At 53.3% G+C, this 56,981-nt stretch carries 55 protein-coding genes, 3 tRNA genes and 3 pseudogenes (1 of these 61 cut by a window edge); 41 read left to right on the top strand and 20 right to left on the bottom strand.

Features of this window, described 5'->3' with window-relative positions; translation table 11 throughout:
* Window positions 1-55: 55 nt before the first annotated feature.
* The 7 genes from OGV98_RS11995 to tssD all read right to left on the bottom strand — a co-directional run bounded on the left by OGV98_RS11995 (window position 56) and on the right by tssD (window position 3,965).
* Window positions 56-538, bottom strand: coding sequence for an adhesin (locus tag OGV98_RS11995; RefSeq protein ID WP_286551538.1), 483 nt, complete (start codon window positions 536-538; stop codon window positions 56-58).
* A 20-nt stretch (window positions 539-558) separates the two neighbouring features.
* Window positions 559-1,341 carry a peptidoglycan-binding protein gene (locus OGV98_RS11990; protein WP_237665900.1) on the bottom strand — a complete coding sequence of 261 codons (783 nt, stop codon included), beginning with the start codon at window positions 1,339-1,341 and terminating at the stop codon, window positions 559-561.
* A 156-nt stretch (window positions 1,342-1,497) separates the two neighbouring features.
* On the bottom strand, window positions 1,498-1,905 hold the full coding sequence (locus OGV98_RS11985; protein WP_138828379.1) for a thioredoxin family protein: 408 nt from the start codon (window positions 1,903-1,905) through the stop codon (window positions 1,498-1,500).
* Window positions 1,906-1,918: 13 nt separating this feature from the next.
* The gene (locus OGV98_RS11980; RefSeq protein WP_257665747.1) at window positions 1,919-3,175 is read right to left on the bottom strand and encodes a HEAT repeat domain-containing protein; all 1,257 of its coding nucleotides are present in this window, start codon (window positions 3,173-3,175) and stop codon (window positions 1,919-1,921) included.
* Between the two features lie 21 nt (window positions 3,176-3,196).
* Window positions 3,197-3,535 carry an HNH/endonuclease VII fold toxin-2 domain-containing protein gene (locus OGV98_RS11975; RefSeq protein WP_286551534.1) on the bottom strand — a complete coding sequence of 113 codons (339 nt, stop codon included), beginning with the start codon at window positions 3,533-3,535 and terminating at the stop codon, window positions 3,197-3,199.
* 48 nt (window positions 3,536-3,583) lie between these two features.
* Window positions 3,584-3,724 (bottom strand): hypothetical protein, encoded by a 141-nt coding sequence (locus OGV98_RS11970; protein ID WP_286551532.1) that lies wholly within the window; start codon window positions 3,722-3,724, stop codon window positions 3,584-3,586.
* Window positions 3,725-3,791: 67 nt separating this feature from the next.
* Complete coding sequence (gene tssD / locus OGV98_RS11965; RefSeq protein WP_286551530.1) at window positions 3,792-3,965, bottom strand: type VI secretion system tube protein TssD; 174 nt, start codon at window positions 3,963-3,965, stop codon at window positions 3,792-3,794.
* Window positions 3,966-4,589: 624 nt separating this feature from the next.
* Here tssD and tssB point away from each other — a divergent pair.
* The 10 genes and pseudogenes from tssB (at window position 4,590) to OGV98_RS23650 (ending at window position 13,380) form a co-directional block, all read left to right on the top strand.
* Window positions 4,590-5,087: a type VI secretion system contractile sheath small subunit gene (tssB, locus tag OGV98_RS11960; protein WP_049001340.1), complete on the top strand. Its 498-nt coding sequence runs from the start codon at window positions 4,590-4,592 to the stop codon at window positions 5,085-5,087.
* A gap of 19 nt (window positions 5,088-5,106) precedes the next feature.
* Window positions 5,107-6,585, top strand: a complete 1,479-nt coding sequence (gene tssC / locus OGV98_RS11955) for a type VI secretion system contractile sheath large subunit (RefSeq protein WP_502873841.1) — start codon at window positions 5,107-5,109, stop codon at window positions 6,583-6,585.
* A 5-nt stretch (window positions 6,586-6,590) separates the two neighbouring features.
* A complete protein-coding gene (gene tssE, locus OGV98_RS11950; RefSeq protein ID WP_049001343.1) occupies window positions 6,591-7,022 on the top strand; it encodes a type VI secretion system baseplate subunit TssE in 432 nt (143 codons plus the stop codon).
* Window positions 7,022-8,662: pseudogene (gene tssF / locus OGV98_RS11945) on the top strand (type VI secretion system baseplate subunit TssF); the annotation flags it as partial. The gene tssE and the pseudogene tssF, both read left to right, overlap by 1 nt.
* A 26-nt stretch (window positions 8,663-8,688) precedes the next feature.
* Window positions 8,689-10,503 (top strand): annotated as a pseudogene (gene tssM / locus OGV98_RS11940) (type VI secretion system membrane subunit TssM); the annotation flags it as partial.
* A gap of 10 nt (window positions 10,504-10,513) precedes the next feature.
* Window positions 10,514-11,863 (top strand): type VI secretion system ImpA and VasL domain-containing protein, encoded by a 1,350-nt coding sequence (locus OGV98_RS11935; protein WP_138828387.1) that lies wholly within the window; start codon window positions 10,514-10,516, stop codon window positions 11,861-11,863.
* 28 nt (window positions 11,864-11,891) lie between these two features.
* Complete coding sequence (locus OGV98_RS11930; RefSeq protein ID WP_016149980.1) at window positions 11,892-12,371, top strand: Hcp family type VI secretion system effector; 480 nt, start codon at window positions 11,892-11,894, stop codon at window positions 12,369-12,371.
* Between the two features lies 1 nt (window position 12,372).
* On the top strand, window positions 12,373-12,525 hold the full coding sequence (locus OGV98_RS11925) for a hypothetical protein (RefSeq protein WP_158513313.1): 153 nt from the start codon (window positions 12,373-12,375) through the stop codon (window positions 12,523-12,525).
* A gap of 8 nt (window positions 12,526-12,533) precedes the next feature.
* On the top strand, window positions 12,534-13,211 hold the full coding sequence (locus tag OGV98_RS11920; protein ID WP_196614634.1) for an AcrVA2 family anti-CRISPR protein: 678 nt from the start codon (window positions 12,534-12,536) through the stop codon (window positions 13,209-13,211).
* A complete protein-coding gene (locus OGV98_RS23650; protein WP_474197924.1) occupies window positions 13,147-13,380 on the top strand; it encodes an AcrVA2 family anti-CRISPR protein in 234 nt (77 codons plus the stop codon). The genes OGV98_RS11920 and OGV98_RS23650 overlap by 65 nt, the downstream gene beginning before the upstream one ends.
* On the opposite strand, the gene OGV98_RS11915 is transcribed toward OGV98_RS23650, so the two are convergent.
* A complete protein-coding gene (locus OGV98_RS11915) occupies window positions 13,374-14,135 on the bottom strand; it encodes a lipoprotein YafT (RefSeq protein WP_196614633.1) in 762 nt (253 codons plus the stop codon). The two genes, OGV98_RS23650 and OGV98_RS11915, sit on opposite strands and share 7 nt — an antisense overlap.
* A 210-nt stretch (window positions 14,136-14,345) precedes the next feature.
* On the opposite strand from OGV98_RS11915, the gene OGV98_RS11910 reads away from it, so the two are divergent.
* Window positions 14,346-14,924 (top strand): hypothetical protein, encoded by a 579-nt coding sequence (locus OGV98_RS11910; RefSeq protein WP_286551565.1) that lies wholly within the window; start codon window positions 14,346-14,348, stop codon window positions 14,922-14,924.
* Here OGV98_RS11910 and OGV98_RS11905 read toward each other — a convergent pair.
* Both OGV98_RS11905 and OGV98_RS11900 read right to left on the bottom strand, forming a co-directional pair.
* Window positions 14,863-15,159 (bottom strand): annotated as a pseudogene (locus OGV98_RS11905) (Arm DNA-binding domain-containing protein); the annotation flags it as partial. The gene OGV98_RS11910 and the pseudogene OGV98_RS11905 overlap by 62 nt on opposite strands.
* A 161-nt stretch (window positions 15,160-15,320) precedes the next feature.
* A tRNA-Asn gene (locus tag OGV98_RS11900) sits at window positions 15,321-15,396 on the bottom strand.
* A gap of 326 nt (window positions 15,397-15,722) precedes the next feature.
* On the opposite strand from OGV98_RS11900, the gene nac reads away from it, so the two are divergent.
* The gene (nac, locus tag OGV98_RS11895; RefSeq protein WP_049001804.1) at window positions 15,723-16,640 is read left to right on the top strand and encodes a nitrogen assimilation transcriptional regulator NAC; all 918 of its coding nucleotides are present in this window, start codon (window positions 15,723-15,725) and stop codon (window positions 16,638-16,640) included.
* Window positions 16,641-16,741: 101 nt separating this feature from the next.
* Entirely contained in the window at window positions 16,742-17,692 is a 951-nt protein-coding gene (cbl, locus tag OGV98_RS11890) for an HTH-type transcriptional regulator Cbl (protein ID WP_003832224.1), read from the top strand.
* 140 nt (window positions 17,693-17,832) lie between these two features.
* Here the strand turns inward: cbl and OGV98_RS11885 are convergent.
* Together OGV98_RS11885 and OGV98_RS11880 are read right to left on the bottom strand one after the other, a co-directional pair.
* Window positions 17,833-17,908, bottom strand: a tRNA-Asn gene (locus tag OGV98_RS11885).
* Between the two features lie 99 nt (window positions 17,909-18,007).
* On the bottom strand, window positions 18,008-19,495 hold the full coding sequence (locus OGV98_RS11880; protein ID WP_126318457.1) for an EmmdR/YeeO family multidrug/toxin efflux MATE transporter: 1,488 nt from the start codon (window positions 19,493-19,495) through the stop codon (window positions 18,008-18,010).
* 160 nt (window positions 19,496-19,655) lie between these two features.
* On the opposite strand from OGV98_RS11880, the gene OGV98_RS11875 reads away from it, so the two are divergent.
* Window positions 19,656-19,731: transfer RNA gene (locus tag OGV98_RS11875), tRNA-Asn, on the top strand.
* An 82-nt stretch (window positions 19,732-19,813) separates the two neighbouring features.
* Here the strand turns inward: OGV98_RS11875 and paaZ are convergent.
* Window positions 19,814-21,859 (bottom strand): phenylacetic acid degradation bifunctional protein PaaZ, encoded by a 2,046-nt coding sequence (paaZ, locus tag OGV98_RS11870; RefSeq protein WP_003030847.1) that lies wholly within the window; start codon window positions 21,857-21,859, stop codon window positions 19,814-19,816.
* Window positions 21,860-22,144: 285 nt separating this feature from the next.
* Here paaZ and paaA point away from each other — a divergent pair, with 285 nt between their 5' ends.
* From paaA to paaY, 13 genes are all read left to right on the top strand, one after another.
* A complete protein-coding gene (paaA, locus tag OGV98_RS11865) occupies window positions 22,145-23,074 on the top strand; it encodes a 1,2-phenylacetyl-CoA epoxidase subunit PaaA (RefSeq protein WP_061549519.1) in 930 nt (309 codons plus the stop codon).
* An 11-nt stretch (window positions 23,075-23,085) separates the two neighbouring features.
* Complete coding sequence (gene paaB, locus OGV98_RS11860; RefSeq protein WP_003832229.1) at window positions 23,086-23,373, top strand: 1,2-phenylacetyl-CoA epoxidase subunit PaaB; 288 nt, start codon at window positions 23,086-23,088, stop codon at window positions 23,371-23,373.
* Window positions 23,374-23,380: 7 nt separating this feature from the next.
* Window positions 23,381-24,136 carry a 1,2-phenylacetyl-CoA epoxidase subunit PaaC gene (gene paaC, locus OGV98_RS11855; protein ID WP_057101704.1) on the top strand — a complete coding sequence of 252 codons (756 nt, stop codon included), beginning with the start codon at window positions 23,381-23,383 and terminating at the stop codon, window positions 24,134-24,136.
* Window positions 24,137-24,148: 12 nt separating this feature from the next.
* Complete coding sequence (paaD, locus tag OGV98_RS11850; protein WP_049002575.1) at window positions 24,149-24,649, top strand: 1,2-phenylacetyl-CoA epoxidase subunit PaaD; 501 nt, start codon at window positions 24,149-24,151, stop codon at window positions 24,647-24,649.
* Between the two features lie 7 nt (window positions 24,650-24,656).
* A complete protein-coding gene (paaE, locus tag OGV98_RS11845) occupies window positions 24,657-25,727 on the top strand; it encodes a 1,2-phenylacetyl-CoA epoxidase subunit PaaE (protein WP_003030840.1) in 1,071 nt (356 codons plus the stop codon).
* Window positions 25,724-26,491 carry a 2,3-dehydroadipyl-CoA hydratase PaaF gene (gene paaF, locus OGV98_RS11840; RefSeq protein ID WP_202580596.1) on the top strand — a complete coding sequence of 256 codons (768 nt, stop codon included), beginning with the start codon at window positions 25,724-25,726 and terminating at the stop codon, window positions 26,489-26,491. The genes paaE and paaF overlap by 4 nt, the downstream gene beginning before the upstream one ends.
* Window positions 26,492-26,493: 2 nt before the next feature.
* A complete protein-coding gene (gene paaG, locus OGV98_RS11835) occupies window positions 26,494-27,282 on the top strand; it encodes a 2-(1,2-epoxy-1,2-dihydrophenyl)acetyl-CoA isomerase PaaG (protein WP_032949037.1) in 789 nt (262 codons plus the stop codon).
* A gap of 3 nt (window positions 27,283-27,285) precedes the next feature.
* The gene (locus OGV98_RS11830; protein WP_199399949.1) at window positions 27,286-28,704 is read left to right on the top strand and encodes a 3-hydroxyacyl-CoA dehydrogenase; all 1,419 of its coding nucleotides are present in this window, start codon (window positions 27,286-27,288) and stop codon (window positions 28,702-28,704) included.
* On the top strand, window positions 28,697-29,119 hold the full coding sequence (paaI, locus tag OGV98_RS11825; protein WP_035897858.1) for a hydroxyphenylacetyl-CoA thioesterase PaaI: 423 nt from the start codon (window positions 28,697-28,699) through the stop codon (window positions 29,117-29,119). Before OGV98_RS11830 ends, paaI begins: the two co-directional genes overlap by 8 nt.
* Window positions 29,119-30,324, top strand: a complete 1,206-nt coding sequence (pcaF, locus tag OGV98_RS11820; RefSeq protein ID WP_071687217.1) for a 3-oxoadipyl-CoA thiolase — start codon at window positions 29,119-29,121, stop codon at window positions 30,322-30,324. Before paaI ends, pcaF begins: the two co-directional genes overlap by 1 nt.
* A 28-nt stretch (window positions 30,325-30,352) precedes the next feature.
* On the top strand, window positions 30,353-31,669 hold the full coding sequence (gene paaK / locus OGV98_RS11815; RefSeq protein ID WP_044711779.1) for a phenylacetate--CoA ligase PaaK: 1,317 nt from the start codon (window positions 30,353-30,355) through the stop codon (window positions 31,667-31,669).
* 158 nt (window positions 31,670-31,827) lie between these two features.
* Window positions 31,828-32,754 (top strand): phenylacetic acid degradation operon negative regulatory protein PaaX, encoded by a 927-nt coding sequence (paaX, locus tag OGV98_RS11810; protein ID WP_161805914.1) that lies wholly within the window; start codon window positions 31,828-31,830, stop codon window positions 32,752-32,754.
* Between the two features lie 11 nt (window positions 32,755-32,765).
* Entirely contained in the window at window positions 32,766-33,362 is a 597-nt protein-coding gene (gene paaY, locus OGV98_RS11805) for a phenylacetic acid degradation protein PaaY (protein WP_044711783.1), read from the top strand.
* Window positions 33,363-33,384: 22 nt separating this feature from the next.
* Here paaY and fhuE read toward each other — a convergent pair whose 3' ends face one another.
* On the bottom strand, window positions 33,385-35,571 hold the full coding sequence (gene fhuE / locus OGV98_RS11800; protein WP_202580595.1) for a ferric-rhodotorulic acid/ferric-coprogen receptor FhuE: 2,187 nt from the start codon (window positions 35,569-35,571) through the stop codon (window positions 33,385-33,387).
* A 349-nt stretch (window positions 35,572-35,920) separates the two neighbouring features.
* Here fhuE and hinT point away from each other — a divergent pair, with 349 nt between their 5' ends.
* The 8 genes from hinT (at window position 35,921) to OGV98_RS11760 (ending at window position 41,966) form a co-directional block, all read left to right on the top strand.
* The gene (hinT, locus tag OGV98_RS11795) at window positions 35,921-36,280 is read left to right on the top strand and encodes a purine nucleoside phosphoramidase (protein ID WP_003030826.1); all 360 of its coding nucleotides are present in this window, start codon (window positions 35,921-35,923) and stop codon (window positions 36,278-36,280) included.
* A gap of 2 nt (window positions 36,281-36,282) precedes the next feature.
* Window positions 36,283-36,657, top strand: a complete 375-nt coding sequence (locus tag OGV98_RS11790) for a YcfL family putative periplasmic lipoprotein (RefSeq protein WP_003030823.1) — start codon at window positions 36,283-36,285, stop codon at window positions 36,655-36,657.
* Between the two features lie 13 nt (window positions 36,658-36,670).
* On the top strand, window positions 36,671-37,312 hold the full coding sequence (gene lpoB / locus OGV98_RS11785; RefSeq protein ID WP_003846732.1) for a penicillin-binding protein activator LpoB: 642 nt from the start codon (window positions 36,671-36,673) through the stop codon (window positions 37,310-37,312).
* Window positions 37,293-38,117, top strand: a complete 825-nt coding sequence (gene thiK / locus OGV98_RS11780; protein WP_003846730.1) for a thiamine kinase — start codon at window positions 37,293-37,295, stop codon at window positions 38,115-38,117. The genes lpoB and thiK overlap by 20 nt, the downstream gene beginning before the upstream one ends.
* 10 nt (window positions 38,118-38,127) lie before the next feature.
* Entirely contained in the window at window positions 38,128-39,153 is a 1,026-nt protein-coding gene (gene nagZ, locus OGV98_RS11775; protein WP_049002584.1) for a beta-N-acetylhexosaminidase, read from the top strand.
* A 21-nt stretch (window positions 39,154-39,174) separates the two neighbouring features.
* Window positions 39,175-39,717, top strand: coding sequence for an alpha/beta hydrolase YcfP (gene ycfP, locus OGV98_RS11770; protein WP_003030817.1), 543 nt, complete (start codon window positions 39,175-39,177; stop codon window positions 39,715-39,717).
* A gap of 236 nt (window positions 39,718-39,953) precedes the next feature.
* Complete coding sequence (ndh, locus tag OGV98_RS11765) at window positions 39,954-41,258, top strand: NADH-quinone dehydrogenase (RefSeq protein ID WP_003846726.1); 1,305 nt, start codon at window positions 39,954-39,956, stop codon at window positions 41,256-41,258.
* A gap of 168 nt (window positions 41,259-41,426) precedes the next feature.
* The gene (locus tag OGV98_RS11760) at window positions 41,427-41,966 is read left to right on the top strand and encodes a glycine zipper 2TM domain-containing protein (protein WP_003030814.1); all 540 of its coding nucleotides are present in this window, start codon (window positions 41,427-41,429) and stop codon (window positions 41,964-41,966) included.
* 57 nt (window positions 41,967-42,023) lie between these two features.
* On the opposite strand, the gene OGV98_RS11755 is transcribed toward OGV98_RS11760, so the two are convergent.
* Together OGV98_RS11755 and comR are read right to left on the bottom strand one after the other, a co-directional pair.
* Window positions 42,024-44,204 (bottom strand): TonB-dependent siderophore receptor, encoded by a 2,181-nt coding sequence (locus OGV98_RS11755; protein ID WP_046670504.1) that lies wholly within the window; start codon window positions 44,202-44,204, stop codon window positions 42,024-42,026.
* Window positions 44,205-44,459: 255 nt separating this feature from the next.
* The gene (gene comR / locus OGV98_RS11750; RefSeq protein ID WP_016149993.1) at window positions 44,460-45,095 is read right to left on the bottom strand and encodes a TetR family copper-responsive transcriptional repressor ComR; all 636 of its coding nucleotides are present in this window, start codon (window positions 45,093-45,095) and stop codon (window positions 44,460-44,462) included.
* A 243-nt stretch (window positions 45,096-45,338) separates the two neighbouring features.
* Here comR and bhsA point away from each other — a divergent pair, with 243 nt between their 5' ends.
* Complete coding sequence (gene bhsA / locus OGV98_RS11745) at window positions 45,339-45,596, top strand: multiple stress resistance protein BhsA (RefSeq protein ID WP_003030810.1); 258 nt, start codon at window positions 45,339-45,341, stop codon at window positions 45,594-45,596.
* Window positions 45,597-45,681: 85 nt separating this feature from the next.
* On the opposite strand, the gene ldtC is transcribed toward bhsA, so the two are convergent.
* From ldtC to OGV98_RS11730, 3 genes are all read right to left on the bottom strand, one after another.
* Window positions 45,682-46,647: a L,D-transpeptidase LdtC gene (gene ldtC, locus OGV98_RS11740; protein WP_202580594.1), complete on the bottom strand. Its 966-nt coding sequence runs from the start codon at window positions 46,645-46,647 to the stop codon at window positions 45,682-45,684.
* Window positions 46,648-46,796: 149 nt separating this feature from the next.
* A complete protein-coding gene (gene mfd, locus OGV98_RS11735) occupies window positions 46,797-50,243 on the bottom strand; it encodes a transcription-repair coupling factor (RefSeq protein WP_286551511.1) in 3,447 nt (1,148 codons plus the stop codon).
* Between the two features lie 118 nt (window positions 50,244-50,361).
* Window positions 50,362-51,426 (bottom strand): acyltransferase family protein, encoded by a 1,065-nt coding sequence (locus OGV98_RS11730; RefSeq protein ID WP_016149996.1) that lies wholly within the window; start codon window positions 51,424-51,426, stop codon window positions 50,362-50,364.
* A gap of 261 nt (window positions 51,427-51,687) precedes the next feature.
* Here OGV98_RS11730 and lolC point away from each other — a divergent pair, with 261 nt between their 5' ends.
* The 5 genes from lolC (at window position 51,688) to cobB (ending at window position 56,663) form a co-directional block, all read left to right on the top strand.
* The gene (lolC, locus tag OGV98_RS11725; protein ID WP_049002588.1) at window positions 51,688-52,887 is read left to right on the top strand and encodes a lipoprotein-releasing ABC transporter permease subunit LolC; all 1,200 of its coding nucleotides are present in this window, start codon (window positions 51,688-51,690) and stop codon (window positions 52,885-52,887) included.
* Window positions 52,880-53,581: a lipoprotein-releasing ABC transporter ATP-binding protein LolD gene (gene lolD / locus OGV98_RS11720; protein ID WP_003030805.1), complete on the top strand. Its 702-nt coding sequence runs from the start codon at window positions 52,880-52,882 to the stop codon at window positions 53,579-53,581. The genes lolC and lolD overlap by 8 nt, the downstream gene beginning before the upstream one ends.
* On the top strand, window positions 53,581-54,825 hold the full coding sequence (gene lolE / locus OGV98_RS11715; RefSeq protein WP_003030804.1) for a lipoprotein-releasing ABC transporter permease subunit LolE: 1,245 nt from the start codon (window positions 53,581-53,583) through the stop codon (window positions 54,823-54,825). Before lolD ends, lolE begins: the two co-directional genes overlap by 1 nt.
* An 89-nt stretch (window positions 54,826-54,914) precedes the next feature.
* A complete protein-coding gene (gene nagK / locus OGV98_RS11710; protein WP_003030802.1) occupies window positions 54,915-55,826 on the top strand; it encodes an N-acetylglucosamine kinase in 912 nt (303 codons plus the stop codon).
* A 15-nt stretch (window positions 55,827-55,841) separates the two neighbouring features.
* Entirely contained in the window at window positions 55,842-56,663 is an 822-nt protein-coding gene (gene cobB / locus OGV98_RS11705) for a Sir2 family NAD+-dependent deacetylase (protein WP_003030799.1), read from the top strand.
* A gap of 99 nt (window positions 56,664-56,762) precedes the next feature.
* On the opposite strand, the gene potD is transcribed toward cobB, so the two are convergent.
* On the bottom strand, window positions 56,763-56,981 hold the final stretch of the coding sequence (gene potD / locus OGV98_RS11700; RefSeq protein WP_003030797.1) for a spermidine/putrescine ABC transporter substrate-binding protein PotD. The gene runs 828 nt beyond the window's last position; 219 of the gene's 1,047 nt are visible here — the last part of the coding sequence; the start codon falls outside the window, past its right edge; its stop codon occupies window positions 56,763-56,765.

The following is a 56,981-nucleotide window of genomic DNA, read 5'->3' as shown; positions in this document are numbered from 1 at the left end:
TTTTTCTCATAAGCTCTTGCTCCAGATGAGACTATCCATAGCAGAGGATTTGTTTTTAAACACCGCAGTATCCAAGCATATTAAATTTCTTTTCGCCGTTTCTTGTTTTGATGATGATAACAGCTTTAATATCACTTCCTTCCTCATCCTCTGTTGAATCTGCAATCGGAGTCTGTTCCACAGTGACCGAAATGTCTTTGTTTTTGAATACTGAGATATTTTCTCCCGATGATATTTGTTTCAGTATAGTTATCTTCCCATTCAGTTTCATGATGGCAGAGTATGTACACTCTTCTCCACCCACTGGGCAAATTGCACTTTCAATATAGTTATAGGAATCCTTTTCCTTATTGTCGGCTAAGCTCAGAGTACAAGTAGAGTGCCTCAAATCATCAGTAATCTCCCCATCAGTAATCTCACCAATGTCGAAGTTATTAGCGTTTAGGTTATTCAACAGTATGTTGCCAGGTTCGGTTGCAGCACAACCAGCAATGCCAGATAGCATCAAAGCTAAGAGAAATACTATATTTTTAAGCATCGTCATCGATTCCTTGGAGATTAAGGTTTGGGAAGATTATTTTTCCATTCATTCAGATATGGTGCAGGATTTGTTATATCAGAACGCCTTCTGAAATCTCCTACACGTGTTGTAAGACTGGCCGAGGATGCTGAGTTGGTATAAATCTCCAGATGCAGCATGGACGAACCACTTTGCAGTCTCCCGACTTTAGCAATAATTTGTCCTTTTTTGACAGATGCTCCTCCAGTGTATGAACCATTAGCAATTTCGCCATAACGAAGAAGAAGGTTACCATGTCTGATTTCTACAGCATAAGTGCCCGAATAAAATGGATAGGGCTCACGAACCAGGACGCCATCAGCAACAGCATAAATTGGTGTTCCAAACGGGAATATTAAATCACAGCCAGCATGTTTGCGTGCACTTCCATCTTTAGCTTTGCGCGGAGCGCCAAATTGACGGCCTCCGTTCGTCCATAACCGTTCGGGAATTTTCGGGAAGGGAAAACAGAATCCCTCACTTGTCTCAACTACCGTATCATTTGAACCAACAGGAGGTCTGGTTGGCGAACTAGTTGAAGAACCAGCAGATGAAGCATTTATGAATGTGTCCTGAACACCTAGTTTTCGCCAGGTTTGTGGCCCCACAATACCATCATCCTTCAGCCCATTGTGTCGCTGAAATATCTTTACTGCATTATATGTATCTTTTCCAAAAATACCGTCTTCCGCGAGTTTTGGAAAAGCTTTATTTTTATTGAGTAATTGTTGTAGTTTTATTACATTGCTACCTCTTGCAAACATCCAAAGTGTTGCAGTCATATATATTTCCTTGTGAGGATTTATGATTTATTTAAATGAATAATTCAGAATGTGGCCTGAGTCAGGTGATGCCGTTACTGAATCATACATATCCACATTTAAATAACTATTTTATTTGTCGAGAATATGGTAGAAACATAATTGACAAGTATTCCATTACAAGTTTTCCTGTTTAGTTTCTCCATCTTCTAAAAGGAAATCTCTGAGCCCAGGTTCTGAAACATCTATCTTCAAATTTTTTGCACTCAATAATTTTTTAAATATTGCTACTTCTGGTTTTATCGTACCAAGAAAACAAATCTCTGTTTTATTCTGAATTAACAGAACGGGTAACACCTCTAGATCGACATCTGCAACCATATCAGGATGCTTGTCAATATCCAGCCAGACAAAACAATCAACAGAATATTCCTGTGCCAGTTGAGCAAATTTCCCCTGCCATGCCTGGCAGGATGAACACCAGTCGGCACATAAACATGCGATCAGACGACAACCACTATTGAGCATTTTACTTATCTGAACAGCATCATCACCAGGAATCAAATGGCTTCTCACCACATTCATAGTCAGTCATTCCTCATTTACGAGTATCAATCCGCGGTGCCGAGCTGTCACCAGCCGTGAGGTGCCACGATGCGGCAAAACGAACCGCCTGCGTTGCCGTGGCGAGCAGGTCATGGCAGTAGGCCGCAGAAGGTAACTTACCGAGCAGAAGTGGACCATCACTCAGATTCATTGAATGACAAGCCGTGACCACGGCAGGCACATCTGGCCATGCAAGACCGATGTCGGCATCATCAGAACTGAAACTTAACGGCTGTTCCATCTCTTTCATTCTCTCCGGTGCAGAAGAACAATACTCAGGTCTTGCCATGTCCAGCCCAGAGATGAAACCCGCTGCCCAGAAAGCCAGGCGGGCTGTGGGTTCATTTTCCATCGCTTTATATAGAACGGAAAGTTGTGCAGGATCACCATGAAAAGCGAGAATCAGCAGGCGTAAACGCTCAGGTATTGCCGTCAGAATAGTCTCCAGTCGTCTATCTCCCTGAGGAATACATAATCCTGTTATGCGTGCAATATATTCCAGTTTACGTTGTGCAAGTACCGCAGCCAGCCCACGCTGTGGTGCATTTTTTAGATGGAAAACCAGCAGATTTTGCAATTCATCCACAATATCGATACGGGGCGATAACCATGCCAGAGCCAGAACGGCTTGCTCTCTGACAGTAAAGTCATTATCTGTGAGCATCTCTGCCACAGCCTGTTGATAGCGGTGCAATCGTAATTTCCCCACTAATTCGCAGCAGACAGCCCGGATATGTGGATTTTCATGTTCCAGCAACGGGAACAGTTCTTCCTGAGGCTCTATACCTGACGAACCCATAGCCTGTAGCCAGGCTTCAAGCTTTCTTTCATCTGATGACGATTCGGCACGCCAGCGGGCCAGAATTAATCTGGTCTGAGGTTCGGGCAACCAGGCGATAGCCTCAACCATTCCCTGTAGGGAAGAGTCACTATTACCTGGGGCCATATTGTGTAATATCCTGATATGCGATGGCTCATCCTGTTCCAGAGCCAGCAACCAGCAAATAAACGCCTCACTTTCGGTTTTCCATCGTGAATAGTTCTTAAATGCTGCATCCCATCCTTCCTGACCGGCAGCACGTAAACCATCAATATGTGCATTCAGCTGTCGACGAAAATGGTGCCATTTTTGTGAAGTAACCAGCGGTGAAAAACGCCCGGTATTGAGTTGTTGCCAGTAAAACACAGCATCTCTGGCATGCTGCTGAACCAGTGGTTTTATAATTTCAACGTCAACTTTTTTATTCATAACTTCAGCCTGATAGAAACGTTATTCAAATTCCATTGAATCAAACAAGACATTCCATTCATTGCCATTACAAATTGCCACCCCCCGGTAGGCATCTCCATAAGCTTTGTCCAGTTGTGCTTTCAGACACGATTTATCACAACCATACATTGCAGCAACCTGATCAATAACAATATCTCTGGCTTTTTTATATTTAATTTCCTTCCCGGGACTTTCTTTTTTAATTAATTCCCCCGTCATCGCATGCATCATTCCATGCGAACCTGTGTGATTATCTTTCCCTTCCAGGCAGATTGTAGGGGCTTTACCTTCGGTATATTTTCCCCAACACTCTTTTGTTGGGTATTTACTCCGGGGCATCCTGTATTTCAGCTTACCATTTTCATCCCGATGTTTAGGATCATTATTTCATACCTCTCTGGCTGCGGCGGCTTTCTCCAGATCCCGGAACATGGTATCAGGTAACAGATGGTGTCCGGTTTGTCCTGGGCAGCATCCTTTTCCTTCCCAGGAGTTGGGGGCGTCGGTCTTACTAAAGGGAACGAGCATACATTTCCTGGCACGTAAACAACGATTCGCATAAGCATAAGCAGCCTGCGTTTCAGCCATTATTTCATTAGCGAGGGAGTTTTTTTCTTTTTCGGATAACGTTATGGCTGAATTCCTGCACCAGCATTTCGTCTTCATGGCCCTGAACGTAGATATTACCGACAGATTCGGCGGTGAAGGCGCGATCGGTGATCAGTCCCTGAGTTTGCCCCTTAATTGAGATGTAACACGGTGTTGGCATCTTTTAACTCCTTTGTATCATTTTACGCCAATTTCCATTAGCGAGGTTAATGTTTTCTGGTAAGCACAAAAGCATTCATAAAAAGAATGTTTTTGTGCTTATCTCAAAACGGAATTATGTATTTATCAGATGGGTCAAAGCGTGCTTTGTTTTTGCGGCTAAAGACTTAACATTGTCACCCATATTTTTACTCCACTATCTAATCATGAATAAATATTGTTTTTATCCAGTTTTGTTGTTCTGATTTTAATTGAGTCAACTGTCTTATTTATTGCGTCTATGATTTTCCTGTTTTTTATTTATTGTGGTGTTAATACTTATTCGTTGTGGAAAAATAACCTTAAAAACAATGTATTGTAATTATGTTTTTGTTGCTACTTTAACCTGCTATACCAGTATCACAGATAAAACATGTAATTTTGCGTTATTCGTCACATCATGGGATATTACTTGACGAATGAGCTAAAAGTGGTTTTAAAATTATGTTCTGAGAGTATTGTATAGCTCAGTTGATATTTTTGTCATGGCGAATTTTCATTTTAGTTTCTGGCTGTTGTTTTTATGGATGATTCTGCCTCTGTTGGCTGAATTGAACGTTAGTCATAGTTTTATGGAATATTATTTATGCGTAATCATAACGACGGGAGCATTGCTCCAAAAGAACGTATTAATGTTCGTTATATATCGAAAATAAACGGCCAGGCTGCTGAAGTGGAGTTACCGCTCAGTCTGCTGGTCACTGGCGATTTAAAAGGTAGACCAGACGACACCCCGCTGGATGAACGCCAGCCGGTGGCTATCGATAAAAACACCTTTAACGCTGTGCTGGCGCAGTCCGGCATTGAACGTAACGTTTCTGTGCCATCGGTGCTTAATGGTGCGTCGGGTGCCCGTATGGATGTCAGCCTGAAGGTGAAATCCATGGCGGATCTCTCGCCGGATAACATCGCCGCCCAGGTGCCGGAGCTGAAAAAAATGCTGGAACTGCGCGAGGCCCTGGTCGCTCTGAAAGGCCCGATGGGCAATATCCCTGCGTTTCGCGCCCAGCTACAGGCGTTGCTGGATAACGAGGAAACCCGCGAGCAGCTGATTCAGGAGCTGGGTCTAGCCAGCGGCAAATAACGTGTACAAGGATTTCACTATGTCAGATATTGCATTGCAGGAAGCCCCCGGTTCAGCCTCTCCCGCAGGCTCGTCATCCCTGCTAGATAACATCATGGCGCAGAGCCGCTTTCAGCCAGAATCCGAAAGCTATGACATTGCCCGCCAGGGTGTGACGGCGTTTATCTCCGCTCTGTTGCAGAATGAAGCGGAGTCCGTCGATATTCTGGCGGTGAATGCTATGATCGCCGATATTGACGATCGCACAGGCCGTCAGATGGATCTGATCCTCCACGATCCGGCCATTCAGGAGCTGGAAGCGCTGCTACGCTCCCTGAAACTGTTGGTTGAACGCACCGATCCGCGTGAAAACATCAAAATTTATCTGCTGCACGCCACCAAAGAAGAACTGCTGGATAATTTCGAGTTCGCCCCGGAAATCACCCAAAGCGGTTTCTATAAACACGTCTACTCCAGTGGGTACGGGCAGTTTGGCGGCGAACCGGTTGCGGCGGTGATTGGCAACTACGCGTTTAAAAATAACGCGGCAGACCTCAAGCTGCTGAAATACGTCAGCGCGGTTTCCGCGATGGCCCATTCACCGTTTATTTCTTCCGTGGCACCGGAATTCCTGGGGCTGGAGTCCTGGACCGAGCTGCCGGGCATTAAAGACATCGGTTCTATCTTCGAAGGTCCGGCCTACACCAAATGGCGCGCCCTGCGCGAGTCGGAGGATTCCCGTTATCTGGGGCTGACCTCGCCGCGCTTCCTGCTGCGCCAGCCGTATGCGCCGGGAGATAACCCGGTGAAAAGCTTCAACTATCGCGAGAATGTCAGCCGCCACCATGATGACTATTTATGGGGCAACACCGCTTTTCTGCTGGCGGCCAACATGGCGGACAGCTTTGCGAAGTACCGCTGGTGCCCGAATATCATCGGTCCGCAGAACGGCGGCTCGGTGAAAGATCTGCCCGTCCATCTGTATGAATCTATGGGGCAGTTGCAGGCCAAAATTCCGGCCGAAGTGCTGATCACCGACAGGCGTGAGTTCGAGCTGGCGGAGGAAGGGTTTATTACACTGACCATGCGCAAAGGGTCGGATAACGCCGCTTTTTTCTCGGCAAACTCGGTACAGAAACCGAAAACCTTCCCGAATACGCCGGAAGGCAAAGAGGCAGAGACCAATTACAAACTTGGCTGTCAGCTCCCTTATCTCTTCATCATCAGCCGCCTGGCGCACTATATCAAGGTGTTGCAACGCGAGCAGATCGGCTCCTGGAAAGAGCGTGGCGATCTGGAGCGAGAACTGAATACGTGGATCCGCCAGTATGTGGCTGACCAGGAAAACCCGCCTGCCGATGTCCGCAGCCGTAAGCCGCTGCGCCAGGCAAAAATTGAAGTGCTGGATGTGGAAGGTGAACCGGGCTGGTACCAGGTGTCATTGTCAGTCCGTCCGCACTTCAAATATATGGGTGCCAGCTTTGATCTCTCGCTGGTCGGGCGTCTGGACAGGGATTAAACGTCATGATGAAGCGGGATATTGAGAAAGAGGGCAGCCTGTTTGACCGTATTGGCGAGGCGGCGATGCCCCGGTTTTATCGCCAGTCAGGCGTCAGCCTGCTGCACTCCATCAGCGAAAACCTGCATAACATCCTCAATACCCGCTCCGGCAGTTGTGCTGGCTCTCCGGAACTGGGCATTGCTGATTTAAATGACGACACATTAGCCTCCGGTAATTTCAGGGAAGAGATTGCCAGAGGCATCCACGACTGCATCCGGCGCTATGAACCCCGCATTACCAGGGTTGTGGTGACGGCGGCGGCGTCGGACGACTATGCGCCGCTGGCGCTGCGTTTTCATATTGTGGCGCAGGTGAGTTTTCACGACGCCAGGGACGTTCTGGAGTTTGACATTCTGCTGGATAATCGCCAGCGCTACCGGGTGGAGTACCTCTGATGGCCTTTGAAGAACGCTATTACCGCGAAGAACTGGACTATCTGCGGCAACTGGGCAAGCTGCTGGCGCGGGATAAACCCTATCTGTCCCGTTTTCTGGCCGAGAAAGAGGGTGACCCTGACGTGGAGCGCCTGATGGAAGCGTCGGCCTTTCTGGCTGGCGGCGTGCGGCAGAAGTTGGAGGACGCGTTTCCCGAGTTCACTCACGGGATTATCCGCATGTTATGGCCTAACTATCTGCGCCCGGTGCCTTCCATGTCGGTGATTGAGTATCAGCCTGAAGGTAATATCCAAGCGCCGGTGCAGGTTTTGCGTGATGAACTGGTCAGTTCAGGTGTTATTCGTGTCGCCTCATCAGGCCGGAAGGTGCTGGGCGATGATGACCGGACGCCACCGCCTCCCTGTCATTTTACGCTGGCGCGCGATATCTGGTTACAGCCTTTACAGATACGGGATGTGCGTAATGCCAGCAGCCTCGAAGAAGGCATCGTTGATATTGTTTTTTTTGCCGAAAATGGTGTGTCTTCTCGTGCGCTGGAGCTGAATAAAATCAATTTCTGGCTGGGCAACGAAGACGACTACACCCGCTACCAGCTATACCTGTGGTTCAGTGAGCGCCTGATGGACGCTGAACTGATTATCGGGGAACAGCATATTCCCCTGCCGGAGTTGTGGCTTGAGGCCGCAGGATTTGAGCGAGAGGATGCGTTACTGCCGTGGCCGAAAAACGTTCACAACGGCTATCGCGTACTTCAGGAGTATTTCTGCTACCCGGAGAGCTTTTTCTTTTTTCATCTGCGCGATGCCGCGCCGCTGCCGGAGGATTTCCACGGCGGCGCATTTACGCTACGCCTGCACTTTAATCAGCCGTTGCCGATGGATATCAAGCTCCGTGCATCATCACTGCATCTGTTCTGTACACCGGTGGTGAATCTGTTTGTCCATCAGGCCGAACCCATTGCACCGGACGGCAGTGCGCCGCAGTATCCGCTGCGCGCCAGTCATCAGCACCCGGATGCCTACGATATTTTCCGCGTGAAGTCGGTGTCCAGTAAGGTCTCTGCTTCCGGTGAGGTCGCCGGCGTGACCAGCCCGTCGCGTCTCTGGCCGGAGTTCGAAAGCTTTAACCACCAGATGGAGTACAGCCGCCAGCGCGAGGTGGTCTACTGGCATCACCGGACAAAAACCTCGCTGTTTCATCGCGGGCTGGAGCACAGCATTGCGTTTGTGCATGCTGACGGCCGTCTGCCCGATCCTGCGCATCTGAGCGGGGAGGCGCTGAGTGTGTCGCTGGTCTGCACCAACCGGATGCTGCCCGTGCAACTGCACACCGGCGATATCTGTGTGGCGGTAGGGAAAAACCCGGCGGTCGCCAGTTTCAGCAACGTGACCCGCCCGACGCGTCCACTTTATCCGGTCACCGACGGCGATATGCAGTGGTCGCTGATCTCCTGTATGAACCTGAACTACCTCTCGCTGCTGGACCGGGAGGCGCTGGTGCAAATCCTGCGCACCTTCGATTTGCCAGGGATCCAGCATCCGCAGCAGGCCCGGCTGTCGCAGCAGAAGCTGGACGCCATCGAGAGGCTGGAAACTAAGCCGGTGGACCGGCTGTTTAAGGGCGTACCGGTGAGAGGGCTGACGGCCTGATAAAAGATCTGGCAACGGCCCCGCAGAACAGTGAGCAGAAACTGGCTGTGCTGCGCGTGCTCAGAATGCTGGAGGATAAAAGCGGGCGCAACGATGAGGTGGTGAAGCAGTATATGGCGAAACGCTGGAGCGAGCGATTCCACGGCAAGCGCGATATTCAGGCGCAACTGATGGCGCATCTGGACTACGCGCTGCAACACACCGACTGGCACGCGCAGCGCCAGGCTGGCGAAGGGGAGGCCATCAGCCGCTGGACGCCGTATGATAAACCGGTCACTGATGCGCAGAAAGAACTCAGCAAACTGCCGGTTTACCAGCGTGTGTACCAGAGCCTGAAAACGCGGGCGCAGGGCGTTCTGCCCGCCGACCTGAATCTGCGCGATCAGGTCGGCCCGACTTTTGATCAGGTATTTATCTCCGGCGATGACGACAAACTGGTTGTTCCACAGCTTCTCACCCGCCACGGGCTACAGAGCTATTTTGTGAAGCAACGTGACGAACTGGTGGCGCTGACGGCGATGGATTCGTGGGTGCTGAACCTGACCCGCAGCGTGAAATACAGCGACGCCGACCGCGCGGAAATCCAGCGCCAGCTGACCGAGCAGTATTTCGGCGACTACACCGCCACCTGGCGCGCCGGGATGGATAACCTCAACGTTCGTGATTATGAGTCCGTTGCGGAACTTACCGGCGCGCTGGAGCAAATCATCAGCGGCGACCAGCCGCTCCAGCGGGCATTAACCGCGCTGCGCGATAACACGCATGACATCGTCCTGCCGGACAAGCTGGATGATAAGGCGCGTGAGGAAGCGCGAAGCGCGCCAGATTATTTGCTGCTGGCACGCCTCGGTCATGAATTTGCCCCGGAAAACGGTACGCTGGACGCGCAGAAAGACAAGGAAAGTACGATGCAGGCCGTTTACCGGCAACTGACGGAGTTGCACCGTTACCTGCTGGCGATACAGAATGCGCCCGCGCCGGGAAAATCGGCCCTGAAAGCCGTGCAGTTACGGCTTGACCAGAACAGCAGCGACCCGATTTTCGCCACCCGGCAGATGGCGAAAACGCTGCCCGCACCGCTCAACCGCTGGGTGGGTAAGCTGGCGGATCAGGCCTGGCATGTGGTGATGGTGGAAGCCGTCCACTACATGGAAGTGGACTGGCGTGACAGCGTGGTGAAACCGTTCAGTGAGCAGCTGGCGGATAAGTATCCGTTTAACCCGCGTTCGCCGCAGGATGCGTCGCTGGATGCATTTGAACGCTTCTTTAAACCCGGCGGCGTGCTGGATACGTTCTACGCGCAGAATCTGAAGCTGTTTGTTGAGGGCGGCGCGGAGGTGAACGGCGACGATGCCGTCGTTATTCGCGAGGACGTGCTGCAACAGCTGGAGCGGGCGCAGAACATCCGCGACATCTTTTTCAGCAGGCAGAACGGTCTGGGCACGCAGTTTGCGGTGGAAACCGTGTCGCTTTCCGGCAACAAGCGGCGCAGCGTGCTGAACCTGGACGGCCAGTTAGTGGACTACAGCCAGGGGCGTAACTACACCGCCCATCTGGTGTGGCCGAACAACATGCGCGAAGGCAATGAAAGCAAGCTGACGCTGATTGGCCTCAGCGGCAGCGCACCGCGCAGCATCAGCTTCGGCGGGCCGTGGGCGCAGTTCCGGCTGTTTGGCGCAGGGCAGTTAACCGGTGTGCAGAATGGCAACTTTACTGTGCGGTTTAACGTGGACGGCGGCGCGATGGTGTACCGGGTGCATACCGATACCGAAGACAACCCGTTCAGCGGCGGGCTGTTCAGCCAGTTCCGCCTGCCGGATACGCTGTACTGAGGAGGCGGGGATGAATAACGACGAACTGACACAGACCATTGTGACTGGCAGCGATCCGCGTGGTCTGCCGGAGTTTAGCGCCATTCGCGAGGAAATCAACAAAGCCAGCCACCCGTCTCAGCCGGAGCTGAACTGGAAGCTCGTGGAATCGCTGGCGCTGGCGATTTTTAAAACCAGCGGCGTGGATTTGCATACCGCGAGCTATTACACCCTGGCGCGCACCCGCACGCAGGGGCTGGCGGGATTCTGCGAAGGCGCGGAACTGCTGGCGGCGATGATAAGCCATGAGTGGGATAAGTTCTGGCCGCAGAACGGAACCGCGCGCACGGAAATGCTCGACTGGTTCAATACCCGTACCGGCAACATCCTGCGCCAGCAGTTGTCCTTCACGGAGGCCGACCTGCCGCTGCTGTACCGCACCGAACGGGCATTACAGCTTATCTGCGACAAGCTCCAGCAGGTGGCACTGAAGAAGATGCCGCGCGTGGAGAACCTGCTGTACTTTGTGCAGAACACGCGTAAACGGCTGGAGCCACAGCCCCGGAACAGCATGGATCTGCAGGCGAAAACCACCGTCAGGACGCTGGTCTATGCCCCGGAGAGCGCGGTTGCTGCCACGTCAACAACTGCGGAGATTGTCCCGCCGCTGCCTGACCTGCCGGAAATAAATGTGGAAGTTCACCCTCATGTGACAGCAGGCAGTGCGGCGGGAGCCATGTCGCGTCTCAGCGTGACAGGCTTTGTGGCTGGCGCTGCCTGTACTGCCATTATCGCTGCCGTGCTCTGGTGGTGGCAGGTGTACCCGATGCAGCAGCAACTGGCGAGGGTAAACGATACCGCCCTGGGGGCCGCCACGGTCTGGCTGGCGTCCCCCGACCTGAACCGCTACGGGCAACGTCTGCAACAGCTACCGGATGCCTCGCCGCTACAGACGCTGGAAACCGGCATACAGATGATGCGGATAGCGGACAGCCGCTGGCCGGAGAGCCTGCAACAGCAGCAGGCGACAGCACAGTGGAATGAGACGCTGAAAACTCGCGCGCAGAACAGTCCGCAGATGAAAGGCTGGCAGCAGACCCGCCAGGATTTGCGTGCGTTTGCCGAACTGCTGGTTCAGCGCGAGCAGGCAAAAGAGGGCTTCACGCTCTCCTATATCAAAACGGTGGTTTACCAGGCTGAGCGGACGCTGAACCAGGAGACGCCGCTGGAATCTCTGCTGACGCAGTACCAGGATGCACAGGCGAAGGGGCTGACGACCGGCATCCTGGAAAAACAAATTAATGAACGGCTGGATGGTGTGTTAAGCCGCTGGCTGCTGCTGAAAAATTCAACCAGTCCGGATGTGGCTGATAAACATTAATTCATAATATTTTCAGGGAGATTACAACATGGCAAATCCGGTTTACCTTACATTGAACGGACAGTTTCAGGGGCTGATTTCAGCGGGATGCTCATCGCTGGCTTCCATTGGCAACAAAGCGCAGCTTGCGCATCTGGATCAGATTATGGTGACAGAGCTGAATCATGGTTTAAGCAGGGCGCAGAATGTAAATCACCAGGAATTGACTATCCATAAACCCGTAGATAAATCATCTCCTTTACTGAGTAAGGCTATTAACGAAAATGAATGCCTGACCTGTGATTTTGATTTTTATCGTACCAACCGCTTCGGCATCAATGAACTGTATTACAAACTGAAGCTAATCAACGCCAGAATTTCCAGTATTAGTCTGACGGTGCCGGATACCATTCTGAACGGCCAGGGGCAGCCGGAAGAATCAGTGTCGTTTACTTACGAAAGTATCAGCTGGGAGCACTGTATTGCCGGAACCAGTGCATACAGTCTGTGGAGCGAGCGGATCTATTAGGATGCGAGAAATTAATAACCAGATAATCGATCCTGTCCGGATCGCCGATGCTTTTTGCAGACAACATCCGCAGATGACGGCGAATATTGAGCAGGTGCGCCTGATGAAGGGGAAAGCATTTACTGGTGTTTTTTACCGATTACCAGATGGCTGATGTTATTCATGGGTGGACAAAAACGTGAATTTACTCCGGCTGTCTGGCTGGAACTCCAGAAACTTTCTGTGCTGGGAACCTGGCGCTACAGCAAAGGGATTTATACGCCGCATCCGTCACTGCTTAATGCCCTGGCTGAAACGCCACTTTCCGACAGCCTGCCGGTTGATGTCTTTTTACGTTTTTCCGAATGGTGTATTTACGTCAGTACGCCGGGAATGTGTATGCAGGGAGAGGAATTGTACGGATTCTGGGCAATGGTTAACCAGAATGATGTTAACAATGATAAATCGCTTTATCTGCTGTTGAATCGGGAGAATGGGTTAAAGCTGGAGTCCTTTCGGCTTAAAACGGGTTCCGTGAATACCATACTTGAAGATATGTTTCACGAGGGGCTGGACGCCAGTGGTGCAACGCCTGAAACGGTTGAGACATTAAAGCATTCGGAATATCTGTCAGTATATCTGAAAAACCAGGCCCGCGATGTCGGTCGATTATTATCGATTTTGCTGTACATCTGTTCGGATGAGCCGGAGATTGACAGCGAGCGCCAGCCGGGAAGCTATCCGGCCAGGCCAAAACCCGTAAAAACTAAAAAGGGGTTCAGGCTGTTTCCGGTAAATGGCCCCCGGTACTGGCGCGTGGGTGAAAATATGGGGGGAAATGCTGGCGACAGCACTCTCTGAAACTGACATCTGTACTGCAACCGGGCGGCAGGTTCGCGTACATTTACGACGCGGACACTGGCATGGTTTCTGGTCCGGTAAAAGAGACGAACCAGAGGCACGAAAATTTTCATATCACTGGCTGCCACCACAGATTATTGGCGGCAGACGTCATGAGGCGGTTTACTGATAGCGGTTAACCAGATCTTTAACCACTGTGGCATAGGTTTTTTGTCTGAGCTGGGTAATTTGCTGATCTGTTACTGTCGTTTTTCCTGTCATGGCAGGCAGAATGCTGTATTCATAGTTAACCGGGGACCAGGTGGCCCATTCTCCTGTTGCCACATCGACAAGTGCAAAGCGAACCAGATAGCGTAGTGATGTGGTGTCGTTCAGTTTCTCATTACGGTAATCAGACCAGTGGGTACTTTTTGTCGCTGTATCATATGTCCCGGCCTGTAACGTGTCCCAGTAAACAATGACCGCTTTCTGATCGCCTTTTGCAGCAATATAACGCAATGCCTGCATATAATTCCTGTTTTCACTGACGTCGGCATCCTGTTCTTCATTTTTAACCGGCTTATTGCAGGATATTGCCTTTTGTTTATCCGGAATGCCGGAGAAGGTCGATATCCGGTAATATTTCGCCATTTCCTGCTGCATTAACATTTCGGGCGCACGATTCCCTGACTGGACCAGAATTATGGCTGAATTTAACGGAATACGAAAATCCTCACCATCCAGTGCGGCCTGAATATCTTCTTCTGAAATGGACAGTGTGGTCTCATTGCCGAAAATGTCTTTATCGGTGAGTGATGTTGTATCTTTATTGACGCTGTTTACTGGCACCGATTTTCCGCTTTTTTTTGCATCAATGGGAGAGCGGGAACATCCCGTTAACAGTAATGCTAATGCACATGAAAATATCACTAACCTGATATTCATTTTTATATTCCTTTATCGTGTAATAACTTGTTTTTGACAGAAAGAAACACCTGGTTATTATATCCTTATACCAGTATTGTATATACTTAAATAAACATTCATCTCTTCAATATTTGTTACCTTAAACATACTTATTTTCTATTTTCTCGCTAAAAAATAACCTTGAGACTCTCTTTTTAATTTTGTGCTGAATGGCGGTTGCACTTTAAGATGAAATACAACCTCTGGAAAAATAAGAAAGCAGAAGTTATGAATGCTTTCCCCTGCTATAGCAATAATTCTTCCATGCCGGTCTGGCTTACCATTGACGAAGCCGTTGGTGTTATTAACCGACGAACGGGAGCGAATATTATGGTCAGTGAAGTCTGGCGTTATGCCCTTTATGGCCATCTGAAACTGTCTGTCTATTTCCAGTCCCCTGTAAAACTGCAAAAAATTTGTATGAATGGCAGCAATCAGAATGAGATTTATCTGGAAACGATTAGCAATAATATCAGTTACAGGCTCTGTTATTTAAATGATTGTTGTATTCGCTATGAAGACTTCCGTCGTGTTAAAACCGATGGCGTATTAATATCTCCGACATATCATATTATTGACACTCCTCTGACAGGTTGCGAATATACTGAAGTTAAGAAACGACTTGTGAACTCACTGAGTTTGCCGCAGCCAGTTTCTGGTCAACATAATTATCATTACGGTATTTTTGTACGGGAAAAAGAGGACGTTTTTCAGGTTTTGAGCAATGTACCTGGCAGGAGCGCATTTCCCACTGTAGTGCAGGATTGATATTATGCGCCAGTAGTTTACGGATGCCGTCTCGCTGTTGACGTACGTCGGAAAGTGAAAGCAGCGGGTAGGCGCCCAACGCAATACGGGATTCTTTTCGGTTGAAGCGGTACTTGAGATACCAGAGACGGGAGCCGTCTGGATTGACAAGCAGATACAGACCGTGTGAATCAGTCAGTTTAAAGGGTTTATCAGAAGGTTTGGTGATGCGGATTTTCGCATCGGACAGGGACATATGGTGGTCACTCCATTATCGAACTGAAATGACCCCAAATCAGACCACCAATTTCGCCGGATGCGGAGGGAAAAACAGATACGCATCGGGAATGTTTTTCACACTAACTTATTGAAACCCAATCATATAGGCACTTCTAAGTACGCCTGAAAAAAAGAATTTGGCTCCTCTGACTGGACTCGAACCAGTGACATACGGATTAACAGTCCGCCGTTCTACCGACTGAACTACAGAGGAATCGTTTGAACGAGGCGCATATTAGCGAGGGTGGTGAGGCTTGTCAAAGGGGTAAATACATTTGTGTGTTCGTTTGCTGACAAAATCAGCAAAGCGGCGATCTTTCCGTCTTTTTATGCTTTTGCCCCATTCTGGTGCGTGTCTACCTCTTCCAGGGCAGCCTGAATGAGATATTTCGGTGTGCAGAATGATCTTCCTTCGCTTTTACTCCTGACTTTGTGCGGCTTTAACCATAAAACACCGTTTTAGACGAAAGTGGCAAGCATCTTGCAATCCTGAATTCAATGACTGCCAGCACGGGTTCTGGTATTCCGACAGGAGGCAAAATGAACTTCAGACGACTGAAATATTTCGTGAAAATCGTCGATATTGGTAGCCTGACCCAGGCAGCGGAAGTATTGCACATTGCGCAACCCGCGCTGAGCCAGCAGGTCGCAACGCTGGAAGGTGAGCTTGATCAGCAATTGCTGATTCGTACCAAGCGTGGCGTCACGCCGACGGAAGCAGGAAAAGTATTATATACCCACGCCCGGACGATTTTACGTCAGTGTGAACAGGCGCAACTTGCGGTTAATAACGTGGGACATACCTTGACAGGCCAGGTCTCTATCGGCCTTGCGCCGGGGACAGCAGCGTCATCCATTACCATGCCGTTATTACAGACGCTACGTGCCGAACTGCCCGATGTGCAGGTCTATCTGCATGAAAACAGTGGGGCAGTGCTGAATGACAAGCTGCTCAGCGGGCAATTAGATATGGCAGTGCTCTATGAGCGTTCACCCGTGGCGGGCATCAGCAGTCAACCGTTGCTTAAAGAGGATCTGTATCTGGTCGGCACGCGTGAGTGTCCGGGGCAAAGCGTCGATTTAGCCGCGGTGGCGCAGATGAGTTTGTTCTTGCCACGGGATTACAGCGCGGTTCGCCTGCGCGTGGATGAAGCTTTTTCGCTACGTCGCTTAACGGCTAAAGTGATTGGCGAAATTGAATCTATCTCCACCCTGACGGCTGCCATTGCCAGTGGTATGGGCGTCACAGTGTTGCCCGAGTCGGCCGCCCGTTCATTATGCAATGCAGCGAACGGCTGGATGGCGCGCATCACAACCCCATCGATGAATCTGCCATTATCGTTGAACGTGTCAGCCAGAGGGAGCTTATCGCCCCAGGCGCAGGCAGTGAAGGAGATCCTGTTGTCGCTGGTTAGCCGTCCGGCGCTGGAAAATCGCGAACTGCAGCTGGTCAGCTAAACCTTATTCCCGCGAGGAATAAGATGCAGGTTTTTATTATTTGTTATGCCGGGCATCAGACTTTAACAATAGCGTAATGTCTGATGTGCCCGGAGTGAAACGTGAATTTCCAGCAACTCAAAATAATCCGCGAGGCGGCCCGTCAGGATTACAACCTGACGGAGGTCGCGAATATACTGTACACCTCGCAGTCGGGCGTCAGCCGACACATTCGTGAACTTGAAGATGAACTTGGCATCGAAATTTTTATCCGTCGTGGTAAACGCCTGTTGGGCATGACTGAACCGGGTAAAGCTTTGCTGATCATTGCCGAACGTATTCTGAATGAGGCCAGCAACGTTCGTCGATTGGCGGATCTGTTTACCAATGATACGTCCGGCGTTTTGACGATTGCCACCACGCATACCCAGGCACGCTATAGCTTGCCTGCGGTTATAAAAGCCTTTCGTGAGCTGTTCCCTGAGGTGCGTCTGGAACTTATTCAGGGCACACCACAGGAGATTGATGTCCTGCTACAAAATGGCGGGGCAGATATCGGAATTGCCAGTGAGCGGCTGAGCAGCGATCCATTGTTGGTGGCTTTTCCCTGGTTTCGTTGGCACCACAGCCTGCTTGTTCCTCATGACCATCCATTAGTGAAGGCTTCTCCGCTAACGCTGGAGTCCATCGCTCACTGGCCGTTAATTACCTATCGTCAGGGGATTACAGGGCGTTCCCGCATCGATGAGGCGTTTGCTCGCAAGGGGCTGATACCTGATATTATTCTCAGCGCCCAGGACTCGGATGTGATTAAAACTTACGTGTCACTGGGATTGGGGATTGGGCTGGTGGCAGAGCAATCCAGCGGCGAGCAGGAAGAGGGGACGTTAACCCGTCTGGATACCCGGCATTTGTTTGATGCAAATACCGTTTGGCTAGGACTTAAACGCGGACAGCTGCAGCGCAACTACGTCTGGCGATTCATCGAGCTATGCAACGCTGGGTTATCCGTCGATGAAATTAAGCGTCAGGCGATGGAGCCAGATGAAGCGGTGATTGATTATCAGATTTAACAATAAAAGCCCGTGAGAAACGGGCTTCTCTCGTTGCCAGTATGGAAAAGCCTGGGTGTGAAGTGAAGCGCTCTACCTGGTTAATGGGATCGCAGAAAAGCAAAAAGCCTGCTTAGTTTCCTGAGCAGGCTTCTTAAATATGGCTCCTCTGACTGGACTCGAACCAGTGACATACGGATTAACAGTCCGCCGTTCTACCGACTGAACTACAGAGGAATCGTTTGAACGAGGCGAATATTAGCGATGCCGCTCAGCGTTGTCAAAGCCTGAATGGATAAATTCGATTGTTTGCTGAAATATTCCCCATTTCGCCGATTAATCAGACGCAACCGGTTGTTTTATGCACTTTTCACGTTCGGGGCGTGGGTATTTCCACAACCAGCGGCCTGTGACCATACGCCAGTAAAATAACGCGGCGCGCACGGCCCAGTCGAAGAACATACCTAACCAAACGCCGACAACTCCCCATCCTAATACGATACCCAGAGTGTAGCCCGCGACTACGCGGCAGCCCCACATGCCCAGCATCGATACCCACATAGCAAAACGTGCATCTCGCGCACCTTTAAAGCCCGCTGGTAACACCCAGGAGGCTGCCCATATCGGCATAAATGCTGCATTGAGCCAAATCAGGATGACTATGACCTCTTTTACATCCTGATCGTGGGTATAAAATGAGGCCATCACCCCGGCGAAAGGTGCGGTTAGCCAGGCAATTGCCGTTAGGCCAATCGTCGACAGCCAGAACACATGCCGTAGCTGGATTTCAGCCTGGGCAATCTGGCCATTTCCCAGACGCCTGCCGGTAATGATTGTCGACGCGGAACCTAAAGCATTCCCCGGTAAATTGATAAGCGCGGCGATAGAAAATGCAATAAAGTTCCCGGCGATAACGCTGGTTCCCATTCCTGAAACAAACATCTGCGTCAAAAGTTTACCGCCATTGAACAGCACTGACTCGATACTTGCCGGAATGCCGATCCCCATCACCTCCCATATAATGGCGAGATTGAGTGGCTTAAAATAGCTTTTGAAGGGAATTCGCAGCGCGGGGTTAAAACCAATCATCAGTACCCAGATGATGGCAATCGCCCCGATGTAGCGCGAAATGGTCAGTCCCAGGCCTGCTCCCACAAATCCCAGACCTTGCCAGGAAAAGATCCCGTAAATCAGGATGCTACTGATGATGATATTCAGGATGTTCATACCGCCGTTAATCAACAACGGTATTTTAGTATTTCCGGCTCCACGTAGTGCGCCACTGCCGATCAGCGCAATGGCTGCCGCCGGGTAGCTGAGCACCGTCAGCTCCAGATAGGTAAGTGCCAAAGCTTTAACGTCTGGCGTTGCTTCACCTGCAACAACGTCAATAATCTGTTGACCAAAATAGTGAATGACCGCTGCCAGCACGGTAGCAAAAATTGTCATGATCACCAGCGATTGTCTGGCTGCGGCTCTGGCCCGTCGACGATCTCGTTTCCCGAGGCTAAATGCTACAACTACTGTGGTACCCAGATCGATGGCGGCGAAAAATGCCATGATGACCATATTAAAACTGTCGGCGAGTCCGACACCGGCCATTGCTTCTTTTCCCAACCAACTTACCAGGAAGGTACTCAGAACACCCATCAATAGCACACAGGTGTTTTCCAGGAAAATGGGGACAGCCAGCGGAGTGATTTCGCGCCAAAAGAGAACCTTATAACTCTTGCGTTTGGCATACCAGGGCGTGCGGGAAGCGACCTGGCGTAAGGCAGCGGAGACGTTCAAAGTGGACCTTAACGAAGAAAGTTGAAACCTCATTTCAAATGATGAGGGAGAATCAAAAAAGCTGCAAAGTTTTTTCTATTTAAAATGTCTGTAAATGCAACAAACTGTCGAGAGAAGCATCAATTGATTCGCATTCGAAGAAATGAGGTTTGACAAAAATTTTTTCGCCGCTAAGATAAGCCTCCACAACGATTCCTCTGTAGTTCAGTCGGTAGAACGGCGGACTGTTAATCCGTATGTCACTGGTTCGAGTCCAGTCAGAGGAGCCATATTTAAGAAGCCTGCTCAGGAAACTAAGCAGGCTTTTTGCTTTTTGTTTCAACTCTGGTCGCGCGAAGCGACACCGGGTTCTTAAGCCGGGAAATCCCCATGCTGACGCGCAACCAACGTCAGAATGGAATACAGCGCCACCGCCTGCTGGTGCTGATTGAAAATCTCCACCGCCCATTCCACCACGCCAGTCGCTTTTTCTTCGGCATTGCGCTGAAGTTTCACCGTTTTGCGTTTGCAGGTTAAACGCACCTGGATAGTGTCGCCCGGCTTAACCGGCTCGATAAAGCGCAGATTTTCCATACCGTAGTTGGCGATAACCGGGCCAACGCCCGCGTCTACAAATAGACCGGCAGCGGCGGAAATCAGGAAATAGCCGTGCACCACGCGTTCGCCGAAAATAGACTCGGCCGCTGCAATTTTGTCCATATGAGCGTAGAAGTGATCGCCGCTCAAACAGGCAAAATTGACGATATCCGCTTCGGTCAGCGTGCGGCGCGGAGTCAGCAGGCTATCGCCCGGTTGGATCTCTTCGAAATATTTGCGGAACGGGTGAATGCGATCTTCCGTAACCTGCGCGCCGCGTACCCACTGCTGGCTAACGGCGGCCAGCATGGTTGGACTGCCCTGAATGGCAGTGCGTTGCATGTAGTGTTTCACCGCACGGAGACCGCCCAGCTCTTCACCGCCGCCTGCACGTCCAGGCCCACCGTGGACCAGCTGTGGCAGTGGAGAGCCGTGGCCGGTCGATTCCGCTGAGGATTCTTCGTTCAGCACCTGAATACGCCCGTGGGCGCGGGCTGCACCGAGGATAAACTCTCGCGCCAGTTCGCCGCTCGCCGTCACCAGCGTTCCTGCCAGACTGCCTTCACCAGCGCGCGCCAGCGTCATGGCATGCTCGGTATTCTGATACGGCATCAGCGTGGCGACCGGACCAAAGGCTTCAATTGCATGTACCGCGGTAATTTCATCCGGCTGCGGACAAAACAGCAGCGTTGGCGGGAAGAAAGCTCCAGCGGTGCTCAGATCTGCCTTTCCGCCCAGCAGTACCTCACATCCGGCTTCAACCAGACGATTCACATTATCCTGCACGTCCTGACGCTGATCGTTATTCACCAGCGACCCCATCTTCACGCCTTCCTGCGCCGGATCGCCCACTACCACCTTTTGCAGGCGGGCAATCAGCGCTTCACTGACGGCTTTCACCTGCGCCTGCGGCACGATAATGCGGCGAATGGCGGTACATTTCTGCCCGGCTTTGGTCGTCATCTCGCGCACAACTTCACGTACAAACAGTGCAAACTCAGGCTGTTCTGGGGTGACGTCCTCACCCAGCACGCAGCAGTTGAGTGAATCCGCTTCCATGGTGAAGGGCACAGATTTCTCCACCAGATTCGGATGCACACGCAATTGCTGTCCGGTATGCGCAGAGCCGGTAAAGGTCACTACGTCCTGGCTATCCAGATTATCCAGCAGATCGCCCGCGCCGCCGCAGATCAGGCTTATTGCGCCGTCCGGCACCAGCCCGCTGTCGACAATGGCTTTGACCATCGCCTGCGTCAGCTGCGCGGTGGCGGTCGCCGGTTTAACGATCGCGGGCATGCCGGCAAGCCAGGTCGGCGCCAGCTTTTCTAACATCCCCCAGCAGGGGAAGTTAAAGGCGTTGATATGTACCGCAACGCCGGATTTTGACGTCAGCACATGGCGCGCGGCAAAACCGCCCTGTTTGGACAACGGAATCAGCTCATCTTCCGGCCACAGCACATCATCCGGCAGCTCACGCCCGCCGAGGCTGGCATAGGTGAAAAGCGTGCCGATGCCGCCTTCGATATCGACCCAGCTGTCACCGCGTGTTGCTCCGGTTTGCGCGGATATGGCATAGAAATCGGCTTTCAGTTCCATTAAATGCTTCGCCACCGCTTTTAGCATCGCGCTGCGCTGAATAAAGCTCATTGCCTGTAACGCTTTGCCGCCGTGCTCGATGGCGAAGCGGCGCGCCTGCGCCATATCCAGTCCTTCGCTTGTCACTTCCCAAAGCGGTTCGCCGCTGATGGCGTGGTGGATAGTACGGGTGCGGCCCCGGCCGGTCTGCCAGGCGCCGGATAAATAGCTGGCTAACTGCTGCATCGTTAATCTCCAGATGTGTTCCGTAATTTCTCTTTAAATAGTTATTTTGTGAATCACAAAATGCAAGAGAGATTTTAATAATTTATTAACAATGCGATCGCGAACACCTTATCTAAATTGATTATGATTCTGTTTTTACTCAATAAACTAAAAGGCTTTGCGTAGCGTGTCACAAAAATCACAAACAAAATTTGTGGTTTTATTTAACCAAGATGTAACTTTCATAAAACAAAATGATTCACAAAAAATGATTTGTTGAATTTATCGGAATCATAAGGTGATGACGTGACAGAAGAACAACGCTTTGACCAGCGCATCGCGCAGGAAACGGCCATCGAGCCGCAGGACTGGATGCCGGACGCATACCGTAAGACGCTGATCCGCCAGATTGGCCAGCATGCGCACTCGGAAATCGTCGGCATGCTGCCAGAAGGCAACTGGATAACCCGCGCACCCACGCTGCGGCGTAAGGCCATTCTGCTGGCAAAAGTACAGGACGAGGCCGGACACGGCCTGTACCTCTATAGCGCGGCGGAAACACTGGGCTGCGCGCGTGAGGATCTGTACCAGAAGATGCTCGACGGGCAGATGAAATACTCCTCCATCTTCAACTACCCAACCCTGAGCTGGGCGGATATTGGCGTGATCGGCTGGCTGGTCGATGGCGCGGCGATCGTCAACCAGGTGGCACTGTGTCGTACCTCCTACGGCCCGTATGCCAGGGCGATGGTCAAAATCTGCAAAGAAGAAAGCTTCCACCAGCGTCAGGGCTTTGAAGCCTGTATGGCGCTGGCGGCGGGCAGCGAAGAACAGCGGCAGATGCTCCAGGATGCGATCAACCGTTTCTGGTGGCCCGCGCTGATGATGTTCGGGCCGAGCGACGACAACTCGCCGAACAGCGCCCGCAGTATGGCGTGGAAAATCAAACTGCATTCCAACGACGAACTGCGCCAGCGCTTTGTGGATAACACCGTTCCGCAGGTTGAAATCCTCGGCATGACCGTGCCGGATGCCGATCTGCAGCTTGATGAAGCGACGGGGAAATACCGATTCGGTGAGATCGACTGGCAGGAATTTAATGAGGTCATCAACGGTCGTGGTGTCTGCAATCACGAACGTTTGGGCGCCAAGCGTAAGGCCTGGGAAGAGGGGGCATGGGTGCGCGAAGCCGCGCTGGCTCATGCCGAAAAACAACGCGCTCGCGATGCCGCCTGAGGAGAAAAAAGATGAGCAAAACATACTGGCCGTTATACGAAGTGTTTGTCCGCAGCAAACAGGGTTTGTCGCACCGCCATGTGGGCAGCCTGCACGCCGCCGATGACCAAATGGCACTAGAAAACGCGCGTGATGCCTACACCCGCCGCAGCGAAGGCTGCTCCCTCTGGGTGGTGAAGGCGAGTGAAATCGTTGCCTCGCAGCCGGAAGAACGCGGTGAATTTTTCGACCCGGCGGAGAGCAAAGTCTACCGCCACCCGACGTTCTACACCGTGCCGGACGGCATGGAACATATGTGAGGCAACGATGACGACTCTCAATCCCGTTGCAACCTATGCCCTGCGTCTGGGCGATAACGGCCTGATCCTGGCACAGCGTTTAGGCGCATGGTGCGGCCACGCACCGGAGCTGGAAATCGACCTGGCGCTGGCCAATATCGGTCTCGATCTGTTGGGACAGGCGCGCAATTTTCTCAGCTACGCCGCCGAACTGAACGGTAACGGCGACGAAGACACGCTGGCCTTCGGCCGCGATGAACGCCAGTTCAGCAATCTGCTGCTGGTTGAACAGCCGAACGGCAACTTTGCCGACACCATTGCCCGCCAGTTCTTTATCGACGTCTGGCACGTGGCGCTGTTCAGCCGTCTGGTCTATAGCCGCGACGCGCAGCTCGCCGCCATTGCGGCCAAAGGGTTGAAAGAGGTGCGTTATCACCAGCGCTTCAGCAGCGGCTGGCTGGAACGTCTGGGCAACGGCACCGCGCTCTCGACGCAGCGTATGCAGCAGGCAGTCGATAACCTGTGGCGCTATACCGGTGAACTGTTCGTTGCCGATGCGCTGGAAATTGACCTGAGCGAGCAGGGGATCGCCGTCGATCCGCGCACGCTCCAGGCGGAATGGCAGGCAACGGTTCACACCGCGCTGCTCGATTCCGGCCTGCAAATTCCCCAGGAGGCGGCGTTCCGCAGCGGCGGTAAGCAGGGGCTGCACAGTGAACATCTCGGTCCGATGCTGGCAGAAATGCAGTATTTACAGCGTTCGTACCCTGGACAGCAGTGGTAACAGGAGGTGGCTATGCAACGTCTTGCCGATATCGCGCCCGCCGAAGTGTGCACCGTGTGGGGACTGTTAAGCGCGATCCCCGACCCGGAAGTGCCGGTGCTGACCATTACCGATTTGGGGATGGTACGCCGGGTTGAACGCCTCGGCGACGGCTGGGTGATTGGCTTTACGCCAACCTACTCGGGTTGCCCGGCCACCGAACATCTGCTGGGTGAAATTCGAACGGTGATGGCGGAGCACGGCTATACGCCGGTGCACATCGTGCTGCAGCTCGACCCGCCGTGGACCACCGACTGGATGAGCCCTGATGCCCGCGAGCGTTTGCGCCAGTATGGTATCAGCCCGCCGCATGCCCATGCCTGCCACGCCGGCGAGATGCCAAAGGATGTGGTCTGCCCACGCTGCGGCAGCACCCACAGCTCACTGATTAGTGAATTCGGTTCCACGGCCTGTAAAGCGCTGTATCGCTGCGATAGCTGCCGTGAACCCTTTGATTACTTTAAATGTATTTGAGGCTGCGATGACAACATTTCATTCGCTTACCGTGGCAAACGTTGAGCCGGAAACCCGTGATTCGGTCACCATTACCTTTGCCATTCCCGACGCGCTGCGTAGCGTGTACGCCTTCTGTCCGGGCCAGCACCTGACGCTGAAAACCCGCTTGGGCGGGGAAGAGTTACGCCGCTGCTACTCCATTTGCCGCAGCCGTTCGCCGTCAGAAATCAGCGTGGCGGTCAAAGCCATCGACGGCGGCCGTTTCTCCCGCTATGCCCAGAGCGATATTCAGCAGGGTATGGAATTTGAGGTGATGGTGCCGCAGGGGCACTTTGGCTACCAGCCGCAGGCCGAGCGTGAAGCGGAATATCTGGCGATTGCCGCCGGTTCCGGCATTACGCCGATGATGGCGATTATTGAAGCGACGCTGGCGACCGAACCGGCCAGTCAGTTCACCCTGATTTACGGCAACCGCAGCAGCCACAGCATGATGTTCCGTCAGGCGCTGGCCGACCTGAAAGACCGCTACCCGCAGCGTTTGCAGGTGGTGCATCTGTTCAGCCAGGAGTCGATGGACAGCGACCTGCTGCAAGGGCGCATTGACGGCGACAAGCTGCATGCGCTGGGCAAAACGCTGCTTGATTTCAGCCGTTTTGATGATGCGTTTATCTGCGGCCCGTCGGCGATGATGGACGAAGCCGAAGTGGCGCTGCGTGAACTGGGCGTGCCGGAAAAATCCATTCACCTCGAGCGCTTCAATACGCCGGGTACCAGCGTGAAACGCGCCACCGGCGTGCAGGCGGAAGGCCGCACGGTGACCATTCGCCAGGACGGCCGCGATCGCCTGATTTCGCTAAATGCCGAAGATGACAGCATTCTTGATGCGGCGCTGCGTCAGGGCGCAGACCTGCCGTTTGCCTGTAAAGGCGGCGTCTGTGCCACCTGTAAATGCAAAGTGGTGCAGGGCGAAGTGGCAATGGCCGCCAACTATAGCCTGGAAGCCGATGAAGTGGCGGCGGGCTATGTGCTGAGCTGCCAGGCGCTGCCCAAAAGCGCGGATGTGGTGGTCGACTTTGACGCGCGGGGGACGGCATGAGCGAACTGCTATTGACCCGTCATGACCGCGTGCTGCAACTGACCCTGAACCGTCCGCAGGCGCGTAATGCGTTAAACAACGCGCTGCTGACGCAGATAGCCGACGCGCTGGAAAGTGCGGCTGCAGACGCCTGCGTGAGCGTCTGCGTGATTAGCGGTAACCCGTGCTATTTCGCTGCCGGTGCCGATCTCAACGAAATGGCGGAAAAAGACTTGCCCGCCACCTTCGACGATATTCGTCCTCGTTTGTGGGCGCGCATCGATGCCTTCAACAAGCCGCTGATAGCGGTGGTGAACGGCTATGCGCTGGGGGCGGGCTGCGAGCTGGCGCTGCTGTGTGATCTGGTGATTGCCGGCGATAACGCCCGTTTTGGCCTGCCGGAGATTACTCTCGGCACCATGCCGGGGGCGGGTGGTACGCAGCGGCTTATCCGCAGCGTTGGTAAAGCGCTGGCGAGCCGGATGGTGCTGAGCGGCGAAAGCATTGACGCCGAACGCGCACAGCAGGCTGGGCTGGTGAGCGACATTCACCCGGCGAACCTCTCTGATGAATATGCCTTGAAGCTGGCTGCAAACATCGCTCGCCACTCGCCGCTGGCGCTGCGTGCGGCAAAGCAGTCGCTGCGTCTGGCGCACGAGGTGAGCCTTCAGGCCGGTCTGGTGCAGGAACGCCAGCTGTTTACGCTGCTCAGCGGTACCGACGACCGCCGTGAAGGTATCGCCGCTTTTTTACAAAAACGCACACCGGAATTTAAAGGACGCTAATCGTGGAAGCTTTCATTCTCAGCGAAGTGGAACAGGGCGTCATGACCATCACCCTGAACCGCCCGGACCGACTCAACAGCTTTAATGACGTGATGCACCAGCAGCTCGCCGACTGCCTGAAACAGGCCGAACGTGACGACACCATTCGCTGCCTGCTGATTACCGGTGCCGGTCGCGGTTTTTGCGCCGGACAGGATCTGAATGACCGTAACGTTGACCCAAGCGGCCCCGCGCCGGATCTGGGCATGTCGGTGGAACGCTTTTACAACCCGCTGGTGCGTCGTTTAGCCGCGCTGCCGAAGCCGGTTATCTGCGCCGTTAACGGCGTGGCCGCCGGGGCGGGTGCAACGTTAGCGCTGGGCTGCGATATCGTGCTGGCCGCGCGTTCGGCGAAGTTTGTGATGGCCTTCAGCAAGCTTGGCCTGGTGCCGGACTGCGGCGGTAGCTGGCTGCTGCCCCGTGTGACCACCCGCGCTCGCGCCGTAGGTTTACTGATGCTGGGCGATAACCTCAGTGCCGAACAGGCTGCGCAGTGGGGGATGATCTGGCAGGTGGTGGACGACGCTGAACTGAAAGACACTGCGTTAGCCATGGCGCGTCATTTTGCTACCCAGCCGACCTATGGGCTGGGGTTAATTAAGAAAGCTTTGCAGCTTTCCGAAACCAATACGCTGGATCAGCAGCTTGAGCTTGAGCGCGACTACCAGCGCATGGCCGGTCGCAGCGACGACTATCGTGAAGGCGTCAGCGCCTTCCTCGCCAAACGTCAGCCACAGTTCAGCGGGAAATAAGCCATGAGCCAGACTCTTCACACCGTCGCCGTGATTGGCGGCGGCACCATGGGGGCCGGGATCGTCGAAGTGGCGGCCAGTGCCGGACACGCGGTGCGGCTGTATGACATTTCGTCTGAGGCGATTACCCGCGCTATCGACGGCATTGCCGAGCGCCTCAACGCCCGCGTTACCCGCGGCAAAGTCAGCGCCGAGCAGGCGCAGGCGCTGCTGGCACGCATTACGCCAGCAACCGAATTAACACAGCTAGCCGATGCGCAGTTAATCATTGAGGCCGCGTCCGAACGTCTTGAGATTAAAAAGGCGCTGTTCAGCGAGCTGGCAGAGATTTGCTCGCCGTCGACGCTGCTGACCAGTAATACCTCGTCTATCTCCATTACCGCCATTGCGGCGGGCATTAAGCACCCGGAACGGGTGGCGGGGCTGCATTTCTTTAACCCGGCGCCGGTGATGAAGCTGGTCGAGGTCGTCAGCGGCCTTGCCACCTCCACGGAAGTGGTGGAGCAGCTTTGCCAGTGCGTGAGCGCCTGGGGCAAACAGCCGGTACGCTGCCGCTCCACGCCGGGCTTTATTGTCAACCGCGTGGCGCGCCCGTTTTACGCCGAAGCCTGGCGTGCGCTGGAGGAACAGGTCGCCGTGCCGGAAGTGATTGACGCGGCGCTACGCGACGGCGGCGGTTTCCCTATGGGGCCGCTGGCGCTGACCGACCTTATCGGTCAGGACGTCAACTTTGCCGTTACCTGTTCGGTATTTAACGCCTTCTGGCAGGATCGCCGCTTTCTGCCGTCTTTGCTGCAACAGGAGCTCGCTCTGGCGGGGCGTCTGGGCAAGAAGAGCGGACACGGTGTCTATCGCTGGCCTGTTGAAGTATCGCCTGATCTGGCTGTTGCAGCGGTACAGCCTGAAAATGCAGCAAAAAACATTAAACGTGACGTTGTCACTGAACTGGATGATGTGCTGCTCCTTGAAACCACTGGTGAAACCGCGCTGGCTTTAAGCGTGCAGCATCAGCGCCCGGTAGTGGTTTATGACCATGCGGCGGGCGACACGGTCGTACTGGCGAGCGCGCAAACCAACCCACAGTCGGCAACCGATAAAGCGGTGTACTACTTCCAACAGCAGGGCAAAAACGTGCTACGTATTGCCGACTACCCAGGGCTTTTGGTGTGGCGCACGGTGGCGATGCTGGCGAACGAAGCGCTGGATGCGGTGCAAAAAGGTGTCGCTAATGCGGACGATATCGATACCGCCATGCGGCTGGGTGTCAACTACCCGCGTGGGCCACTGGCCTGGGGAGAATCGCTCGGCTGGGGACGCGTGCTGCGTCTGCTGGAAAATCTACAACAGCACTACGGCGAAGAACGCTATCGCCCAAGTGCGCTGCTGCGCCAGAAAGCGCTGATGGAGATGCGTCATGAGTAATGAAGCCTGGCGCAACGCCCGCGCCATGTACGAGAAGGACACCTGCGCTCGTGAGCTGGGGATTGAGCTTATCGAAATGGACCAGGGTTTTGCGCAGATGACGATGGTGGTCACGCCAAAAATGCTCAACGGCCACCAGACCTGCCACGGCGGTCAGCTGTTTTCGCTGGCGGATACCGCGTTTGCCTACGCCTGCAACAGCCAGGGGCTGGCGGCGGTGGCGTCGGCGGCGAGCATCGATTTCCTGCGCCCGGCCTTCACTGGCGATCTGCTGACCGCCACCGCGCGGGTGAAACAGCAGGGCAAGCTGACCGGCGTTTACGACATTGAGATTGTTAATCAACAGCAAAAAACCGTTGCCCTGTTTCGCGGAAAATCGCACCGCATCGGCGGCACGATTACAGGAGAAGTCTAATGCGTGATGCATTTATTTGTGACGGTATTCGTACCCCGATTGGTCGCTACGGCGGGGCGCTGGCAGGCGTGCGTGCCGACGATCTGGCGGCCATTCCATTGCGTGAATTACTCAACCGCAACCCACACCTGGATGCCAGCGTTATTGACGATGTGATCTTCGGTTGCGCCAACCAGGCGGGCGAGGATAACCGCAACGTGGCGCATATGGCGACCCTGCTGGCGGGTTATCCGTACGGCGTGTCCGGTACCACCATTAACCGCCTGTGCGGCTCTGGTCTGGACGCAATTGGCTTTGCCGCGCGGGCCATTAAAGCGGGCGATGCGGACCTGATGATTGCCGGTGGCGTTGAGTCCATGTCCCGCGCGCCGTTCGTGATGGGCAAGGCGACCGCGCCGTACCAGCGTCAGGCGGAAATGTTTGATACCACCATCGGCTGGCGTTTTGTGAACCCGCTCATGCAGCAACAATTTGGTACTGACAGCATGCCGGAAACGGCAGAGAATGTAGCGGAATTGTTAAACATCAGCCGTGCCGATCAGGACGCCTTCGCTTACCGCAGCCAGCAGCGTACCGCCAAAGCGCAGCGCGACGGCATTCTGGCGCAGGAAATTGTGCCGGTGCAGATTATTGGTAAGAAAGGTGCGGTCAGCGCGGTGCGTGAAGATGAACATCCGCGTGCAGAAACCACTTTGGAGCAACTGGCCTCGCTGAAAACCCCGTTTCGTAAGGGCGGCGTGGTGACGGCGGGCAACGCTTCCGGTGTCAATGACGGTGCTGCGGCGTTGATTATCGCAAACCAGCAGCAGGCCGCCGCGCAGGGCTTAACGACACGTGCGCGCATCGTCGCCATGGCGACCGCGGGCGTTGAGCCGAAGTACATGGGGCTTGGGCCGGTTCCGGCGGTGCGTAAAGTGCTGGAGCGCGCCGGGCTGAATATTAACGATATGGATGTAATTGAGCTGAATGAAGCCTTTGCCGCCCAGGCGCTGGGCGTGATGAGACAGCTTGGACTGGCAGATGATGCAGAACACGTAAATCCCAATGGGGGGGCTATCGCTTTAGGTCACCCGCTAGGGATGAGCGGTGTGCGGTTAGCGCTGGCCGCGACGTTGGAGCTGGAACGACGCAATGGACGCTATGCGCTGTGTACGATGTGTATTGGCGTGGGTCAGGGCATTGCCATGATCCTTGAGCGAGTGTGAGCTAATTGACCTGCGAGTACCCTACAACATGACAACTACAACAAAATTAGATCCAATTGAAACCGCATCGCGTGACGAATTAGTCGCTCTGCAGACCGAGCGCCTGAAATGGACGTTAAAACACGCCTATGAAAACGTGCCGATGTACCGTCGCAAATTTGATGCGGCAGGGGTTCACCCGGATGATTTCCGTGAGCTGAACGATCTGAGCAAGTTTCCCTGCACCACCAAGCAGGACCTGCGTGACAACTATCCGTTTGATACCTTCGCGGTACCGATGGAGCAGGTAGTGCGTATCCATGCGTCATCCGGTACCACGGGTAAACCGACCGTCGTTGGCTACACGCAGAACGATATCGATACCTGGGCGAACATCGTCGCCCGTTCGCTGCGCGCCGCTGGCGGCTCGGCAAAGGATAAAATTCATGTGGCCTACGGCTACGGCCTGTTCACCGGCGGCCTGGGCGCGCACTACGGTGCCGAGCGTTTAGGGGCGACGGTGATCCCGATGTCCGGCGGCCAGACCGAGAAACAGGCGCAGCTGATCCGTGATTTTAAGCCCGACATGATCATGGTTACGCCATCCTACTGCCTGAACCTGATTGAAGAGCTGGAGCGCCAGATGGGCGGTGACGCGCGCGGCTGTTCGCTGCGTACCGGTGTCTTTGGCGCAGAGCCGTGGACAACGGGGATGCGCGCGGAGATCGAACGTCGCCTCGGTATTACGGCGCTCGATATTTATGGCCTGTCGGAAGTGATGGGACCGGGCGTGGCGATGGAGTGCATCGAAACGGGTGATGGTCCGACAATCTGGGAGGATCATTTCTTCCCGGAAGTGGTCAATCCGGATGACGGTACGCCACTGGCTGACGGTGAGCACGGCGAACTGCTGTTCACCACGCTGACGAAAGAAGCGCTGCCGGTCATTCGTTATCGTACCCGCGACCTGACGCGCCTGCTGCCGGGAACCGCGCGCACGATGCGTCGTATGGATCGCATTAGCGGGCGCAGCGACGACATGCTGATTATTCGCGGCGTCAACGTATTCCCGTCTCAGGTGGAAGAAGAGATCCTCAAGATTGATCATCTGGCCCCGCATTATCAGCTTGAAGTGGATCGCCGTGGCCATCTTGATTCACTTTCGGTACGCGTGGAGCTTAAAGAGAGTAGCCTGGTGCTAAGCCACGAGCAGCGCTGCCAGATTTGCCACCATCTGCGTCATCGCATTAAGTCGATGGTCGGCATTTCAACGGATGTCAGCATCGTCAATTGCGGCAGCATTCCACGCTCCGAAGGCAAGGCCTGCCGCGTGTTTGACCTGCGTAAAGCTGCCGCCAACGGCTAAGTCTCGTCGGCCTGATAAGCGTAGCGCCATCAGGCACAATGGCGCAACGCTGCCGGATGGCGGCGTTGCCTTATCCGGCCTACAAACTCCTAGCGTATCGCTGATCTATTCCTGTGCTATGATTCAAAAAGCACAAAAAAGACAACAGTATGAATCATATGGAAAAGCTCGATAGTTTTATTCAGCAGGCGGTAACCGCAATGCCGGTCAGCGGCACCTCGCTTATCGCCTCGCTTTACGGGGACTGTTTATCGCAACGCGGTGGAGAAGTCTGGTTGGGTAGTGTTGCCGCGCTGCTGGAAGGGCTTGGCTTCGGTGAGCGTTTTGTACGTACCGCACTGTTTCGCCTTAATAAAGAAGAATGGCTGGACGTGGTACGTATCGGCCGACGCAGTTTCTACCGCCTGAGCGATAAAGGGCTACGCTTGACGCGTCGCGCCGAGAGCAAAATCTACCGTGCCAGCGCCCCTGAGTGGGACGGTACCTGGCTGCTGCTGCTCTCCGAAGGGCTGGAAAAAAACATCCTGGCCGAAGTTAAAAAGCAGCTGTTATGGCAAGGTTTTGGCGTACTGGCGCCGAGTCTGCTGGCGTCACCATCGCAAAAGCTGGCGGACGTCCAGTCGCTGCTCCATGAAGCTGGGGTGGCGGAAAACGTCATCGTTTTTGAGGCGCATTCGCCGTTGGCGCTCTCCCGCGCCGCGCTGCGTGAGCGGGTAGAAGGGTGCTGGCACTTAACCGAACAAAATGCCATGTACGAGGCGTTTATCACTCTGTTCCGTCCGTTGTTACCGTTGCTGCGTGACGTCGGGCCGGACGAACTTACGCCAGAGCGCTGCTTCCAGATCCGCCTGTTGCTCATTCACCTTTATCGTCGGGTTGTGCTCAAAGATCCGCTGTTGCCGGAAGAATTGTTGCCTGCTCACTGGCTTGGGCAGACGGCGCGTCAGCTGTGTATTAATATTTATCAACGTGTTGCGCCCGGCGCCCAGGTTTTCGTCAGCGAAAAAGGCGAGAGCTCGGTGGGGGAACTACCCGCGCCAGGGCCGCTCTATTATCAACGCTTCGGCGGATTAGCCGAGGCGTAACAGGAGAAGCCATGCCGATTTACCAGATTGACGGGATGATCCCGGTAGTTCCTGCGGAAAGCTATGTTCACCCAACCGCAGTGCTGATTGGCGATGTCATTCTCGGCAAAGGTGTTTATGTTGGCCCCAATGCCAGCCTGCGCGGAGATTTTGGGCGTATCGTGGTTAAAGATGGGGCGAATATCCAGGATAACTGCGTGATGCACGGATTTCCCGGCCAGGATACGGTGGTGGAAGAGGACGGACATATCGGCCACGGAGCGATTCTGCACGGCTGTGTGATAGGGCGTAACGCGCTGGTCGGCATGAGCGCGGTGATTATCGATGGCGCGACCATTGGTGAGAACAGTATCGTTGGTGCTTCGGCGTTTGTGAAAGCGCGCGCCGAGATGCCTGCCAACCATCTGATTGTCGGCAGCCCGGCGAAAGCGATTCGCATGTTAACTGAGCAGGAGCTGGTGTGGAAAAAACAGGGCACTCGCGAATATCAGGTGCTGGTTGAGCGCTGCCAGAAGACGCTGGCAGAGGTGCAGCCGCTGACTGCGGTAGAACCCGACAGAAAGCGGCTGGAGTTTGATGAGAATTTGCAACCTAAGTCAGCGGGTTAGCAATTCTACGCAATACCTGGTGTCAGAACTGATAGCTTGCGGTGATGCTGACGTTGCGCGGCTCACCATAAACGATAGAACCGTCGATATTCGTGTCGTAGGTTTTATCGAACAGGTTATTGAGGTTACCCTGCACTGAGAAGTTTTTTGTTACCTGGTAACGGGTGAACAAATCTACCAGGGCGTAGCTTCCCTGTTCCGCGCGGAATGTGCCATAAGGCGTGACCGTATCGCTGTAAACACGATTCTGCCAATTGACTCCGCCGCCTACGGTCAGTTCCGGCATGGCTGGCAGGCGATAACGGGTGAACAGTTTTACCGTGGTCCGTGGCAGGTTAGGGTTTACAGCATTGCCTTCGTTGTCTTCAGCAACATAGCGTGTCGCGCCAAACGTCATCTGCCAGTTATCGGTGATCGCACCGTTAATTTCGAATTCGACCCCTTTGCTGACTGTACCATCCATCGCTTTAAAGGCCGTATCGCCATTGCTACCGGCGATTGGCACGCCGGTTGATTGCGCTACGTTATCCTGTTCAATGCGGAACACCGCGAGTGTGGTGGTTAAACGGCTGTTCATCCAGTCGGACTTCAGGCCAAGCTCATAGTTGTTGCCGGTAATCGGAGAGAGATATTTACCGGAACTGTCGCGCTTGTTCTGCGGCTGGAAGATTGAGGTATAGCTGGCGTAGGTAGACCAGTTATCGTCAATGTCATACACCAGGCCCGCGTACGGGGTGGTGTGGTTTTGCTCCATGCTGTAGGTCAGGGTGTCGATACGCCAATTGGTATAACGCGCGCCGACAATCAAATGCAGTGGGTCGGCCAGCGAAATACGCGTTGCGGCGTACAGCGATTTCATGTGCGTGGTATCGTCCTGAGCCAATGACTGCGGTTTCCAGTTAGTTTCCGGGAAGTTACCATCGTAGGTATAGAAGCTGCCGATTTCGTTGGGGAAAACGTTCGCCCACGAGCTTTCATAACGGTTATTCTGTTTACTGTAGCTGCCGCCCAGCATCAGATTATGCTGACGACCAAACAGATCGTAACCGCCGTCGGCAAATAGATCGACAGCATCCACTTTACGTTTACCGCTGTTCCAGCCGGTTCCTCCGACATAGTCATATCCCGGACCATAGTTGCCATATGGGCCAATCAGCGTGCCGTCGGCCTTATTAACATAGGCATCGAGGTACATCATTTTACTGTCGAACTTGACCTCGGAGTGGGTGGCGTTCATGGTCGCCTGCCAGGTATCGGCAAAACGTTGTTTGATGGTGACAAACACTTTGTTGAAGTCTTTATCGTTGTAAGCCCAGTCCGGCGCAGTGCTGCGCGAACGGTCATAGCTGTTTTTACTGCCATCGGTATTCCAGCGCGGTAATCCACCCCAGGTTGGGCTGTTGATATCAATGCGCTGGTATTCATAACCTGCAGACAGGCTGGTGGTGTCACCCAAATCGGCATCGACAATCCCGGAGAAGAACATTTTTTCGCTATTGTAGCGATCAAGCCAGGAGTCGTTATTCTGGTAACCCGCCACGATGCGACCACGCACATTGCCGTCTGCCGTAAGCGGGCTTTGCAGATCGGTCAAATAGCGTTGTTTGTTCCAACTGCCATATTCTGCAGAAACATTACCGGTGAACTCGCGGCTGGTGGCATGCTTACGGATCATGTTAATGGAGGCTGAAGGGTTACCCGTCCCGGTCATCAGTCCGTTTGCACCACGGACCACTTCGACACGCTCAAAAAGGGCGGTGTCGGAAAGGGCGTCACCGAGATTCCAGCGGGATTCAAAATAGGTCGGGATCCCATCGACCATATAGTTATCAATCTGAAATCCGCGCGAGTAATAGCTGCTGCGATCGGAATCCGCCTGGCTTTTGCTTATCCCCAACGTGTTGTCCATCACATCGCCCAGCGTTTGCAACTGCTGATCTTCCATGCGCTGCTGGCTGACAATGCTGACCGATTGCGGAATATCGCGCTGTGTCATCTGCATTTTTGTGCCCGCGGTCGTCGATTTAACGCTGTAATCCTGTTCGTCGCTGGATGCGGCTGGAGCAGAACCCTCCACGATCACTGTCTCTTCAGCAGGGGCTGCGAGGCTGGTGGAAGGTAAAAGCGCTAGCGTGATGCAGGCTGCCAGCGCAGAAGGGGCAAGCCCCGGTTGGCGTTGAATATTCCCGTTGAGTGTTGTGAAAGACATCGAAAAGTCCTTGATAATTATTAATATTAAGTTCGAATCACCGGTAGTTGTGATGAGCCCTTTGGTTGTAAATTATTAAATGCGCATGTAAATACAAATGCGAAATATACGCATTAGCACTTAATGTGTAAACGGATGCTACGACATAAATGAAATAGGATTTCAGTACTATGCTTAAGCAATAGCACAGGGAAATGGTTATAAGAGCAGCACTGACTGGGGTTTTCGCTTAAAAAATCGAGGGTTAAAGTTGAAAGAGCGTGAGTAACTCGCTCATACTCTATACTCGCAGAGTTACCCGGCGTAGCATGGCAAAACGCTTGGGCTGTTAATGAAAAAGGAAAACGTCGTGGCAGAAGAAACTATATTCAGCAAAATTATTCGTCGTGAAATTCCGTCGGATATCGTATACCAGGATGAACTGGTCACTGCGTTTCGTGATATTTCCCCTCAGGCACCTACGCATATTCTGATCATTCCTAACATCCTGATCCCAACCGTCAACGATGTGACGGCTGAACATGAACAGGCATTGGGCCGCATGATCACCGTTGCAGCGAAAATTGCTGAGCAGGAAGGCATTGCTGCAGATGGGTACCGCTTAATCATGAACACCAACCGCCACGGGGGTCAGGAGGTGTATCACATTCATATGCATCTGCTGGGTGGCCGTGCGCTTGGCCCAATGCTCGCGCATAAAGGTCTGTAGGCATGATCAGAGGATGCATTGCACTTTCACTGGGCTTGCTGCTACTGGCGGGTTGTCGAACACACCCAGAAATTCCGGTAAGTGATGAACAGTCGCTGGTGATGGAGTCAACGATTCTGGCGGCAGGTATAACAGCAGAACAGCCCACGTTAACCACGTCTGATATTCAGGCCTCGGCATCCTCGCGACTCTATAACGAAAGACAAGAACCCGTCACCGTTCATTATCGGTTTTACTGGTATGACGCCAGAGGACTGGAAATGCATCCTCTGGAAGCGCCACGCAGTGTGACTATTCCGGCTCATTCGTCGGTGACGCTGTACGGCAGCGCCAATTTTCTGGGGGCGCACAAGGTTAGACTTTATCTTTATTTGTAAGGGGTGAATCTTGATGATCAAAATGAATCGCTACGCACTGATTGCCGCGCTGGCGATGTTTCTCTCTGGCTGTGTGGTGCAACGAGAGCCCGCACCGGTAGAGGAAGTCAAGCCGGTGCCGGAACAGCCTGTGCAGCCGCAACAGCCGGTGCCGGTAGTGCCAACGGTGCCAACCATACCGCAGCAGCCGGGTCCGATTGAGCACGAGGACCAAACGGCGCAGCCGACGCCACGTCAACGTCATTATGACTGGAACGGGGCTATGCAGCCGATGGTCGGAAAAATGCTGCAGGCCGACGGCGTCAAAGCGGGCGGCGTTCTGCTGGTTGATAGCGTGAATAACCGCACCAACGGCTCGCTGAACGCGGGTGAAGCCACCGAAACCTTACGTAATGCTCTGGCGAATAACGGTAAGTTTACTCTGGTTTCCGCTCAGCAACTGGCAGTCGCCAAGCAGCAGTTAGGTCTGTCGCCGAACGATAGCCTGGGAACGCGCAGTAAAGCGATTGGTATCGCCCGTAACGTTGGCGCGCAGTATGTGCTTTATTCCAGCGCATCCGGCAACGTCAATTCGCCTGCGCTGCAAATGCAATTAATGCTGGTACAAACTGGCGAGATAATCTGGTCAGGTAAAGGTGCCGTTCAGCAACAATAACAGACTCACGCGCGGCGAAGTGTTGTCGCGCTATTTCCCGCAGTATCATCCCGTCGCAGCCAGCCAAACTGGCCTGAGCGGCGGGAGCTGCATCATTGAGCATCATTCTCACCGACTGGTACTGCGTTGTCATCACGACCCTGATGCGCCGGAATCGCATTTCTTACGCCAATATCATGCGTTAAAACACCTGCCAGAAAACCTTGCGCCACGTCCTTATTTTTATACGCGTGGGTGGATGGCCGTTGAGTTTTTTCACGGTAAGGTAGAATCCAGATTACCGGACGCCGACGAACTCGCAGGCTTACTGTATCATCTGCACCAGCAACCCCGATTGGGCTGGCGAATCAGTCTGCTGCCGCTACTTGAACAGTACTGGCAGTGTGGCGATCCGGCGCGTCGTACACCATGCTGGCTGCGCGCGCTGAAGCGGCTGAGGAAACGAGGTGAGCCTCGACCTTTGCGTCTGGGGCCGCTGCATATGGATGTTCACGGTGACAACATCGTACGCACAGCCTCAGGGCTGCGGCTGATTGACTGGGAATACGCCGGAGACGGTGATATTGCCCTGGAGCTGGCGGCGGTATGGGTCAGCGATGAATCCCAGCACCAACAGCTGGTTAGCACCTACGCCCAACGAGCGCACATTGAGCCAGACGTTTTGTGGCGACAAGTCAGACAATGGCAACCCTGGATAATGATGCTGAAGGCGGGGTGGTTTGAGTATCGCTGGCGGCAAACCGGCGATAGACAATTTATCAGGCTGGCCGATGAAACCTGGCGGCAGCTAACAATGAAAGGATAAGGAGAGCAGTGTGGGCCCAGTAATGTTGGATGTCGAAGGGTATGAGCTGGACGCAGAAGAGCGTGAGATTCTGGCGCATCCGCTGGTAGGTGGGTTGATCCTCTTTACCCGAAATTATCATGACCCGGAACAGCTGCGTGAATTAGTGCGACAGATCCGGACTGCGTCACGTAACCATTTGGTGGTGGCGGTAGATCAGGAAGGCGGACGCGTACAGCGCTTTAGAGAAGGCTTTACTCGCCTGCCTGCGGCTCAATCGTTTGCTGCGCTGCACGGTCTGGAAGAGGGCGGCAAACTGGCTCAGGACGCCGGATGGTTGATGGCCAGCGAAATGATCGCGATGGACATTGATATCAGCTTTGCACCGGTACTGGATGTAGGCCATATCAGCGCCGCAATCGGCGAGCGTTCTTACCACGCCGATCCGCTAAAAGCATTGGCGATGGCGACCCGCTTCATTGACGGTATGCATGCCGCAGGCATGAAAACGACCGGTAAACATTTCCCTGGTCATGGGGCCGTGACGGCGGATTCACACAAAGAAACCCCAACCGATCCTCGCTCAGAAGCCGAGATTCGTGCGAAAGATATGTCCGTGTTCCAGACGTTGATTACTGAGAACAAACTGGATGCCATTATGCCTGCGCACGTTATCTACAGTGATGTAGATCCGCGTCCGGCGAGTGGCTCACCTCACTGGCTGAAAACGGTGCTGCGCCAGGAGCTTGGCTTCGATGGTGTCATTTTCTCCGACGATTTGTCGATGGAAGGGGCGGCGATTATGGGAAGCTATGCGGAGCGTGGACAGGCATCGCTGGATGCAGGTTGCGATATGATCCTGGTCTGCAATAATCGTAAGGGAGCGGTCAGTGTGTTAGATAATCTGTCGCCGATCAATGCAGAACGTGTTACACGTTTGTATCATAAAGGTTCATTTTCACGTCAGGAACTGATGGATTCGGCACGCTGGAAGACGGTAAGCGCTCAGCTAAACCAGCTTCATGAGCGCTGGCAGGAAGAGAAAGCAGGTCATTAACGCAAGTTTGGCGAGGATGCGATGATTATCTATTTACACGGTTTTGACTCTAACAGCCCGGGCAACCATGAGAAGGTGTTGCAGCTGCAATTCATCGACCCGGATGTCAGGCTGATTAGCTACAGTACGCGGCATCCCAAACATGATATGCAGCATCTGCTAAAAGAAGTGGACAAAATGCTACAGCTGAATGTGGATGACCGTCCGCTGATTTGTGGTGTGGGGCTCGGGGGATATTGGGCTGAACGGATTGGTTTTCTGTGTGATATTCGTCAGGTAGTGTTTAATCCTAACCTGTTCCCGTATGAGAACATGGAAGGCAAAATTGACAGACCTGAGGAGTATGCAGACATCGCAACAAAATGCGTGACCAATTTCCGCGAAAAGAATCGCGATCGCTGTCTGGTTATCCTGTCGCGTCATGATGAAGCGCTCAATAGCCAGCGTTCGTCGGAAGAACTGCATCACTTTTACGAGATAGTCTGGGACGAAGAGCAGACGCATAAGTTTAAGAATATCTCTCCGCATTTGCAGCGCATCAAAGCGTTCAAGACGTTAGGTTAATCCTTATTGAGTGCGTAAAAAACCAGCCATCGGGCTGGTTTTTTTGTTCTTAAAGTTCCGGTTGTCTATCTTTTCAGCATCAAAACTTGATACACATCAATTTTGGTATGACCAATGCACCGTTCGTGTTATTCTCACTCTCGAAGAACATTTTCATTACTGTAACTTGTTGTTAATTAAGAGCTATATCAATAACTTTTAATTAACAATTGGTTAATAAATTTGAGGGGGTCACGTTGACTACACCATTGAAAAGGATCGTGATTGTCGGCGGCGGTGCTGGCGGACTGGAAATGGCGACGCAGTTGGGTAAAAAACTCGGGCGTAAGAAAAAGGCCAAAATCACACTGGTAGACAGAAACCACAGTCACTTGTGGAAACCGTTACTGCATGAAGTGGCGACGGGTTCACTGGATGAAGGCGTGGATGCGCTGAGCTATCTGGCACATGCCCGTAACCATGGCTTCCAGTTTCAGTTAGGTTCGGTGATAGATATCGATCGTGAAGCGAAGACCATTACTCTCGCTGAGCTGCGCGATGAGAAAGGGGATCTGCTGGTTCCTGAGCGTAAAGTGCCGTATGACACGCTGGTGATGGCGTTGGGCAGTACCTCCAACGATTTCAACACCCCTGGCGTGAAAGAAAACTGCATTTTCCTCGATAACCCGCATCAGGCGCGTCGTTTCCACCAGGAGATGCTGAATCTGTTCCTGAAGTATTCCGCGAATCTGGGCGCTAACGGAAAAGTGAATATCGCCATTGTGGGCGGTGGTGCGACGGGGGTTGAGCTCTCCGCTGAGCTGCACAATGCGGTAAAACAGCTGCACAGCTATGGTTACAAAGGGCTGACCAACGATGCGCTGAACGTTACGCTGGTGGAAGCTGGCGAGCGCATTCTGCCTGCGTTGCCGCCGCGTATTTCTGGTGCTGCGCATAATGAGTTAACCAAACTGGGCGTACGCGTACTGACCCAGACTATGGTCACCAGCGCTGACGAAGGCGGACTGCACACCAAAGATGGCGAATACATTAAAGCCGACCTGATGGTGTGGGCGGCGGGTATCAAAGCGCCAGACTTTATGAAAGACATTGGCGGTCTGGAAACGAACCGTATTAACCAACTGGTGGTTGAGCCAACTCTGCAGACCACGCGCGATCCTGACGTGTACGCGATTGGCGACTGCGCTTCCTGCGCTCGCCCGGAAGGGGGTTTTGTGCCTCCACGCGCTCAGGCAGCACACCAGATGGCGACCTGTGCGATGAACAATATTCTGGCACAGATGAACGGCAAGCCACTGAAAGCGTATCAGTACAAAGATCACGGCTCTCTGGTCTCGCTCTCTAACTTTTCTACCGTGGGTAGCCTGATGGGCAACCTGACTCGTGGTTCGATGATGGTGGAAGGGCGTATTGCGCGCTTTGTATACATCTCACTGTACCGCATGCACCAGATTGCTTTACACGGCTACTTCAAAACCGGCCTGATGATGCTGGTCGGTAGTATCAACCGGGTGATTCGCCCGCGTCTGAAACTGCATTAATATCGACTTGTGGCGCCGGATGATTTTACGCATCCGGCGCCTTCCTTCAGAGTTCTCCGAATCATCCTGCGTTCGTGCCTCATCCTGCTATTTTCATCCGTAATCTGATTGGCATTCCTTACCTTCTGTTGCAAAGTTGTTGCTAATAGCAAAAAAGGAGGAAGTCCCGTGAATAAATCAATGTTGGCGGGTATAGGGATTGGCGTAGCTGCTGCGCTGGGTGTTGCAGCAGTGGCCAGTCTGAACGTTTTCGAGCGTGGCCCACAGTATGCGCAAGTTGTCTCTGCAACACCGATTAAAGAGTCGGTAAAAACACCGCGTCAGGAGTGCCGGAACGTAACTGTCACGCACCGTAAGCCGGTACAAGATGAAAACCGTATTGCGGGTTCCGTATTGGGTGCGGTTGCGGGTGGCGTTATTGGCCATCAGTTTGGCGGCGGACGTGGTAAAGATATTGCCACCGTGGCCGGGGCTTTAGGCGGCGGCTATGCAGGTAATCAGATTCAGGGTTCGATGCAGGAAAACGATACTTACACCACCACGCAGCAGCGTTGTAAAACGGTGTATGACAAATCTGAAAAGATGCTGGGCTACGACGTGACGTACAAAATTGGCGATCAGCAGGGGAAAATCCGTATGGATAAGGACCCCGGCGCGCAAATTCCGTTGGATAACAACGGACAGTTGGTACTGAATAACAAAGCGTAAAATAGCATTATCCTGAACATTAGCCCCCCATTCGCTCAGGCTGGGGGGCTTTTTTTATCAGAAGGTTAAGGCATAGTTCAGACCAAAGGTGCGGCCCCGGCCCTTGTACTCATACAGTGACGGACTGCCGTAGGTTGGGCTGTACAGCAGTGGCGCACGTTGTCCCCACAGCGTGGTGTACTCTTCATTCAGCAGGTTTTCCACGCTAAAGGTCAGCTTACCCAACGGGAGCTGATAGCTGCCGATAAAGTCCATGGTGTTATAGCCATCCAGCTTATTGCCGCTGGCGTCGGTCAGATCAAATGTTTGCTGGCTCTGTACGCGTAAGGTCCACGGTTCTGGTGCCCAGCCGACCCACGCGGTTGCTTTCGACGGTGAGGCCAGAGTCACATCCCATTTTTGCCATTTACCGTTCTGTTTCACTTCCGATTTAATGACATTGAAGTTGCCGCCCAGGCTCCAGTCCGTATCCGCAATGAAATAATCCACCGCGCCTTCAAGGCCATAAATGCGGCGATCGTCGGGTTGAACGTTAATGGTCATATCGCTGCGGTTGATAACGATCGATTTATCCGAAGTCGAGTAGTAAGCGGCCAGTTGCGTGCGCAGACTATCGCCGGTGTAGCGCCATCCCAGTTCGTACGAGTTAACTTTAATCCCTTCCAGACGTGAATCCGCCACGTTGACGCTGCGCTGGAGCTGGTAATGATCGCCAACCAGCGAATAGGTGCCGTTACCGTAATATTTCCCTGGATCCGGAAGCTCCACGCCCTGAGAGAAATTAAACCACGTTTGCTGACGGTCAGTCAGATGGGCGAGGATACCGGCGTTGAACAGGAAATTATCGTAATCGGTTTTGCCGCCCGGAATGGTATCGGCAGAGTTCGCAAGCCCGGTCGCGATTCCCTGCTGTTGAGCATAGCCAACGAAATCATCAACCCTGTTTTCGGTCCATTGATAGCGCACGCCGCCGCTGAGGGTAAAGATGTCGTTAATGTCATAGCTGTTTTGCAGGAAAGGCGCAAAGTTGGTGATGCTGTAACCGGGGTAACGCCCGGTGGTATAAGCGGTGCGGTTATCCATGCCGCCGGAGGGCAGGGACCAGGCCAGATCGAAGAATTTCTGATTGGAATCGAAGGTCTCGTGATCGGCATCGATACCCCACGTTAGCTCCCAGTTATCCATCAACTGGCTGTTGAGGGTAATTTTGGCGCCAAACTGGTCTGTGTCCTGCTGAGATGCGGAGAAACTGGTGACCTTACCTTTGCTGAGCGTCGGGAAAGGATAGAATTTCAGCGATTCGTCGCGGTAATAGATTTGGCTGACCAGGTTCTGGCCGAAAAAATCCGCATCTGAATATTGCAGGCTGATCAGATGACGTTCGGTTCCGGGAATACGATCGGAATTCAGTCCGCTGCTGGTATAAGCTTTACCGTTTCCGGTCACGGCGGACATGTTCTCGCCGAGATCCAGCCCGTAATCATCATCCCCCTGGCTCTTGTAATACTGTGTAACCAGTTGCAACTGACGGTTGTCGTCAAGTTCAATCGTCCCGGTGCCCATCACGTCCAGACGATCGGAGTGCTGTAGCCCGGTTTGGGTGTTATCCAGCAGCAGGGCATCGTGATTACCGTCATACCAGCCGCCAAATCGTTGATACGCGACGGACATACGCCCGGAAGCGCGATCTGTTCCTCCACTCACCGCCGCGGCAACGCGTTCATCATGATCGTTACTGTTGTTGAAGCCGCTTTTGCTCCCCAGTTCGAGTTCTACTTCACGCTCCGGCTGGCCTTTTTTGGTGACGATGTTGATTAATCCGCCGGTACTGCCACCGCCATAAAGTGAGGTTGCGCCTGAAATGACTTCAATGTGCGCAATGTTAAACGGGTCAATGGAGTCAAGTTGACGGCTGTCGGTTCGCGAGGAGTTCAGACGGACACCGTCAATGAGCACGACAATGGCGCGACCACGCATGTTCATGCCGTAGTTTGTACGCCCCTGGCTACTGACATCGATTCCTGGGATTAACTGAGCAAGAACATCCTTGAACTCTTTCCCCCCCTGAACCTGTTGTTCAATCTCGCTTCCTTCAATAACCCAGGTCGTTTGCGCCATTTCTGCCACGGTGCGTTGGCTACGGTTGGCGCTGACGATAAGGTTCTCTTCCTCAGCCGCAATGGCCGGGAGGGTTAAAGACAACAGGAGAGGATTGAGCACCCAGAGACGCTTATTCATTTGTATTCCTTTTAAAAAGAGTCGATCTGTTTTTGTTATGGCGGTAGAGAAACCGATGGTTACATTGTGAAACAGGCATTAAAACAAATGCGAATATTGCTGATAACAATTGTCGTTATCAATACCTTTTACAAAAAATGATCGGATAACACGATGAAAACAATGAGAAATGTAGGGACAATGGAACGGGAATCTAACCGGGGGCTTTATCAGCTCCCGGGGGTGTTAGTACAGCGGGGGAATTGCGGGAAAGGGTTAAGCTTTGACGAGTTCGGGCCACAGTCGCAGGGTGGTACGTGCGATCTGCATCAGTTTTTCAAACGTTGCACCTTCACGGGCGCTGATCGACATACCTTGTAAAATACAGTTCAGGTATTCAGCCAGTTTTTGCACGTCACAGTAGGCGGGGATTTCACCTCGTTGCTGACGTTGATGAAGAAACTGAGTAAGCGTCTGTTCCTGCATTGCATGGCGGGATTTCACCGTGTGCGCAATATCGCGGGAAGAGGCTGCCAGCGTCGCAGAAGTGTTAATCATGAAACATCCCGCCGGGGTGTCCTTGCTGGTAAAGCAGGTCGCTACGGCGGTGAAATAGTCTTCCAGTGCGGACTCAAGGCTTTTTTCTTCACAAAACAGCTGAGCTTCGTGTTTCGCCGCAAAGCGGGTGATGTAGCGGTCCAGCACGGCACGGAACAACCCTTCTTTATTGGTGAACTCCGCATACAGCGTGGGCGCTTTTGCGCCGGTAGCTTCTACGAGATCGGCGAGCGAGGTCGCTTCATATCCGTGCTGCCAGAAGAGTGTCATGGCCTTATCAAGCGCGGCTTCCCTGTCGAACACTTTTGGTCGGCCACGGCTTTTTTTTGCACAACCTGTCGTTTCAGTTGTCATGGCGCCGATGTACCTTTGTTGGGTTTATTGAATAACCATTATAAAAATATTCGACTGCACACTCCAGCGGATTCACGATAAAAATAAATTATATCTATTGTCATGAAAAATAAGACCTTTATATTTTATATAACGATCATTATAAAAAAGTATTGACGTGTGACCTGGATCACATCTATGATTTACCTATCGATCGTTAAGTTAATCTTTCCGACACCCATTCATCTGCTAAAGGTCACTATCATGAAAAACGTAAAAACCCTGTTTGTTGCTGCTGTTCTTAGCTCACTGTCATTTGCAAGCTTCGCCGCTGTTGAAGTTCAGTCCACACCTGCGGGTCAAGAGAAAGTCGGTACTATTTCTGCGAATGCGGGGACTAACTTAGGTTCACTGGAAGATCAACTGGCGCAGAAAGCCGATGAGATGGGTGCGAAGTCTTTCCGTATTACTTCCGTTACCGGCCCTAACACCCTTCATGGGACTGCTGTTATCTACAAATAAGATTTAACCCATCGCAATGCCACTGCGAGTTAAATAAAAAACCCCCGCGGAATAAAATCCAGCGGGGGTTTTTTATGTGCGGAGTTTACATCGGCTGTTGAGCAACGTCGTGATGACGGGTCACATCGACCGGCATGCCTGAGCGAATCTCCATCGCATGATCCATGACGGCGGTATCTGTTTGCGCCGAATTTTTAAATGTCTGCATGGACGCGTTCAGCACGATTGGCAACAGTTGCGGGTCGTCATTGATTTTTTCGGACAGCGGCTGATGTACTTCTACTAGCCGCACGCCGTTAGGCTCAACGGATGCTTTGATCGGCGTATTGATAATATTGACCTTAGTTCCGGGCGTTACCTGACGGAACAGGGTTTCGATATCACCGTCGCGCAGACGAATACAGCCGGAACTGACGCGCATGCCGATGCCAAAGTCAGCATTGGTGCCGTGCAGCAGATAGACGCCGCCGTATGCCGCTAAGCGAATTGCATGATGGCCCATCGGGTTATCCGGACCGGCAGGTACAACGGCAGGCAGGTCAATTCCGTTTGCTTTGTATCGCGCGCGGATATTTGCCGTCGGCGTCCAGGTGGGGTTGGCGCGTTTATCAGAAATGGTGGTTACCATCGTAGGCGTCAGCGTGTCACCACCTAACTGGCCAATACCAATAGGATAAACGGTCACCGAATTGGTCCCCGGCTGGTAATAATAAAGACGCAGTTCGGCGAGGTTGATAACAATACCTTCGCGCGGGGCGTCAGGTAGCAGAGTTTGTAATGGAATAGTCAGCACGCTGCCTGGACGTGGTACGTAAGGGTCAACGCCGGGGTTGGCCTGCAGCAGCGCTAAAAAGCCGACATTATATTTTTTCGCAATCGCCTCCAGGGAACCGCCATTGTCTTCAACAACGTGAACGGTATTCTGGCCCACCAGACGGCTTCCCGGCGGCGGTAGCGGCCAGGTGTTTGCCTGAGCCGGAAGTGCTAACGCGAAGGTCGCTGCCAGCGTAAAAAACGCGAGCCAGCGAGAGAGTCGTTTATTGTTTAACATCACCATAAATCCATTGTTTTTACGTGGTTTTTATTATGTAAAAGTAAACGAGAATTATGGCGGTTTGCTGTGTCTGGAAGTGCAGGGAAGTGCAAAGAGTTTGTAAATTCATCAGGCCGGGTGAGTGGTGTGCTCACCCGGCCTGTTCACTATGCTACGGCGTTTTCTTCAAGCTGACGCATAAACTGGCGGACCCAGTCGATCCGCGTTTTACGCTCGCCCAGATCCTGCATAAATTTCAGTCGGGTTGGGCCGTCCAGACGGAAGTGTTGCGGTTGTTTTTGCAGTAAACCAATCAGCCAGACCGGGTTGACGTGGTTTTTCTCGGCAAATTCGATGGTACCGCCTTTGTCATGACCTTCGAGCTTTCTGATCCCCAGTTTCTGCGCCTGCTGGCGTAAACGAGCGATATCCAGCAACGTACGGGCCGGGTCGGGCAGCAGGCCAAAACGATCTATCAGCTCGACCTTAATCTCTTCCAGTTCGTTTTCGCCTTTCGCGCTGGCAATGCGCTTGTAGAACGATAGTCGGGTGTTAACATCCGGTATATAGTTATCCGGCAGCAGAGACGGCATACGCAATTCAACTTCGGTTTGCTGGCTGGTGAGATCTTCCAGTGACGGTTCGCGTCCCTCCTTGAGCGCATCGACAGCATTTTCCAGCAGCTCCATATACAACGAGAAGCCGATGCTTTCCATGGAACCACTTTGATCTTCACCCAGCAGTTCCCCGGCGCCGCGAATTTCAAGGTCGTGGGTCGCCAGCGCAAATCCTGCACCCAAATCTTCCAGCGAAGCGATGGCTTCCAGACGCTTTTGCGCGTCGGTGGTCATTGCTTTTGGATGCGGCGTCAGCAGCCAGGCGTACGCCTGATGGTGTGAGCGTCCCACACGACCGCGTAGCTGGTGCAATTGCGCTAAACCAAAGTGATCGGCGCGTTCGATGATAATGGTGTTGGCGGTCGGAATGTCGATCCCGGTTTCGATAATGGTGGTACACACCAGCACGTTAAAACGCTGATGGTGGAAATCGTTCATCACGCGTTCCAGCTCGCGCTCGCGCATTTGCCCGTGGCCGATACCAATACGCGCTTCCGGCACCAGTTCTGCTAATCTGTCAGCGGTTTTCTGGATATTTTCGACGTCGTTAAACAGATAATAAACTTGTCCCCCGCGCAGAACTTCACGCAGGATCGCCTCGCGTACCACCAGGCTGTCGTATTCGCGTACGAAGGTTTTGACCGCCAGACGACGAGCAGGCGGCGTGGCGATGATCGACAGATCGCGCATGCCGCTCATCGCCATATTGAGCGTACGCGGAATAGGCGTTGCCGTCAGGGTCAGAATATCGACATCCGCACGCATCGCCTTGATGCGTTCTTTGTGGCGAACGCCGAAACGGTGCTCTTCATCGACAATCAGCAGACCCAGATCTTTTAACTTCACATCCGCTTGCAGCAGTTTGTGCGTGCCGATGAGAATATCAATTTTCCCCTCGGCAACCTGTTCCAGAATCTGCGCTTGCTCTTTGGCGCTACGGAAACGGGACAACATCTCAATGCGTAACGGCCAGTTGGCAAAACGATCGCGGAAGTTGTCGAAGTGCTGTTGTGCGAGCAGGGTAGTCGGAACCAGCACGGCAACCTGTTTGTGGTTCTCTACGGCAAGGAAAGCGGCGCGCATCGCGACTTCGGTTTTACCAAAACCGACGTCGCCGCACACCAGGCGGTCCATGGCCAGCGGTTGACACATATCGCTGAGTACAGCGTTGATCGCCTGCGCCTGGTCAGGCGTGGTTTCAAACGGGAAGCTGTCGCAAAACAGCTGATACTGTTCACGGTCATGCTTAAAGGCAAAGCCTTCTTTCGCCGCGCGCTGGGCATAAATATCCAGCAGCTCTGCCGCGACATCGCGCACCTTCTCAGCGGCTTTCTGTCGGGCGCGTGACCAGGCATCGCCGCCCAGTTTATGCAGCGGCGCATTCTCTTCTGCACCGCCCGCATAGCGGCTGATCAGATGCAGTGACGACACCGGCACGTACAGTTTGGCGTCGTTGGCATAGGTGAGCATCAGATATTCACCGGTGATACCGCCCGCTTCCAGCGTGGTCATCCCGGCATAGCGACCCACGCCGTGTTCCAGATGCACTACCGGCTGACCGGGATGCAGCTCTGCAAGGTTACGAATTAATGTATCCGGGTTGATGGTGCGACGCGAATCCTGGCGGCGACGCGCCACGCGTTCCCCAAGCAGATCGCTTTCACAAATCAGTGCCAGATTGCGTTTGCTATCGATGAAGCCGTGCTCAGCTGCGCCAATCATCAGATAACGACCGTTATCTACGGCTTCATCGAGTCGCAATATCCGCTTCGGTGCCACTTTGATACGAGCGAGCAACTCGCCAAGCGCTTCACGTCGGCCTTCACTTTCGACCGAGAAAATCACCGGGCCGGTAAAGCCCTCAAGGAATTTACGTAACGCATCTAACGGTGATTTTTGCTGTGCCTGCACGGCGATGTCCGGCAGCTTCTGGAACCCGAGGTTGGTATTCGCAGCTTTGTTCGCCAGACTCTCGGTTTTCAGTTGAACGCGCGGCCAGCGTTTAAGTTCAGAAAACAGCTCATCAACCCGCAGCCACAGCGATTCCGGCGGCAGAAGCGGGCGCATTGGATCAACACCGCGATTTTCAAAGCGTGACAGGGTATCGGCCTGGAAGCGTTCTGCGCTGGTCTCGATATCACCGGTATTGACCAATAACGTATTGGCAGGGAAGTAGCTGAACAGCGGCGGCAGCGGCTCGCTGAAAAACAGCGGTTGCCAGTATTCAATACCCGCAGGTAACGTGCCTTTGCTGACCTGCTGATAAATATGTTCGGCGTCGCGTTTAACCTCAAAGGTATCGCGCCACTGACTACGGAATAGCTCGATGGCCGTTTTGTCAGTCGGGAATTCGTGCGCGGGAAGCAAATTAATGGCATCGACTTCTTCCAGCGTGCGCTGGGTGTCGGTATCAAACAGACGCAGGCTGTCGATTTCGTCATCAAAGAAATCCAGACGATAAGGCAACTCGCTGCCCATCGGGAACAGATCCAACAACGCGCCGCGCGTGGCGTATTCGCCGTGTTCCATGACCTGATCAACATGGCGATAGCCAGCGCTATCCAGCTGTTCGCGCAGGGCGTCGCGCGAAAGCCGCTGACCTTTTTTCATGACCAGCGCATGCCCGTGCAGATAGCTGTGCGGACAGACACGCTGCATCAGAGTATTTACCGGAACGATCAGCACGCCTCGCTGCATGGCAGGCAGTTGATACAGCGTAGAGAGACGCGAAGAGATAATCTCCTGATGGGGAGAAAAACTGTCATAGGGCAGCGTTTCCCAGTCGGCCAGGTTCATCACCATCTGGTCGGTAAACTGACGAATTTCATCATGCAGGCGCAAAGCATTTTGCATGTCCGGCGCGATCAGCACCACTGGACCGGCGTGATGTTCGGCGATTTCGGCGACCAGCGTTGCGCAGGCGGCACCGGTAAGCTCACCCAACTGGCGCTGATCGCCAGCTTTCGCTGGGAGCGTGTAACGATGTTGTTCAGGCATTCGGTTGTCAGGTTCTCGTTTAGATATACATCTGATAAGCAATGTTCTTTATTATCCGTGATCGTTTCTCATAAGCAAATTGATTCGCCCCCTGATGGGGGCAAAAAGCGCGTTGGGGTTAGCGCGAAACGACCGATAATGAAGGCGGGGAAAAGAGCAGGTCGGCCACTGTTTTTTGTGAAATTTTACGCACCAACAGGCCAAACAAGGTGCACAGCAGCAGGCAGGCGAATGGATACACCAGCAGCAGGGCCAGCTCTGCATATGCAGGCCAGGCGGCATGATTAATGTTTGGGATTAGCGTTAAGCTGAACAGCTCAACCAGAATACGGTGGGTGGTGTAGATGGCGATGGTATTGGCACCAATTACGCTTAACGGGCCGGACTCACGCATACCAAAGCGCAGCTCAAATTGATAAAACAGCTTCATGATCAGCACAATGGAAAGAAGAGAAAGTAATAGTGAGACATTTGCCAGCCACGCGACGATGGCGGCGATTGCGCTAACCAGAACAATGAGCGCATGGCGGCGCAGGGGCACCTCCTTAATCCATACCATCAGCGTTGCGCCAAACCATGCACCGAGGCTGTACCAGGGCAGATTGCGAATCACGCTGTTCATTCCCCACCACGGCGTCGGGACAAAGTTGATCGTCACGCTCAGCGCCACAAATAACGCCAACAGCGGTACTGCCCAACGGCTGAAAATTTTACACAGAACAAAATAGACAATCAGCGCGTACAGATACCACAAGCTGGTACTGGCCGTCAGCATCCCGTGGGTAAAACCTGCGATCGAACCAGCATAAGCGGCGTTGGCAGCATGGCTCAGATCGCGCTGTGGGGCCAGCCAGTTATTGAGCGCCACTAACGCCAGCCATTGCACCACACCCCAGAGAATCAGCACCCAGGCAATACTCCAGATCCGTTTATCCACGCAGGTGGTCCACGGGACGCTATCAATGTAGCGACGGATCAGATATCCCGAAATAAAGAAAAAGACCGGCATGCGAAACGGCGCCAGGTACAAATTGAGGTAAATCCAGCATTTGCTCAGCAGCTCTGAAAGCGGATGCTGAAAAGTAGTGAGGTGCGGGTAAAATGTGATTACCGAGTGGTAAATCACCACCAGACAAATACATAACCCTTTGATTTGATTAATCCATAGTTCTTTTTTATTCATCGAGACGGCGTATCCATATTGTTGGTTATAGCCTGCCATCCTGCGCAACCCGCTGTGCGCTGTAATGCGTAACTGTCTGCATTTTGATTTTTTAAGATAAAGATCAGGGTCCAGGATGGAAGGGAAGAGGGACAGCTTTAGCGAATTGATTTATTTATACTTTTAGGAATAGTGCTGACGAACACTTACGGTTCAGTCATTTACCCATTCCGCTTTCGCTTATATACTCGTGACTTTGCTAACAGCAACCAGACGGATTTCATGTACCAACCTGTCGCTCTATTCATCGGCCTGCGTTATATGCGTGGGCGTGCAGCAGATCGCTTCGGTCGCTTCGTTTCCTGGCTCTCCACCATTGGCATTACCCTCGGGGTAATGGCGCTGGTCACGGTGTTGTCGGTGATGAACGGTTTTGAGCGCGAGCTGCAAAACAATATTCTTGGCCTGATGCCTCAGGCCGTTCTCTCGTCTGAACAGGGTTCCCTCAACCCGCAACAACTGCCGGAAAAAGCGGTGGTGTTGAACGGCGTCAACCGCGTTGCACCCATAACTACGGGAGATGTGGTGCTGCAAAGCGCGCGTAGCGTGGCGGTCGGCGTGATGCTCGGTATCGATCCGGCGCAAAAAGATCCGTTAACGCCGTATCTGGTCAATGTGAAGCAAACAGATCTGCAACCGGGTAAGTATAATATCATCCTCGGCGAGCAGCTTGCCGGGCAGTTGGGTGTGAACCGTGGCGATCAAATTCGCGTGATGGTGCCTTCGGCCAGCCAGTTTACGCCGATGGGACGTTTGCCGAGCCAGCGTCTGTTTACGGTGATTGGCACCTTCGCCGCCAACAGCGAAGTAGACGGCTACCAGATGCTGACCAACATTCAGGATGCTTCCCGCCTGATGCGCTATCCGGTGGGCAATATTACCGGCTGGCGTCTGTGGCTGAACGAACCGTTAAAAGTTGATACGCTGAGCCAGCAAACGCTGCCGCAGGGCACCAAATGGCAGGACTGGCGCGAGCGCAAAGGGGAACTGTTCCAGGCCGTGCGCATGGAGAAGAACATGATGGGGCTACTGCTTAGCCTGATCGTGGCTGTGGCGGCTTTTAATATTATTACCTCGCTGGGTCTGATGGTAATGGAGAAGCAAGGAGAAGTGGCGATTCTACAAACGCAGGGGCTAACGCCGCGGCAGATAATGATGGTGTTTATGGTTCAGGGGGCCAGTGCCGGGATTATCGGCGCGCTGCTTGGCGCGGTGCTGGGCGCATTGCTCGCCAGTCAACTGAACAATTTAATGCCAATTATTGGTGTGCTGCTGGATGGCGCGGCGCTGCCGGTCGCTATCGAGCCGCTGCAGGTTATCGTCATTGCGCTGGTGGCGATGGCCATCGCGCTGCTGTCTACGCTTTATCCTTCCTGGCGCGCTGCCGCCACTCAACCCGCTGAGGCTTTACGTTATGAATAAGATCCTGTTGCAATGCGACAACCTGTGCAAACGCTATCAGGAAGGCACTGTGCAGACCGATGTCCTGCACGATGTCAGTTTTAGCGTCGGCGAAGGTGAGATGATGGCGATTGTCGGCAGCTCTGGCTCCGGAAAGAGTACGCTGCTGCATCTGCTGGGCGGATTGGATACGCCGACTTCCGGCGACGTGATTTTTAGCGGTCAGCCAATGAGCAAGCTCTCGTCGGCGGCGAAAGCGGAACTGCGCAATCAGAAGCTGGGCTTTATTTACCAGTTCCACCATTTACTGCCGGACTTTACCGCGCTGGAAAACGTAGCGATGCCGCTACTGATCGGCAAGAAAAAACCGGCTGAAATAACCGAGCGCGCACGGGATATGCTGAAAGCCGTAGGACTGGATCATCGTGCCAGTCATCGCCCGTCTGAACTGTCTGGCGGCGAACGCCAGCGTGTGGCCATCGCTCGTGCGCTGGTGAATAACCCGCGTCTGGTCCTGGCGGATGAGCCAACGGGTAACCTGGATGCGCGTAACGCGGATAGCATTTTCGAGCTTCTGGGCGAGCTGAACCGCTCTCAGGGCACGGCATTTCTGGTGGTGACGCACGATCTGCAACTGGCGAAGCGGATGAGCCGCCAGCTTGAAATGCGCGATGGTCGCCTGACGGCTGAACTGAGCCTGATGGGAGCTGAGTAATGGCTTCGCCTTTATCGTTATTGATTGGTCTGCGCTTTAGCCGTGGTCGGCGGCGCGGCGGTATGGTTTCGCTGATATCTGTGATTTCCACTGTTGGCATCGCGTTGGGTGTGGCGGTGTTGATCGTTGGTTTAAGTGCCATGAACGGATTTGAGCGTGAGCTGAACAACCGTATTCTGGCCGTAGTCCCACACGGAGAGATTGAAGCCGTAAATCAGCCGTGGAATAACTGGCAGGAAGCGCTCGACAAAGTACAAAAAGTGCCGGGTATTGTCGCCGCGGCGCCTTATATCAACTTTACCGGACTGGTAGAGAGCGGGGCGAACTTACGCGCGGTGCAGGTGAAGGGCGTTGACCCGAAACAGGAACAGCGTTTAAGCGCACTGCCATCCTTCGTGCAAAACCATGCCTGGGATAATTTTAAAGCCGGTGAACAACAAATCATCATTGGTAAGGGTATTGCCGATGCGCTGAAGGTGAAGCAGGGCGACTGGGTGTCGATTATGATCCCTAACGCCAGCGCGGATCATAAATTACAGCAGCCTAAACGCGTGCGTTTGCACGTAACGGGAATTCTGCAGCTGAGCGGTCAGCTCGATCACAGCTTTGCCATGATCCCAATGGAAGATGCGCAGCAATATCTGGATATGGGAACCAGCGTTTCCGGGATTGCGCTGAAGGTTAACGACGTGTTTAACGCCAATAAGCTGGTGCGGGACGCGGGTGAAGTCACCAATAACTATGTTTATATTAAGAGCTGGATCGGTACTTACGGCTATATGTATCGCGATATCCAGATGATTCGCGCCATTATGTATCTGGCGATGGTGCTGGTGATTGGTGTGGCCTGCTTTAATATCGTTTCCACGTTAGTGATGGCGGTAAAAGACAAAAGCGGCGATATTGCGGTATTAAGAACCCTCGGGGCGAAAGATGGGTTGATCCGTGCCATTTTTGTCTGGTACGGCCTGCTGGCGGGTCTGTTTGGTAGCCTGATAGGCGTCGTCATCGGGGTGGTTGTCTCGTTGCAACTGACGCCGATCATCAACGGAATCGAGGCGCTTATCGGTCATCAGTTCCTGTCCGGCGATATCTATTTCATTGACTTCCTGCCGTCGGAATTACACTGGCTGGATGTGATTTACGTGCTGGTGACAGCACTCGTGCTGAGTCTTTTGGCAAGTTGGTATCCGGCGCGTCGCGCCAGCAATATTGATCCTGCGAGAGTACTTAGCGGCCAATAACAACAATAATACACGACAGCATTCATGCTGCATCAAGGCGTAGCCAACGCAGAGGCATCTTGAAGGATGACGTGTATCAAGGAGCGGTGATGTATTACGGATTTGACATCGGCGGGACCAAAATTGCGCTGGGCGTGTTTGATAAGCAACGTCGTCTGCAATGGGAAACTCGCGTCCCTACACCTCGCGACAGCTACGACGCTTTCCTTGATGCGGTCTGCAATCTGGTGACGGAAGCTGACCAGCGTTTTGGTATCAAAGGTTCGGTCGGTATCGGGATTCCTGGCATGCCGGAAACGGAAGACGGCACGTTGTACGCGGCCAACGTTCCTGCCGCCAGTGGCAAACCGCTCCGCGCCGATCTTAGCGCTCGCCTTGACCGCGATGTGCGTCTGGATAACGATGCGAACTGTTTTGCTCTCTCCGAAGCCTGGGATGACGAGTTTACCCAATATCCGCTGGTGATGGGGTTGATCCTCGGTACGGGCGTTGGCGGCGGCCTGGTGCTTAACGGGAAATCCATCACCGGACGCAGCTATATCACCGGCGAGTTTGGTCATATTCGTTTGCCGGTCGATGCGCTGACGTTGATGGGCTTTGATTTCCCGCTGCGCCGCTGCGGATGCGGCCAACTGGGATGCATCGAAAGCTATCTTTCCGGCGGTGGATTTGCGTGGTTGTATCAGCATTACTACCATCAACCGCTGGATGCCCGTGAAATTATCGCGTTGTGGGAGCAGGGCGATGAACATGCGCGTGCACACGTAGAACGCTATCTGGATTTGCTGGCGGTGTGTCTTGGGAATATCCTGACTATCGTCGATCCTGATTTGGTGGTGATTGGCGGAGGCTTATCGAATTTTACCGCTATTACGACGCAACTGACGGACCGACTGCCACGTCATCTGTTGCCGGTTGCCCGGGTACCGCGTATTGAGCAGGCACGGCACGGTGATGCCGGCGGGATGCGCGGGGCTGCTTTCCTACATCTTACCGATTAATACAAAGAGGTTGTTATGCTGTCGCGTCGGGGTCATCGGTTAAGCCGCTTTCGTAAAAATAAACGCCATTTGCGCGATCGCCTGCGTCAACGAATCTTTTTCAGAGACAGAGTGGTGCCTGAATTGATGGAAAAACCAAGAGTGCTGGTACTGACGGGAGCGGGAATCTCCGCTGAGTCAGGAATTCGAACCTTCCGCGCGGCGGATGGTCTCTGGGAAGAACATCGGGTTGAGGACGTTGCGACTCCGGAAGGATTTAGTCGAAACCCGGAACTGGTTCAGTCGTTTTATAACGCCCGTCGCCATCAATTGCAACAGCCAGAAATCCAGCCCAACGCGGCGCATATCGCACTGGCAAAACTCGAAGCCGAACTGGGCGACCGTTTTTTACTGGTGACGCAGAACATTGATAACCTGCATGAGCGTGCGGGCAGCCAGAACGTTATCCATATGCACGGCGAACTGCTCAAGGTTCGCTGCTCGCAAAGCGGGCAGATTCTGGAATGGAAGGACGATGTGACCCCGGAAGATAAATGTCACTGCTGTCAATTTCCGGCACCGCTGCGACCACACGTGGTGTGGTTTGGTGAAATGCCGCTGGGCATGGATGAAATTTACATGGCGCTGGCAATGGCGGATGTATTCATTGCGATTGGCACATCGGGACATGTTTATCCGGCTGCGGGTTTTGTGCATGAGGCGCGACTGCATGGGGCACATACGGTAGAACTAAATCTCGAACCGAGCCAGGTTGGCAGCGAGTTTGAAGAGAAGTATTACGGTCCGGCAAGCCAGGTGGTGCCAGAGTTTGTTGAGAAGTTATTGAAAGGTCTGTGAGCACGGATGGCGTAGGCCCGATAAGCGCAGCGCCATCGGGCAGTGATGATGCGCCGGATGCGACGCTGGCGCGTCTTATCCGGCCTACGAGGAGGGCAATTAACGTCCTGCTTTTAGCTTCTGATAATACTCTTCATAGATAGCGCTGGCGGAACCGACGTCGTTCTGCCATTCCCCTTTGTTGATGGTTTCTGCGTCAGGGTACAGGGTTTTATCATTTGCGACTTCAGGGCTTAACAGCTTACGTGCTGCCAGGTTTGGCGTCGGATAACCAATAGTTTCCGCAACTTCTTTCGCCACGTCCGGGCGCAGCAGGAA

The organism is Citrobacter sp. Cf136, assembly GCF_030333815.1.
Lineage (GTDB): Bacteria > Pseudomonadota > Gammaproteobacteria > Enterobacterales > Enterobacteriaceae > Citrobacter > Citrobacter freundii.
Note: the sequence above shows the minus strand (reverse complement) of the source record. Positions and strands in the feature narration are given on the sequence as shown.

Excerpts from the sequence above, each read along its gene's own strand:
- OGV98_RS11995 (WP_286551538.1), bottom strand. The coding sequence starts at position 538 with ATGCTTAAAAATATAGTATTTCTCTTAGCTTTGATGCTATCTGGCATT.
- OGV98_RS11990 (WP_237665900.1), bottom strand. The coding sequence starts at position 1,341 with ATGACTGCAACACTTTGGATGTTTGCAAGAGGTAGCAATGTAATAAAA.
- OGV98_RS11985 (WP_138828379.1), bottom strand. The coding sequence starts at position 1,905 with ATGAATGTGGTGAGAAGCCATTTGATTCCTGGTGATGATGCTGTTCAG.
- OGV98_RS11980 (WP_257665747.1), bottom strand. The coding sequence starts at position 3,175 with ATGAATAAAAAAGTTGACGTTGAAATTATAAAACCACTGGTTCAGCAG.
- OGV98_RS11975 (WP_286551534.1), bottom strand. The coding sequence starts at position 3,535 with ATGCCCCGGAGTAAATACCCAACAAAAGAGTGTTGGGGAAAATATACC.
- OGV98_RS11970 (WP_286551532.1), bottom strand. The coding sequence starts at position 3,724 with ATGCTCGTTCCCTTTAGTAAGACCGACGCCCCCAACTCCTGGGAAGGA.
- tssD (WP_286551530.1), bottom strand. The coding sequence starts at position 3,965 with ATGCCAACACCGTGTTACATCTCAATTAAGGGGCAAACTCAGGGACTG.
- tssB (WP_049001340.1), top strand. The coding sequence starts at position 4,590 with ATGCGTAATCATAACGACGGGAGCATTGCTCCAAAAGAACGTATTAAT.
- tssC (WP_502873841.1), top strand. The coding sequence starts at position 5,107 with ATGTCAGATATTGCATTGCAGGAAGCCCCCGGTTCAGCCTCTCCCGCA.
- tssE (WP_049001343.1), top strand. The coding sequence starts at position 6,591 with ATGATGAAGCGGGATATTGAGAAAGAGGGCAGCCTGTTTGACCGTATT.
- OGV98_RS11935 (WP_138828387.1), top strand. The coding sequence starts at position 10,514 with ATGAATAACGACGAACTGACACAGACCATTGTGACTGGCAGCGATCCG.
- OGV98_RS11930 (WP_016149980.1), top strand. The coding sequence starts at position 11,892 with ATGGCAAATCCGGTTTACCTTACATTGAACGGACAGTTTCAGGGGCTG.
- OGV98_RS11925 (WP_158513313.1), top strand. The coding sequence starts at position 12,373 with ATGCGAGAAATTAATAACCAGATAATCGATCCTGTCCGGATCGCCGAT.
- OGV98_RS11920 (WP_196614634.1), top strand. The coding sequence starts at position 12,534 with ATGGGTGGACAAAAACGTGAATTTACTCCGGCTGTCTGGCTGGAACTC.
- OGV98_RS23650 (WP_474197924.1), top strand. The coding sequence starts at position 13,147 with ATGGCCCCCGGTACTGGCGCGTGGGTGAAAATATGGGGGGAAATGCTG.
- OGV98_RS11915 (WP_196614633.1), bottom strand. The coding sequence starts at position 14,135 with ATGAATATCAGGTTAGTGATATTTTCATGTGCATTAGCATTACTGTTA.
- OGV98_RS11910 (WP_286551565.1), top strand. The coding sequence starts at position 14,346 with ATGAAATACAACCTCTGGAAAAATAAGAAAGCAGAAGTTATGAATGCT.
- nac (WP_049001804.1), top strand. The coding sequence starts at position 15,723 with ATGAACTTCAGACGACTGAAATATTTCGTGAAAATCGTCGATATTGGT.
- OGV98_RS11880 (WP_126318457.1), bottom strand. The coding sequence starts at position 19,495 with ATGAGGTTTCAACTTTCTTCGTTAAGGTCCACTTTGAACGTCTCCGCT.
- paaZ (WP_003030847.1), bottom strand. The coding sequence starts at position 21,859 with ATGCAGCAGTTAGCCAGCTATTTATCCGGCGCCTGGCAGACCGGCCGG.
- paaB (WP_003832229.1), top strand. The coding sequence starts at position 23,086 with ATGAGCAAAACATACTGGCCGTTATACGAAGTGTTTGTCCGCAGCAAA.
- paaC (WP_057101704.1), top strand. The coding sequence starts at position 23,381 with ATGACGACTCTCAATCCCGTTGCAACCTATGCCCTGCGTCTGGGCGAT.
- paaD (WP_049002575.1), top strand. The coding sequence starts at position 24,149 with ATGCAACGTCTTGCCGATATCGCGCCCGCCGAAGTGTGCACCGTGTGG.
- paaE (WP_003030840.1), top strand. The coding sequence starts at position 24,657 with ATGACAACATTTCATTCGCTTACCGTGGCAAACGTTGAGCCGGAAACC.
- paaF (WP_202580596.1), top strand. The coding sequence starts at position 25,724 with ATGAGCGAACTGCTATTGACCCGTCATGACCGCGTGCTGCAACTGACC.
- OGV98_RS11830 (WP_199399949.1), top strand. The coding sequence starts at position 27,286 with ATGAGCCAGACTCTTCACACCGTCGCCGTGATTGGCGGCGGCACCATG.
- paaI (WP_035897858.1), top strand. The coding sequence starts at position 28,697 with ATGAGTAATGAAGCCTGGCGCAACGCCCGCGCCATGTACGAGAAGGAC.
- pcaF (WP_071687217.1), top strand. The coding sequence starts at position 29,119 with ATGCGTGATGCATTTATTTGTGACGGTATTCGTACCCCGATTGGTCGC.
- paaK (WP_044711779.1), top strand. The coding sequence starts at position 30,353 with ATGACAACTACAACAAAATTAGATCCAATTGAAACCGCATCGCGTGAC.
- paaX (WP_161805914.1), top strand. The coding sequence starts at position 31,828 with ATGGAAAAGCTCGATAGTTTTATTCAGCAGGCGGTAACCGCAATGCCG.
- paaY (WP_044711783.1), top strand. The coding sequence starts at position 32,766 with ATGCCGATTTACCAGATTGACGGGATGATCCCGGTAGTTCCTGCGGAA.
- fhuE (WP_202580595.1), bottom strand. The coding sequence starts at position 35,571 with ATGTCTTTCACAACACTCAACGGGAATATTCAACGCCAACCGGGGCTT.
- OGV98_RS11790 (WP_003030823.1), top strand. The coding sequence starts at position 36,283 with ATGATCAGAGGATGCATTGCACTTTCACTGGGCTTGCTGCTACTGGCG.
- lpoB (WP_003846732.1), top strand. The coding sequence starts at position 36,671 with ATGATCAAAATGAATCGCTACGCACTGATTGCCGCGCTGGCGATGTTT.
- ycfP (WP_003030817.1), top strand. The coding sequence starts at position 39,175 with ATGATTATCTATTTACACGGTTTTGACTCTAACAGCCCGGGCAACCAT.
- OGV98_RS11755 (WP_046670504.1), bottom strand. The coding sequence starts at position 44,204 with ATGAATAAGCGTCTCTGGGTGCTCAATCCTCTCCTGTTGTCTTTAACC.
- comR (WP_016149993.1), bottom strand. The coding sequence starts at position 45,095 with ATGACAACTGAAACGACAGGTTGTGCAAAAAAAAGCCGTGGCCGACCA.
- bhsA (WP_003030810.1), top strand. The coding sequence starts at position 45,339 with ATGAAAAACGTAAAAACCCTGTTTGTTGCTGCTGTTCTTAGCTCACTG.
- ldtC (WP_202580594.1), bottom strand. The coding sequence starts at position 46,647 with ATGTTAAACAATAAACGACTCTCTCGCTGGCTCGCGTTTTTTACGCTG.
- mfd (WP_286551511.1), bottom strand. The coding sequence starts at position 50,243 with ATGCCTGAACAACATCGTTACACGCTCCCAGCGAAAGCTGGCGATCAG.
- OGV98_RS11730 (WP_016149996.1), bottom strand. The coding sequence starts at position 51,426 with ATGAATAAAAAAGAACTATGGATTAATCAAATCAAAGGGTTATGTATT.
- lolC (WP_049002588.1), top strand. The coding sequence starts at position 51,688 with ATGTACCAACCTGTCGCTCTATTCATCGGCCTGCGTTATATGCGTGGG.
- lolD (WP_003030805.1), top strand. The coding sequence starts at position 52,880 with ATGAATAAGATCCTGTTGCAATGCGACAACCTGTGCAAACGCTATCAG.
- lolE (WP_003030804.1), top strand. The coding sequence starts at position 53,581 with ATGGCTTCGCCTTTATCGTTATTGATTGGTCTGCGCTTTAGCCGTGGT.
- nagK (WP_003030802.1), top strand. The coding sequence starts at position 54,915 with ATGTATTACGGATTTGACATCGGCGGGACCAAAATTGCGCTGGGCGTG.
- cobB (WP_003030799.1), top strand. The coding sequence starts at position 55,842 with ATGCTGTCGCGTCGGGGTCATCGGTTAAGCCGCTTTCGTAAAAATAAA.